General features: G+C 50.7%; 46 protein-coding genes and 2 pseudogenes (1 of these 48 running past the window's edge). 19 read left to right on the forward strand and 29 right to left on the reverse strand.

Features of this window, described 5'->3' with window-relative positions; all coding sequences use genetic code 11:
* Positions 1–72 precede the first annotated feature (72 nt).
* Together B2R29_RS10320 and B2R29_RS10325 are read left to right on the forward strand one after the other, a co-directional pair.
* Positions 73–1,224, forward strand: coding sequence for an alginate export family protein (locus B2R29_RS10320; RefSeq protein ID WP_301180992.1), 1,152 nt, complete (start codon positions 73–75; stop codon positions 1,222–1,224).
* A gap of 74 nt (positions 1,225–1,298) precedes the next feature.
* Positions 1,299–2,546 carry an NAD(P)/FAD-dependent oxidoreductase gene (locus tag B2R29_RS10325; protein WP_301180993.1) on the forward strand — a complete coding sequence of 416 codons (1,248 nt, stop codon included), beginning with the start codon at positions 1,299–1,301 and terminating at the stop codon, positions 2,544–2,546.
* Here B2R29_RS10325 and B2R29_RS10330 read toward each other — a convergent pair whose 3' ends face one another.
* The 5 genes from B2R29_RS10330 to nirB all read right to left on the reverse strand — a co-directional run bounded on the left by B2R29_RS10330 (position 2,547) and on the right by nirB (position 9,230).
* Positions 2,547–2,897, reverse strand: a complete 351-nt coding sequence (locus B2R29_RS10330; protein ID WP_301180994.1) for a VOC family protein — start codon at positions 2,895–2,897, stop codon at positions 2,547–2,549.
* 41 nt (positions 2,898–2,938) lie between these two features.
* Entirely contained in the window at positions 2,939–4,699 is a 1,761-nt protein-coding gene (locus B2R29_RS10335; protein WP_301180995.1) for a bifunctional protein-serine/threonine kinase/phosphatase, read from the reverse strand.
* Between the two features lie 57 nt (positions 4,700–4,756).
* Positions 4,757–6,223: a NarK family nitrate/nitrite MFS transporter gene (locus B2R29_RS10340; RefSeq protein WP_301180996.1), complete on the reverse strand. Its 1,467-nt coding sequence runs from the start codon at positions 6,221–6,223 to the stop codon at positions 4,757–4,759.
* 48 nt (positions 6,224–6,271) lie between these two features.
* Entirely contained in the window at positions 6,272–6,604 is a 333-nt protein-coding gene (nirD, locus tag B2R29_RS10345) for a nitrite reductase small subunit NirD (protein WP_301180997.1), read from the reverse strand.
* 61 nt (positions 6,605–6,665) lie between these two features.
* Positions 6,666–9,230 (reverse strand): nitrite reductase large subunit NirB, encoded by a 2,565-nt coding sequence (gene nirB / locus B2R29_RS10350; protein WP_301180998.1) that lies wholly within the window; start codon positions 9,228–9,230, stop codon positions 6,666–6,668.
* Positions 9,231–9,858: 628 nt separating this feature from the next.
* Between nirB and B2R29_RS10355 the strand changes: the two genes are divergently transcribed.
* Entirely contained in the window at positions 9,859–12,522 is a 2,664-nt protein-coding gene (locus B2R29_RS10355; protein WP_301180999.1) for a nitrate reductase, read from the forward strand.
* A gap of 4 nt (positions 12,523–12,526) precedes the next feature.
* Entirely contained in the window at positions 12,527–13,282 is a 756-nt protein-coding gene (gene cobA / locus B2R29_RS10360) for a uroporphyrinogen-III C-methyltransferase (RefSeq protein WP_301181000.1), read from the forward strand.
* A 161-nt stretch (positions 13,283–13,443) separates the two neighbouring features.
* On the opposite strand, the gene B2R29_RS10365 is transcribed toward cobA, so the two are convergent.
* From B2R29_RS10365 to B2R29_RS10400, 8 genes are all read right to left on the reverse strand, one after another.
* On the reverse strand, positions 13,444–13,653 hold the full coding sequence (locus B2R29_RS10365; protein WP_301181001.1) for a cold-shock protein: 210 nt from the start codon (positions 13,651–13,653) through the stop codon (positions 13,444–13,446).
* A gap of 416 nt (positions 13,654–14,069) precedes the next feature.
* Positions 14,070–14,435 (reverse strand): DUF4870 domain-containing protein, encoded by a 366-nt coding sequence (locus B2R29_RS10370; RefSeq protein WP_301181002.1) that lies wholly within the window; start codon positions 14,433–14,435, stop codon positions 14,070–14,072.
* 96 nt (positions 14,436–14,531) lie between these two features.
* Complete coding sequence (locus tag B2R29_RS10375; RefSeq protein ID WP_301181003.1) at positions 14,532–15,584, reverse strand: NAD(P)-dependent alcohol dehydrogenase; 1,053 nt, start codon at positions 15,582–15,584, stop codon at positions 14,532–14,534.
* Positions 15,585–15,724: 140 nt separating this feature from the next.
* Positions 15,725–16,516, reverse strand: a complete 792-nt coding sequence (locus B2R29_RS10380; protein ID WP_301181004.1) for a MipA/OmpV family protein — start codon at positions 16,514–16,516, stop codon at positions 15,725–15,727.
* A gap of 59 nt (positions 16,517–16,575) precedes the next feature.
* Complete coding sequence (locus B2R29_RS10385; protein ID WP_301181005.1) at positions 16,576–17,364, reverse strand: transglutaminase family protein; 789 nt, start codon at positions 17,362–17,364, stop codon at positions 16,576–16,578.
* Between the two features lie 124 nt (positions 17,365–17,488).
* The gene (locus tag B2R29_RS10390; RefSeq protein WP_301181006.1) at positions 17,489–18,037 is read right to left on the reverse strand and encodes a DUF924 family protein; all 549 of its coding nucleotides are present in this window, start codon (positions 18,035–18,037) and stop codon (positions 17,489–17,491) included.
* A 4-nt stretch (positions 18,038–18,041) separates the two neighbouring features.
* Entirely contained in the window at positions 18,042–18,611 is a 570-nt protein-coding gene (locus tag B2R29_RS10395) for a DNA-3-methyladenine glycosylase I (protein WP_301181007.1), read from the reverse strand.
* A gap of 11 nt (positions 18,612–18,622) precedes the next feature.
* A complete protein-coding gene (locus B2R29_RS10400; RefSeq protein ID WP_301181008.1) occupies positions 18,623–19,252 on the reverse strand; it encodes a DUF938 domain-containing protein in 630 nt (209 codons plus the stop codon).
* A 296-nt stretch (positions 19,253–19,548) separates the two neighbouring features.
* Here B2R29_RS10400 and B2R29_RS10405 point away from each other — a divergent pair, with 296 nt between their 5' ends.
* A complete protein-coding gene (locus B2R29_RS10405) occupies positions 19,549–21,294 on the forward strand; it encodes a proline--tRNA ligase (RefSeq protein WP_301181074.1) in 1,746 nt (581 codons plus the stop codon).
* Entirely contained in the window at positions 21,291–21,908 is a 618-nt protein-coding gene (locus tag B2R29_RS10410) for a lytic transglycosylase domain-containing protein (RefSeq protein ID WP_374047297.1), read from the forward strand. Before B2R29_RS10405 ends, B2R29_RS10410 begins: the two co-directional genes overlap by 4 nt.
* 48 nt (positions 21,909–21,956) lie before the next feature.
* Here B2R29_RS10410 and B2R29_RS10415 read toward each other — a convergent pair whose 3' ends face one another.
* Complete coding sequence (locus B2R29_RS10415) at positions 21,957–22,202, reverse strand: DUF2164 domain-containing protein (protein ID WP_301181009.1); 246 nt, start codon at positions 22,200–22,202, stop codon at positions 21,957–21,959.
* A 155-nt stretch (positions 22,203–22,357) separates the two neighbouring features.
* Here B2R29_RS10415 and B2R29_RS10420 point away from each other — a divergent pair, with 155 nt between their 5' ends.
* Entirely contained in the window at positions 22,358–24,829 is a 2,472-nt protein-coding gene (locus B2R29_RS10420) for an acyl-CoA dehydrogenase (RefSeq protein ID WP_301181010.1), read from the forward strand.
* Positions 24,830–24,877: 48 nt separating this feature from the next.
* Here B2R29_RS10420 and B2R29_RS10425 read toward each other — a convergent pair whose 3' ends face one another.
* The 3 genes from B2R29_RS10425 to B2R29_RS10435 are packed head-to-tail and all read right to left on the reverse strand — an operon-like array spanning position 24,878 to position 26,457.
* A complete protein-coding gene (locus tag B2R29_RS10425) occupies positions 24,878–25,195 on the reverse strand; it encodes a carboxypeptidase-like regulatory domain-containing protein (protein WP_301181011.1) in 318 nt (105 codons plus the stop codon).
* On the reverse strand, positions 25,192–25,827 hold the full coding sequence (locus B2R29_RS10430; RefSeq protein WP_301181012.1) for a hypothetical protein: 636 nt from the start codon (positions 25,825–25,827) through the stop codon (positions 25,192–25,194). Before B2R29_RS10430 ends, B2R29_RS10425 begins: the two co-directional genes overlap by 4 nt.
* Before the next feature lie 48 nt (positions 25,828–25,875).
* Positions 25,876–26,457 carry a hypothetical protein gene (locus B2R29_RS10435; protein ID WP_301181013.1) on the reverse strand — a complete coding sequence of 194 codons (582 nt, stop codon included), beginning with the start codon at positions 26,455–26,457 and terminating at the stop codon, positions 25,876–25,878.
* Positions 26,458–26,846: 389 nt separating this feature from the next.
* Between B2R29_RS10435 and B2R29_RS10440 the strand changes: the two genes are divergently transcribed.
* Positions 26,847–28,085 carry an esterase/lipase family protein gene (locus B2R29_RS10440; RefSeq protein ID WP_301181014.1) on the forward strand — a complete coding sequence of 413 codons (1,239 nt, stop codon included), beginning with the start codon at positions 26,847–26,849 and terminating at the stop codon, positions 28,083–28,085.
* 56 nt (positions 28,086–28,141) lie between these two features.
* On the opposite strand, the gene B2R29_RS10445 is transcribed toward B2R29_RS10440, so the two are convergent.
* From B2R29_RS10445 to B2R29_RS10465, 5 genes are read right to left on the reverse strand one after another with little or no spacing between them, the layout of a single operon-like run.
* Complete coding sequence (locus B2R29_RS10445; protein WP_301181015.1) at positions 28,142–28,555, reverse strand: DUF5086 family protein; 414 nt, start codon at positions 28,553–28,555, stop codon at positions 28,142–28,144.
* 48 nt (positions 28,556–28,603) lie between these two features.
* Positions 28,604–29,017 (reverse strand): group II truncated hemoglobin, encoded by a 414-nt coding sequence (locus tag B2R29_RS10450; protein ID WP_301181016.1) that lies wholly within the window; start codon positions 29,015–29,017, stop codon positions 28,604–28,606.
* Positions 29,017–32,658 carry an ATP-binding protein gene (locus B2R29_RS10455; RefSeq protein WP_301181017.1) on the reverse strand — a complete coding sequence of 1,214 codons (3,642 nt, stop codon included), beginning with the start codon at positions 32,656–32,658 and terminating at the stop codon, positions 29,017–29,019. The genes B2R29_RS10450 and B2R29_RS10455 overlap by 1 nt, the downstream gene beginning before the upstream one ends.
* Positions 32,659–32,664: 6 nt before the next feature.
* Positions 32,665–33,627: a DUF4194 domain-containing protein gene (locus tag B2R29_RS10460; RefSeq protein ID WP_301181018.1), complete on the reverse strand. Its 963-nt coding sequence runs from the start codon at positions 33,625–33,627 to the stop codon at positions 32,665–32,667.
* A gap of 26 nt (positions 33,628–33,653) precedes the next feature.
* On the reverse strand, positions 33,654–35,114 hold the full coding sequence (locus B2R29_RS10465) for a Wadjet anti-phage system protein JetA family protein (RefSeq protein ID WP_301181019.1): 1,461 nt from the start codon (positions 35,112–35,114) through the stop codon (positions 33,654–33,656).
* Positions 35,115–35,296: 182 nt separating this feature from the next.
* Here B2R29_RS10465 and B2R29_RS10470 point away from each other — a divergent pair, with 182 nt between their 5' ends.
* On the forward strand, positions 35,297–37,690 hold the full coding sequence (locus B2R29_RS10470; protein WP_301181020.1) for a 7TM diverse intracellular signaling domain-containing protein: 2,394 nt from the start codon (positions 35,297–35,299) through the stop codon (positions 37,688–37,690).
* A 44-nt stretch (positions 37,691–37,734) separates the two neighbouring features.
* On the opposite strand, the gene B2R29_RS10475 is transcribed toward B2R29_RS10470, so the two are convergent.
* Positions 37,735–39,777 carry an NADPH-dependent 2,4-dienoyl-CoA reductase gene (locus B2R29_RS10475; RefSeq protein WP_301181021.1) on the reverse strand — a complete coding sequence of 681 codons (2,043 nt, stop codon included), beginning with the start codon at positions 39,775–39,777 and terminating at the stop codon, positions 37,735–37,737.
* A gap of 204 nt (positions 39,778–39,981) precedes the next feature.
* Here B2R29_RS10475 and B2R29_RS16975 point away from each other — a divergent pair.
* Positions 39,982–40,746: pseudogene (locus B2R29_RS16975) on the forward strand (PAS domain-containing protein); the annotation flags it as partial.
* A 213-nt stretch (positions 40,747–40,959) separates the two neighbouring features.
* Positions 40,960–41,295: pseudogene (locus B2R29_RS16980) on the forward strand (methyl-accepting chemotaxis protein); the annotation flags it as partial.
* Between the two features lie 21 nt (positions 41,296–41,316).
* Here the strand turns inward: B2R29_RS16980 and apbC are convergent.
* From apbC to B2R29_RS10505, 5 genes are read right to left on the reverse strand one after another with little or no spacing between them, the layout of a single operon-like run.
* Positions 41,317–42,408, reverse strand: coding sequence for an iron-sulfur cluster carrier protein ApbC (gene apbC, locus B2R29_RS10485; protein WP_301181023.1), 1,092 nt, complete (start codon positions 42,406–42,408; stop codon positions 41,317–41,319).
* 59 nt (positions 42,409–42,467) lie between these two features.
* Positions 42,468–44,054: an ABC transporter ATP-binding protein gene (locus tag B2R29_RS10490; protein WP_301181024.1), complete on the reverse strand. Its 1,587-nt coding sequence runs from the start codon at positions 44,052–44,054 to the stop codon at positions 42,468–42,470.
* Positions 44,051–45,436, reverse strand: coding sequence for an ABC transporter permease (locus B2R29_RS10495; protein ID WP_300428706.1), 1,386 nt, complete (start codon positions 45,434–45,436; stop codon positions 44,051–44,053). Before B2R29_RS10495 ends, B2R29_RS10490 begins: the two co-directional genes overlap by 4 nt.
* Complete coding sequence (locus B2R29_RS10500; RefSeq protein WP_300428705.1) at positions 45,436–46,413, reverse strand: ABC transporter permease; 978 nt, start codon at positions 46,411–46,413, stop codon at positions 45,436–45,438. Before B2R29_RS10500 ends, B2R29_RS10495 begins: the two co-directional genes overlap by 1 nt.
* Positions 46,413–48,605 carry an ABC transporter substrate-binding protein gene (locus B2R29_RS10505; RefSeq protein WP_301181025.1) on the reverse strand — a complete coding sequence of 731 codons (2,193 nt, stop codon included), beginning with the start codon at positions 48,603–48,605 and terminating at the stop codon, positions 46,413–46,415. The genes B2R29_RS10500 and B2R29_RS10505 overlap by 1 nt, the downstream gene beginning before the upstream one ends.
* A gap of 332 nt (positions 48,606–48,937) precedes the next feature.
* Here B2R29_RS10505 and rsxA point away from each other — a divergent pair, with 332 nt between their 5' ends.
* Genes rsxA through B2R29_RS10535 form a run of 6 tightly spaced genes read left to right on the forward strand, consistent with a single transcriptional unit; the run spans position 48,938 to position 54,749 of the window.
* On the forward strand, positions 48,938–49,519 hold the full coding sequence (rsxA, locus tag B2R29_RS10510) for an electron transport complex subunit RsxA (protein ID WP_301181026.1): 582 nt from the start codon (positions 48,938–48,940) through the stop codon (positions 49,517–49,519).
* Positions 49,520–49,528: 9 nt separating this feature from the next.
* Positions 49,529–50,125: an electron transport complex subunit RsxB gene (rsxB, locus tag B2R29_RS10515; protein ID WP_301181027.1), complete on the forward strand. Its 597-nt coding sequence runs from the start codon at positions 49,529–49,531 to the stop codon at positions 50,123–50,125.
* On the forward strand, positions 50,122–52,326 hold the full coding sequence (gene rsxC / locus B2R29_RS10520) for an electron transport complex subunit RsxC (protein WP_301181028.1): 2,205 nt from the start codon (positions 50,122–50,124) through the stop codon (positions 52,324–52,326). The genes rsxB and rsxC overlap by 4 nt, the downstream gene beginning before the upstream one ends.
* Positions 52,327–52,328: 2 nt before the next feature.
* The gene (gene rsxD, locus B2R29_RS10525) at positions 52,329–53,381 is read left to right on the forward strand and encodes an electron transport complex subunit RsxD (RefSeq protein ID WP_301181029.1); all 1,053 of its coding nucleotides are present in this window, start codon (positions 52,329–52,331) and stop codon (positions 53,379–53,381) included.
* Entirely contained in the window at positions 53,381–54,046 is a 666-nt protein-coding gene (gene rsxG / locus B2R29_RS10530) for an electron transport complex subunit RsxG (RefSeq protein WP_301181030.1), read from the forward strand. The genes rsxD and rsxG overlap by 1 nt, the downstream gene beginning before the upstream one ends.
* The gene (locus B2R29_RS10535; RefSeq protein WP_301181031.1) at positions 54,036–54,749 is read left to right on the forward strand and encodes an electron transport complex subunit E; all 714 of its coding nucleotides are present in this window, start codon (positions 54,036–54,038) and stop codon (positions 54,747–54,749) included. Before rsxG ends, B2R29_RS10535 begins: the two co-directional genes overlap by 11 nt.
* A gap of 9 nt (positions 54,750–54,758) precedes the next feature.
* Here B2R29_RS10535 and B2R29_RS10540 read toward each other — a convergent pair whose 3' ends face one another.
* A complete protein-coding gene (locus B2R29_RS10540; protein ID WP_301181032.1) occupies positions 54,759–55,670 on the reverse strand; it encodes a hypothetical protein in 912 nt (303 codons plus the stop codon).
* Between the two features lie 230 nt (positions 55,671–55,900).
* On the opposite strand from B2R29_RS10540, the gene B2R29_RS10545 reads away from it, so the two are divergent.
* Together B2R29_RS10545 and B2R29_RS10550 are read left to right on the forward strand one after the other, a co-directional pair.
* Positions 55,901–56,902 (forward strand): rhodanese-related sulfurtransferase, encoded by a 1,002-nt coding sequence (locus B2R29_RS10545; RefSeq protein ID WP_301181033.1) that lies wholly within the window; start codon positions 55,901–55,903, stop codon positions 56,900–56,902.
* 219 nt (positions 56,903–57,121) lie between these two features.
* Positions 57,122–57,671: the 5' portion of a hypothetical protein gene (locus B2R29_RS10550; protein WP_301181034.1), read on the forward strand. The gene runs 1,715 nt beyond the window's last position; the window shows 550 of its 2,265 coding nt (coding positions 1–550); the start codon lies at positions 57,122–57,124; its stop codon lies off the right edge, out of view.

The following is a 57,671-nucleotide window of genomic DNA, read 5'->3' on the forward strand; positions in this document are numbered from 1 at the left end:
AGGTCGATAAAAAGACCGGTGAAGTTGCTTAACCTCTATTGAAATAAGGCTTCGAATTAAAAGGAGAATGCCATGCAAGCTAAGAAGACGTTACTGGCGATCGCATTGGGGACTGCCACTCTGGGTGCATCTGCGTATGAAACTGAGTACGGCAATGCCTACGCTGATGTCAAAGTACGCTACGAGACCAATGATACTGACGATGCGACTGATAATGACGCCGCGACAGGCCTGATTACTGACGCTGCAGTCGGCTTTGAAACGCTCAATTACGAAGGGTTCTCGGCTCTTGTAGAATACGAAATTGTTCAGCCTCTGATTGACGATTACGCTCCCGAAAAGGCAGGCTATGATGCTATTGCAGATCCTGAAACCCGCGAATGGAACCGGGCCCAGGTCAGCTACAAAAAAGACGAATTCGGTGCAATCGTCGGCCGCCAGCGTATTATTCTCGACGGCGCACGTTTTGTTGGTAACGTAGGCTGGCGCGCAAACGAGCAAACGTTTGATGCTGTTACGCTGACCTATTCTAAAGATGAGCTTTCTTTGCACTACTCTTTCATTGATCAGGTCAATGGTATCTTGCCGAGGTTTGACGCCGATACGACAAGCCATTTACTAAACGCTGGTTATAAAGTAGGTACCGGTAAAATCACTGCGTACGCTTACCTGCTAGAAGACGATGATACCGAAAATAGTCAACGTGACACATTCGGCCTTAGCTACAACGGTAGCTATGATATGGATGGCACTAAACTCATCTATAAGGCCGAGTATGCTACTCAGAGCACGGAAACTGCAGACACTAACTACTTTGCCCTTGAGGGTGGCGCCGTGGTATCTGGCGTAACATTGGCACTGGGTAATGAAACACTGGGTAGCGATGATGGTAATGCAGCATTTGAAACTCCGTTGGCAACCAAACACAAGTTTAATGGTTGGGCGGATAAGTTCCTGAATACTAATGCTAACACCGGCGGTCTCGGCCTTAGCGATACCTACGTTAAGGCAGTAACTAAAGTCTCTGGTGTGAAACTGGTCGGTTTTTACCACACTTTCAACTCTGTTGAAGATGACGTTGATTTCGGTAACGAACTGGATCTTCTGGCAGTTAAGAAACTCGATGACACCTTCACTGTAGGTGCAAAAGCGGCGTTTTACTCTGCGGGTGATACCGGCGTAGATACCACTAAAATGTGGGCATGGGTTCAGGCTAAGTTCTGATACCCCGCAACGAAACTCAGCGGCCTGTGGCCGCTGTTTTCGTTTATTCTGTTATAAAAGGTGTGGAGAAGCGAGTGAAGAGTGAAGACAAGAAAGTAGAAAACCAACTGGTAATTATCGGTAACGGTATGGCGGCTAATCGCATACTGGAGGGGCTTGCTGAAGATCATCCATACGACCGGATTCTTGTGCTCGGCGATGAAAAGATCCCTCACTACAATCGCATTATGCTCTCACCTCTTCTCGCCAAAGAAACGACTCTGGCGAACATAACACCCCATGATGACGCATGGTATTCCAACTACCGTATATCGATTCAGCTGGGTGACAGTGCCACTCTGGTTGATACAGAACAAAAAATCGTTACCACCCAAAGCGGTCGTAGCTATCCATATGAAAAGTTGGTATTCGCCACGGGTAGCCGTTCGTTTATACCTCCGGTCAAAGGTGCAGATCACCCGGATGTCATCGGTTTTCGCACAATGAGTGATGTTGATGCTATGGAAGAAAAGCTCAACGGCCTTAAACATGCAACCGTAATAGGCGCTGGCTTGCTTGGCGTAGAAGCTGCCGTCGGGCTGAAACTACGAGGAATCGACGTCACTCTGATTCATCGCAATCCTGTTTTAATGAACCGCCAGCTTGATGCTAAAGCGTCTGATCTTTTAAAAGGGGCTTTGGAGGAACGAGGAATTGAAGTGATCACTGGAGTAAATCCAGAAGAAGTTCTGACAGACGACTCAGGGGTCCGCGAAGTATCCTTTGCAACCGCCGATACTCTCGAAAAACGCGATACTCAACTGGTTATCTTTGCAACGGGTATTCTTCCTAACAAAGAACTTGCGGATAGCTCAGGACTCAGCGTGAATCGAGGTATCTGTGTCGATGAAAGAATGCAGACATCTGCTGACGACATCTTTGCCCTGGGAGAATGCTGTGAGTTTTCAGGAACCACTTACGGTTTAGTAGCACCTATCTGGGATCAGGCCGACGTCATCGTCAGACAACTAACATCCAAAGATAACGCCAGTGGTTACATTGAGCGATCACACCTGACCAAACTCAAAGTATCGGGCCTGGACATCCATAGTATCGGTGAGTACGAAACACCGGAAGGCGCAGACGCCCTGGTACTGGAAGACCGAGAATATGGTGTCTACAAGAAAGTGATCCTGAAGGCCAACCGGATCATAGGTGCGTTATGTATAGGAGATGTCACCGACAGCCATTGGTACTACCAAATGATGGAAGAAAAAACAGACGTCAGTGACTATCGCGACATGCTCATATTCGGGCAAGCGTATTGTTCCGACGCAGCCTGATCAGTGATCAGACCAGACTGCGAACTCATTCCCACTGGGCTCACGGAAATGGAAACGCTTCCCTCCTGGAAACTCAAAAACCGGGCGCACGATTTCACCGCCAGCAGCACTGACCTTACTCATGGTGTTTTCTATATTGCGGCTATAAAACACCAGCAATGCACCACCTCGGGCGGGGTCAGAGGCTAACTCAGCCTGATAGAAACCGCCCATTAACCCCTGAAAGTCGAACGCTGTGTACGACTCACCATAATCGGTGAACTGCCAGTGAAATACCTGATTAAAAAACGTTTTGGTTGCTTCAAGATCACGTGCTGCAAACTCAACGTAATCCATCTTTTCGTGTTTCATCCGTTCCTTCCTTGTCAGTGGTTCTGTTCAAGACTGCCCGGTTACTCTGACAATAGCAACCAGGACTGAAGTATAACCACCAGCATAAGTATGGCCGATACTGCTGGCCATACTTTATCCGCGTGACGTTCGATCAGAGGCTTGCCAGAATACGTACTCACCAGAGCTTCATTCGGCTTTATCAGATCAGTCCAGAATTCGGACAGTGCGGAATGTCTGGCGCGAATATCAGGGTGGCAAGATTTTTCGATAGCCAGATCCAGCCATAAAGGAATATCAGAGCGTACTTCCCGCAGCGGTTGATACTTCCACTCGGAAACAGATCGTGCTCCCGTTCTGTGGATATGAGACATACGAAAAGGCTGTTCTCCACAAAGCATCTCATACACCATCACTCCTAGTGAGAACAGATCACTCTGAGTTGTCGCCGTACCGTACATAACGTACTCAGGAGCAATATAATTTACTGAGCCAACCGGGCAGTCTTCTTCCACAGGACTAGTAACTTCTGCCAGGCCCTTCACTTGCACCGTACCAAAATCAATCAGTTTCACCTGCCCCTGAGCGGTGATCATGACGTTCTCGGGTTTCAGATCGCGATGTACCATGCCCATGCGTTGAAACGCCCGCAAGGCCATCACTATCTGCTCAATAATGTTTCTTACACTGCTCAACTCCGGTTGTGGGTGATCGTTCATCCACTGACGCAGGGACTCTCCTTCAATCAGCTCACAGATATGATACATAAAACGAGCGTGTGGTTCGGGCGGTAGAATTTTCATAACATTCGCATGATCAACACGTGCCCCCACCCACTGTTCACGCACAAACCCCTCTAGATAGACTAGGTCTTCCTCAAAGTTCAGCGAGGGTGCCTTGAGCACATAACGTTTCTGATTACGTCTGTTCAGTACACGGTATAAATGACTGCGGGTTCCTGCATAGACAACCTGCTCAACCTCGTAATGATCAATACAATCTCCGGTATTCAACACGGGGGGAATAACGCGCTCAGTTAATACCCGATGAGTTTCCTCAATATTCTTTTCAGGCAGACTTTCGACCCGGATAATCATGGCGGTCAGGTTATCGTTACTGCCATTATTCAACGCCTGATCAACCAGAGATTGAGCACATTTCTCGAAATGAATTTGTGTGCTCTGTGATGTCAGTTCCTTGATCAGAGTGTCGCGCATCCGCTTATCTGTAAGAAAACCGTGAACTCCATCTGTCGTCATAAGGAGAACATCGTCGCTTTCCAGCGGCTGGTTCAGGTAGTCAACTTCGAGGTGAGTGTCCATGCCCATAGCGCGACTGAGGTAATCCTGACCATTCCCATGTTGATGAGTATGATCGCGGGTCAGGCATTCCAGAGAACCGTTTCTTAAGCGGTATACACGCGAGTCGCCCACATGAAAGACATGAAGAGTGCTCGATTTAAGCACGACCGAGCTAAGAGTTGTTACCAGAGAGTTATGCCGCGCACTCGCTTGCTGTCCATGATGATACAGCCAGGCATTGAGGGAACTCAGCACTTTTCCGGCTGCCGTTTTTACATCCCAACTATCCGGCGTGCTGTAATAATCATTTAGAAAATGAGTAACACTGGTGGTGCTTGCCTGTTGGGCGTTATCGCTACAACTCACGCCGTCTGCAATACAACAGGCAATTCCTTTATAACGGGCACTGTTTGTCGACGGCTGCCAGGCTGCAAAGGCATCCTGATTTTCAGGCTTGTTACCCGCTGTACTGAAACCTCCAAATATCACTTCGAGATTACGTTTGTTGCCTGACGACGTCATTTTCTTTCTCCCATAAAAAAAGTGGCCGGAGCCACTTTTTTACTGAACCGAGGATGATCAGTTTACACTGATCATCTCTACTGACCCGTCTTCACGGACTTCAGCAATGTGGCCTTTCGGTTCTTCCATGAACAGAAGAGTAATAAAGCCTACTACGGCGGTCGCTGCGATTACCATAAAGAAAACAGAATAATCGACGAACGACAGCACTGTAAGGTAAGTAACAGCACCAACGTTACCGTAGGCACCCGTCATGCCTGCGATCTGGCCTGTCAGGCGACGCTTAATCAATGGCACGACAGCAAATACAGCACCCTCGCCTGACTGGACGAAGAAAGAGCATGCCATGGCAGCAACTACGGCGAGCCAGAGCGGCCAGCTGCTGTCCACCGTCGACATTACAAAGTAGCCGATGGCAAGGCCAGCGGTAAGAATCAGCAAAGTCGACTTGCGGCCAAATTTGTCAGATAACCAGCCACCGCCTGGACGAGACATCAAGTTCATGAAGGCGTACGCCGACGCGACCATACCTGCCATAACAGGGTCCAGAGTGAAGGTTTCTGCAAAGAACAGAGGCAACATGGACACCACCGCGAGCTCTGAACCAAAGGTCGCAAAATACAGAATATTCAGAACAGCAACCTGTTTAAACTTGTATTGATGCATCTCCGGAACCGGCTTTTCAAAGATACCTTTGTTGACCTTCCAGACATGCGATACTTCGTAGATAAACAGTAATGCCAGACCGACATAGCAAAGCACTGCTGTTGTCTCACTGAGTAATGCCACACCGTTTGGTGAAAGCTTCCAGGTTAACAGTGCCAGTGCGGCGTACATGGGAACTTTCATAACCAGAAGAAAGAAGAAATCTCCCTTACTGGTCACTTCCATTGCACCGATATTTTTGGGCTTGAAATACGTCGATCCCTTTGGCGTATCAGAAACATTCATGTAATACACGACACTGAATATAAGACTCAGCGCACCTGTCGTCGCAACCGCGTAACGCCAGCCGTCATCACCACCAAACCACAAAGCAACAACAGGCAGCGAGAAAGCTGCCGCGGCAGAACCGAAGTTACCCCAGCCACCGTAGATACCTTCTGCCGTTCCCAGCTCGTTTGCAGGGAACCATTCGCTGACCATGCGAATACCAATAACAAAACCGGCACCGATAAAGCCCAGCAGGAAGCGCGCTAGAGCGGCTTGAACAAAGCTGTCTGCAAACGCAAACATAAAGCAAGGTATGGAACACACCGCCAACAAGCACGAGTATACGATTCGCGGACCAAAACGGTCGGTAAGCATACCGATAACAACACGAGCAGGAATTGTCAGCGCAACATTCAGAATCAACAGCGTCTTAATCTCTGACGGTGTCAGCCCCAGACTGTCTGCGATTGCCATCAACAGAGGCGCATGGTTAAACCAGACGACAAAGGTAATGAAAAATGCAATCCAGCTGAGATGCAATACTTTCATTTTCCCGGAAAACGAGAAAACGTTAAATTTTTCAGAGGTCATAAATGGCCTTAGTAACGATTACAAGCAATCAGGCATAGAGAGTGCCGCTTACGCGGCAGAACTCACCTGTACAATTCCGTTTTCAATGCGCACTGGAAAGTGTTCCAGCGTCACCGCGTCATCTTCCAGGCACTCGCCATTTGACAGATCAAAGTGCTGCTTATACAACGGAGATGCCACTACCGGGCGCTCTCCCACAGAACCAAGAATACCGCGTGACAATACATTCGCCTTTCCAAACGGATCATAATTGCTTATAGCGTACACAGTCTCGCCATCACCAAAGCGGAATACCGCTACTTGTTTTCCTTCTACCAACGCGCACACGCCAGTGTCAGGTACGAGATCTTCAAGAGAACAAACAGTTGTCCAGTCAGTCATCAGTCTTCTCCTGCATACAGCCTGTGCTGTATGCGATAAATTTTAATATTGTCTGAAAAAATCAGTGTTTCTCGGTGGTTAACTCAACCAGCTCAATACGTTCACTGTCTGTCGCTGGTCGTCGCTGTCCACGCTCACGCACATACAGAAGATTGTTATCTTCTTCTGCAGCATTAATGAAGTGACTGAAGCGCTTGAGCTTTTCTGGAGATTCAACCGTGGTTTTCCATTCGCACTGATAGGTGCCCACAACGCGGGTCATATCATTTTCGAGCTCACCACAGATATCCAGCTTATTATCGACAACAACTTCACGCAGGTAGTCGAGGCCTCCTTCGAGGTTTTCGAGCCACACAGATGTACGCTGCAGGCGATCGGCTGTACGTACATAGAACATCAATACCCGATCGATGTATTTGATCAGCGTTTCATCGTCCAGGTCTGTCGCAAACAGGTCCGCGTGACGTGGACGCATGCCACCATTGCCGCATACATAAAGGTTCCAACCACTTTCTGTTGCAATCACACCAATGTCTTTCGACTGTGCCTCGGCACATTCACGAGTACATCCAGAAACGCCGAATTTGATTTTGTGTGGTGCGCGAAGCCCCTTATAGCGATTCTCCAGCGCCACCGCCATGGAGACAGAATCAAGCACACCATAACGACACCAGGTGCTACCTACACAGGACTTAACGGTACGGAGCGCTTTACCGTAGGCATGACCTGTTTCAAGGCCCGCTGCAATCAGCTTCTCCCAGATTTTCGGCAACTCGTGGAGTTGTGCACCAAATAAATCGATACGCTGCCCACCAGTAATTTTGGTGTAGAGATCAAACTCTTTAGCAACTTCACCAATGGCAATCAGCTTATCAGGCGTAATTTCGCCGCCTGGAACACGAGGTACGACAGAGTAAGTACCGTCTTTCTGCATGTTGCCAAGGAAGATGTCATTAGTATCCTGCAGAGGCATCAGATCATCTTTCAGAACATACTCGTTTTTATAAGATGCCAGGATCGAACCAATGGTTGGCTTACAGATTTCACAGCCATGGCCTTTGCCGTGCCCTTTCAGCACTTCTGCAAAGCTGCCATATCCTTTCACGCGAACAATATCAGCGAGTTCAGCACGGGTATAAGCGAAGTGCTCACAGAGATCATTATTTACTTCAACGCCAAGGGCTGCGAGTTCAGAATCCATCACCTGCTTAGTCAAAGCAGCACAACCGCCACAGCCGGTAGTCGCCTTAGTCGCACCTTTTATGTCGCCCATGGTGCAGCAACCACCCTGCACTGCCGAAGCAATATCCCCCTTCGACACGTCATAACATGAACAGATCTGAGCCGTGTCGGGTAATGCAGTTACCCCCAGGCCTGCAGGCGCTTCGTCACCCAGTGCTGGCAGAATAAGTGCAGCTGGATTACCCGGGATATCCATATCGTTAAGCATGAGTTGCAGCAAAGTACCGTAGGATTCAGTTTCACCCACCAGCACGGCGCCAAGCAGTTTTTTACCGTCGGCAGAAACAATAAGTCGCTTGTAGACTTCTTCGATGTCGTCACTGAATACAAACGACTGAGAACCCGCCGTATGGCCATGCGCATCACCTATCGATGCGACATCCACGCCCAGCAGCTTAAGCTTGGTGCTCATATCAGCACCCTTAAAAGCAAGTTCCGGGGTTTTCAGATTTACCAGGGTGTCTGTGATGTGAGCCGCTGTGACTTTTGCCATCTGGTAGCCCGGTGCGACCAGACCGAAAATTTTACTGTCCCAGAGCGCACATTCGCCAATTGCATAGATGTCTTCTTCTGAGGTCTGACAATAATCGTTAATGACAATACCGCCGCGTTCGCCGACGTCGATGCCGAACTGTCGCGCAAGTTCATCCTGAGGGCGAATACCTGCAGAGAACAGAATCATATCTGTTTCAAGGTGTGAGCCGTCGGCAAAGTTCATGCGATAGCGGCATTCTTCGCCAGCGACAATTTCTTTGGTGTTTTTTTCAGTGTGTACTGACACACCCAGAGATTCGATTTTATGTCGCAGCAGATTACCGCCGCCTTCATCGAGCTGCACGGCCATTAAGCGCGGAGCGAATTCAACAACGTGGGTATCAAGGCCGGCTTCTTTAAGTGCATTTGCTGCCTCGAGGCCAAGCAGACCGCCACCAACAACAACACCCGTTTTGGATACTTCAGCGGACGCAGAAATTGCTTCAAGATCTTCAATCGTACGATAAACAAGGCAGTGATCCTGATCCTTACCCGGAATCGGTGGAACAAATGGATAGGAACCCGTTGCCAGCACCAGTTTGTCGTATCCTTCTATACGCCCGGTTGAGGTCGTAATGGTTTTGTTGTCGGCGTCAATTTCGACAACTTTCTCATTCTTTAAATAGGTAATACCGGAATCGTCGTATTCAGATTCTGTGGTGAGTGCCAGGTCAGCGGCGGTCGCCCCTGAAAAGTATTTGCTCAGCTGTACGCGGTCGTACGCAAGGCGAGGTTCTTCGGAAAAGGTGATTAATTCGAATTCTGAGGCTTTCTCAGATTCGGCCATAGTGGCGAGGAAGTTGTGGCCAACCATACCGTTACCAACAACTATGATGCGCTTCTTACTCATGGCGATGACTCTCTCTTATTCAGACATTCTTCTTGTCTCCTTAAATAAGTGCATCGTTGCTCTACTTACCCGCTACGCCGTTGCAGCAAACAGTATCGAATAGGCTTTAGCAATATGAGTGCCAAAGCGGTATCCAGAACCGCCAGATGCAATGGCAGGCCGTCGCGTCTGGTTTTCAGCCTGCCTGTCGGTGGGCTGGGAGTATCAGAACCACAGAGAAAAAGTGATCAGACTCCACTTTTCGCACCAGAAGAGTGCTCATTACAGTCTTATTGCACCCCAAAAAGGCAAATAAGATACAAGGTCACCAGTGACTTACCGAATCAACTTCTGAAAACGGGCCGGCCGATTCTGCTCACATATCACCAGGCTCAGTTGCCACGGGCGTTGAGGCGGGTCTGAGTATGAATAAATGACTAGCATCTCAGAGTTGGCACTCTTTTTGTTTAGTCATTACTAAGACCTTGTGCATTGGCAGGGAGCCAGATTCAGCGGTCCAGACACCAACGTTGGTGTCGTCGTTTTGTGTTGTGTTTATGAGCATTGGCGCTCGCGGGTAACTCCGCGGGCGTTTTTTTTTGCTCACGAAAAGGCTTGAGAGTAGCAAGCCAACTATGTGGATAGCCCTATGAGTCATAAAAAGCTACAGGTTCAGACAACATGTCCATACTGCGGAGTAGGATGTGGTGTGGATATTTCTGTCGACGAGAAGGATATTGCGCCTGTCGCTGGAATGAAGTCGCACCCAGCAAATTTCGGGCGTCTGTGCGTTAAGGGATCTGCGCTGCACGATACTCTGGATCAAACCGACCGTTTGCTACACCCGACAATGAATGGCCAGGCAGCTGATTGGGATACCGCACTGAACCTGGTCGCCGATAAGATCCGCCAGGTAGTCTCTACCCATGGTCCGGAAGCGGTTGCGTTCTACGGGTCAGGCCAGCTTCTCACAGAAGATTATTACGTCGCCAACAAGTTGATGAAGGGCTTTATAGGCAGTGCGAATATGGATACCAATTCGCGTCTGTGTATGGCGTCGGCCGTAGCCTCTTATAAACGCTCTATCGGCAGTGATACCGTTCCGGGGTGTTACGAAGATCTCGAGCAGGCAGACCTTCTGGTCATCACTGGCAGTAATGCTGCCTGGGCTCATCCGATCCTGTTCCAGCGGATGGCTGCGGCGAAGAAAGCCCGCCCGGGTATGAAGGTTGTTGTGGTCGATCCACGAAAAACAGCGACCTGCGATATTGCAGACTTACACCTTCCGATAAAGCCAGGCAGTGACACCACTCTATTTAATGCTCTGCTGACCTACCTTCACCAGCAAAATGCTTTGGACACACACTTTATTGAACAGTGTTCAGAAAACATTGGCGAGGCACTTGTGGCGGCATCGAAGGCGGCGCAGGACTTTAGCGACCTCGCGGCTATTACCGACGTAAATCAGCAGGACCTCGAAACCTTCTTCGCCTGGTTCCGCGACACACCAAAGACAGTGACCTTTTACTCTCAGGGCGTTAATCAGAGTATTGATGGCACTGACAAAGCAAACAGTATTATCAACCTGCATCTTGCAACCGGTCGGATAGGCAAGCCTGGTGCCTGTCCGTTTTCAATTACGGGGCAACCCAATGCGATGGGCGGGCGAGAAGTTGGTGGGCTGGCAAATCAGCTGGCCGCCCATATGGATTTCTCGCCGGCCGACCGGGATCGTGTGCGGCGCTTCTGGCAATCACCACACATTGCAGAAAAACCGGGACTGAAGGCAGTCGATCTGTTCAACGAAGTAAAAAATGGAAAGATTAAATTCCTCTGGATTATGTCCACGACCCCACTGGTCAGCATGCCAGATGCTGACGATGTTAAAGAAGCCATGAAGCACTGCGAACTTGTCGTGGTATCTGATTGCATGGCTAATACTGATACCACCGCCGCTGCTCATGTGCTCTTGCCCGCAGCGAGCTGGGGAGAGAAAAACGGTACTGTCACAAATTCCGAGCGCCGTATATCTCGTCAACGAGGCTTCTTGCCCCCTCCGGGTGAAGCGCGCCCGGATTGGTGGATAATTACTCAAGTCGCCCGCCGCCTGGGATACGAAGAAGCATTCCCTTATGAACATCCGGCTGAAATTTTTGACGAACACGCACGCCTGTCAGCGTTTGAAAATAATGGCACACGCGACTTTGACCTCAGTGGCCTGACCAACATGAGCCGTGAACAATACGATGCACTGGCTCCTGTGCAATGGCCGGTCAACGACGCCTTCCCTGCCGGTCGTCCGCGTTTTTATGACGATGGATATTTCTATACCAGATCGGGCAAAGCGAAATTCATTCCTGTCGTTGCGAAATCACCAACGTCATCGGCGACCGGACTGACTATGAATACAGGTCGGGTAAGGGATCACTGGCATACAATGACCAGAACCGCAAAAGCGCCTGTACTTGCCCGACACATCGCAGAACCTTACGCGGATTTTCATCCTGAAGATGCGATGCGCTTAGGAGTAAGAGATAAAAAACTGGTCAGATTATGGAGCGAGCGTGGCGAGATTATCGTACGCGCTCAGGTTCGCAGCGATCTCGCTCAGCGCAAGGGAGAGATTTTTGTACCCATGCACTGGACAAATCGCTATGCCAGTAAGGCCCGGATGGGAGCACTGATCAACAAAGATAATGACCCGGTATCCGGACAACCCGCTCTGAAAATGACGGATGTTAACGCAGCGGTATTTTCAACCGAGTGGGAAGGATTTCTCCTGACCAGCAAAGACCTTGGTCACCTCGATACAGACTACTGGGTCTATAACGTCACTGACACGGGTCACATGTATGAAATCAGTGGGCAGAACGATCCGGTCGAATTTATCCGTTCGGTCAGGAACCAATTTGAATCCGATCATTGGGTCATGTTCAGCGACCCGACCAACCTGCACTATCGCCTGTGCCTGATTGAAAGAGACCAACTCAAGGCGGTTTTATTTATTCACAAAGACTACGACTTCAGTGGCCGACAGTGGCTAATCGATATTTTTGGACAGGAAGAGCTTTCCATCCACGACCGCCGGGCCATTCTGGCCGGACGCCCGCTTGGCAAAGTAGAAGATAAAGGCGCCATCGTGTGCTCTTGTTTCCAGGTGGGTGAAAACACCATTCAAAAAGCGATAGCGGGCGGCTGCACCGGTGCTGATGAGTTAGGTGCCGAACTGAAATGCGGTACTAACTGCGGCTCCTGTATCCCAGAGCTGAAATCTCTTATTGCGAAATACCAGCCCGCAGAGGCTGTGGAGTAAGACAATGAAAAATACACAGAAACAACCCGGTAAAGTATGGCTCGTCGGCGGCGGTCCTGGTGACCCTGAATTACTGACGATCAAAGCAATGAGAGTCATCAGTCAGGCTGATATCGTTTTATACGACAGCCTTATTTCCGATGAGATACTCGATATGTTGCCGCAGAAGTGTACCCGCATTCATGTCGGGAAACGTTGTGGTGCACACAAAATGACTCAGGTAGATATTCAGAAACTACTGCTAACCAGCGCGCGCAAGTACGCCCGTGTGGTGCGCCTGAAAGGCGGAGACCCGTTTATTTTTGGTCGCGGAGGAGAAGAGCTGGAATATCTGCAGAAGCATGGTATTGAGGTCGATATTGTTCCGGGGATTACCGCAGCAGGTGGCTGTGCAGCCGCAGCAAAAATACCACTGACTCATCGTCAATATGGCAACGCTCTTATGCTCGACAGCGGCCACAGTCAGTTCGGTGAGTACCAGAAAAGCCAGAGCCCCACCCGGGTATTTTATATGGGTGTAAAGCAGGCCGGGATGATCACTGCCAGCCTTCTTAGCGAGGGGCTGGCAGACGCCACCCCCGTCGCCCTGATTGCCAATGGCACATTACCAAATCAGGAAGTACATACGGGTGTCTTAATGGATCTGCCTTTTTTAGCTGATCGATATTCAGGCGCAGGTCCGGCTCTGATAATTGTTGGCGAAGTCGCAGCGTTCGCTGCGCGCAACCAGGTTCTGGCCCACGGTGAAGCCGTGGCGTAAGCACACCGGCGCAAGCCGGATTCCCAAGTAAGCTGTTGGTCCAAAGCTGAAAAGCGAACTTTAGGACTCGCCCCATGCCGCAAGGCCTGGGGCTTTTTTATGAATAACAGACACAAAAAAGGCAAGCGAAACGCTTGCCTTCTTTTATCAACGCAGAACGATCAGATCGCTACGATGTTCTCTGCCTGAGGGCCTTTAGCGCCCTGAGTCACAGTAAATTGAACAGACTGGCCTTCAGCCAATGTCTTGAATCCAGCGCTTGCAATAGCACTGAAGTGAGCGAAGACATCTGGACCTGATTTCTGCTCAATAAAGCCAAAACCTTTAGCTTCGTTAAACCATTTTACAATACCAGTAGTAGTATTAGACATAATAAATATCCTGAAATATAAGAGTTTTTATGCGCCCTCTCTCAGTGAAATACCGAAACGGGCACGAGGAGCGGGAAATATAAAGAGAAATTCTGAAACTACAGGACGAAGTAATACTAAGAATGCGACGCAACGTTGGTAACGAAATTGGACTTCCTTTCAAGCTGTACCCATAGTCTGCCTCTTCTGAACCAAAGTCAAACTATTTCGAACACTCAAAAAACATGACACATAGACCAGTCTTCTCTGGATTTGAAGAATTTAACCTACTGTCGGGGTCAAAGTAGTAGCTCAAAGTTAAGTAAAGCACTTTCTTTGGTTATGAATATCAAAGTCTCCAGGCTATTGAGGCTATGAGCAGGAAACACAGAGCGACGAACCATAATTGATGCTTCGGCCTACAGGGCTAATTCGTTTTAGGGTTTAAAGAAAGTAATACTCATTGGATATACCCAAAGTTCTCCATTATTGGCTTTAACTGCAGCAATGATAGCAAATACCAGATTCAGAATTCCGAGTACAAAAAACGCCAATGCACCGATGACAAAGATCCAGAGAATAAAACAAACAATAGAGTATATAACCAGGCTCAACAACCAGTTGGCAGTAACCTTGCCATGCCGGTCGATCTGGTCATTTTTGTCCTTATTCATCAGCCACATAACAATAGGCAGAATTAGCCCGAGGCCAGGTATCAGAATACTGCTCAGCTGACTCAGGTGAATCATTGTGCAGTAGGTGCTGACGGGCATTCCCCAATATTCTTCATTTGATTCTTTCATCACATTACCTCCCTTTCACATACTCACTTAAGGTATCACAGCCGAAAAAACACCCCGTCAAGCGGGGTGTTTTGTTCTTACGGCGAAGCCTGAAAATCAGCCTTCTACAGCGAGTGACGACATATCCATCACGTAGCGATGAGATATATCCCCTTTCGCCATAATCTCAAAAGCGTCGTTCACTTCATCCGGGCGAATGATCTTACATTCAGGGTGAATATTATGCTTACCGCAGAAGTCGAGTACTTCTTGAGTTTCTTTAATGCCACCAATCAGGGAGCCTGCAACGCGACGACGCCCCATCACCAGAGGTACTGTCATAAACTCTTCCATAGGCCCGACCTGACCAACGAGAACAATAGTGCCGTCGATATCGAGTAATGGCGAGTAAACGGAAACATCGTGTTTCACTGGCACGGTATCAATAATCAGATCGAAAGAAGCCGCCGCTTTTTTCATCGCATCTTTGTCAGTGGATGCAAGAATACCCGTCGCGCCTAGTTCTTTAGCATCGGCTTCTTTTTTATTTGAGCGGCTCAGCACGGTTACTTCTGCCCCCATAGCAACCGCCAGCTTAACCGCCATATGCCCAAGACCACCTAAGCCTACGACACCAACACGACTACCCTCTTTGACGCCCCAGGTGCGTAGTGGTGAGAACGTGGTAATACCTGCACAGAGAATGGGTGCAGCCTTCGACATATCAAGAGTGTCTGGAATACTGAGCACAAATTCTTCACGCACCACGATGTGTTTAGAGTAACCACCCTGAGTAATGGTGCCGTCAATACGATCAGGCGCCCCATAGGTAGGAGTCATACCTACGCGGCAGTACTGTTCTTCATGACCGTGACACTGATCGCATTCCTGACAGCTATCAACCATACAGCCTACGCCGACGTTATCGCCGACTTTGTAGTTCTTAACATCGGCCCCCACTTCGATCACACGACCAACAATCTCATGGCCCGGCACCAGCGGGTAAGGCTGAGGCCCCCAGTCACCATTTACGGTATGCAGGTCTGAGTGACAGATGCCACTGAACAAAATCTCAATAGCGACATCATTTGCACGGAGTGCGCGACGTTCAAAGTGGTATGGCACCATTTCGGCGTCAGAGTTATGTGCTGCGTAACCTACGGTTTTCATCAGTGCTCCTTCAAGAGTCTTTGGATTCATCAGATTTCAATAGACAGTCTAAGCGTACAGAGTATCCGCGCACATGTCTGAAACAATCTGTTTCTTGCACAAAACTCCTGAAAAATCGACTTTTGTTACGATATAACTCGTTAGAACATACGCCCGAACGACAAATTTATTCCAAACGACTGCTCCGCGTCAGTCAGGGGGCTGTCTGATATTTCATCACCATACGTCGTGTGAGTAAGCTGAAGCCGGGTCATTCCTCCAGCAAGACTGCGGGTGAAGAAAGCCAGGCTGACTTCCGGATTGATAGTACCTGACGGTGTGTACTCCGGGCGCCATGGACGTGCTTCGTCGTCGGTCACGCCGTAGTAGTAATCCACGTAATCTGTGCTCTGATATTCCGCGCCGATACCCGGCTCTACAAAGACTGAACCCAAGGGAATAACATAGGAAACCCTCGCAGCAGCCTCATAGCCAGAGTACACGTTCAGAATATCGTGGATTGCATTCACACTCAGGTGCCAACGCCCCGGGCGATAAGCAAGCCCTACGCCTCCTGCCATTGAGTAGCCGCGATCGTCCATGCCCTCAAAGATAAGGCTGTCTGATTCACGGTAGCCCGCGAACACCGGGCTGAGTATCAGTGACGCAGTCAGATTACCCGGCCGGTAAACATCGTAGGTTGCGTAAGGACCATAGAGATTAAGCCGGTCACCACGATAAATAACCAGTGGGACTGGTATAACCCGGCTTTCAAAGTCGCGGTAGACGTCCTCAGATCCCACCACCGCAACGCCCCAGGACCAGGGGGATTTATCCGCAGCCTGAGTGTAACAAGCGAGCGTTAAAGCAATGAATAAGATTAAGACCCTGCAGGTATGTAACAACATACGACCTCGTCCGGTTAATAGTTCAGGATAATTACGGAGTGTCATTAAGAGCCCATAACTGCCTGCTCAGTTCCGCTATTTCGATTGGGTCATAAATACTGCGCTCAGCCTGAGCTTCTGACAACGTTCACAGTCATATTGAGAAGCTCAACGGGATCGCCAAACTGAGTATAAATAGCTACATCGGCAGCATCACGACCATAAGCAATCGCAACTCGACCTCCCTGCAACCCGGTTTGTGTCGGATCAAAGGTATACCAACGATCGCCGACGTAGGCCTCAAACCAGGCGTGCAAATCCATCGGCTGTAAACCTTCAAGGTAGCCCACGACCATACGAGCGGGAATAGACAACGCTCGACAACAGGCAATGCCCAGGTGCGCCATGTCACGACACACGCCATGTCCCTGCTCATTAACTTCTGTCGCACTGATGATGTGTTGGCCATGGCCCGGTGTATAACGAATAGTATCCCGAATGTAGGTCACAATCGCCTGACACTGGTCGTAGCCCGGCGACTGACCAGCTACAAGGCCGGCTGCCAGATCAGTGAAACGATCCGCTTCACAATAACGGCTCGGCCGCAGAAATGGCAAAGTGTCATCGGGCAGTGACTGAACCTCAATAAAAGGCGCACCGGGAGCTGAGTCTACTGCATCGGCTGTTTCTATCTCTACCGAGGTGTGAATAGAAAAACGACCGGGTGGCGCTACCAGGCGCTGACACAAGTTACCAAAACTGTCGGTGAACTCGACCGCGGGAACACTCGGTGCGAGTACGTACTCTTCACGGGCTATCCACTGCTGGTAGCCGCTGCGCGGACGGATCATCAGCAAAAAAGGCGTTGCTACTGGAATATTAAAATCTAACGCACAGGCCGCGCTTAACCACATAAGATACCCCGAAAGGTTGAGGTGAGTAGAGAGACTCGCCAGAGAATGTGCCACTAAGCTAACACTTAAAGATGACACTTCCAAAATAGACTGTCATGAATGGGGACAGGATAACGATCAGCGTTTAAAAACCAGAACCCGGCTCTTTCAGGAACTCTGACTCTTCATCTGTCGATTGACGCCCAAGTATGGCATTGCGATGAGGATAGCGCCCAAAGCGGTCGACGATGGCTTTATGCTTCAACTCGAATTCGTAATTATTTTCAGGGGTATATTCCCTGAAGAGTTGCACTGCCACTTCGTGAATCTGCTTTGATTCACTGTGCATAAATGGCATCAGAAGAAACGTACGTTGATCAATATCATTCAGTAGGTCCAGAGACCCTCGCGTTACAGCCTCTTGCGCAAGAGCAAGCGCCAGTGCGTCTTGCGAAAATGCCTGGGCGGTATCCCTGTAGATATTTCTTGAGAACTGATCGAGAACGATAATTTCAGCCAGGCGGCCTTCTGCTGTTTCACGCCACTCACTTAACTCACAGAGCACTGCCCGGTGCAGTGTATGCCCAAAACGATCCTTGAGCATACTGTCGAACATCGCATCTTTGATCCACCATTGCTTGGGGGTGATTTCGTCAAACCAGAAATCCAGGATGGCGTCTGCACTGATTTCCATAAGGCTATAAATTATCCGGGTGACAAGGACAATTGGTCAGGTGGTCATTGACCATTCCCATGCTTTGCATAAAGGCATAACAGGTTGTTGGGCCAACGAAACCAAAGCCGATCTTTTTCAGTGCTTTGCTCATTGCTTTCGATTCATCGGTCTGGGCTGGACACTCTTTTAATTGTGCATAGCGATTTATAATGGGCGACCCGCCGACAAACGACCATAGCCACTCGCTCCAGTTAAGCCCTTCCTTTTCGGCAGCTACCCAAGCGCGGGCATTTTTGCGGATGGCTTCCAGTTTACCCCGATGCCTGATAAGGCCCGCGTCCAGAAGACACTCCTCTATGTCCTCATCCGTCATCGCGGCCACCAGCGCAGGATCAAAACCATGGAAACGCGCCCGGTAATTTGGCCGCTTTTTCAGTACTGTAATCCAGCTCAGTCCCGCTTGCTGGCCTTCAAGACAGAGTTTTTCAAACAGGCGATGTTCGTCGTAGCAGGGCTGGCCCCACTCCGAATCATGATACTCAACATAGAGTTCACCCTGCGCCCACGGGCAGGTTTCAAGGTGTTTTGACATAATAGGCTGAATCACTCGCCGGTTTCGGCTTTCTGAAAGACCAGAGTTCGATTGTTGGCAGGCATTTCCTCATCCGCTCGCAGGTACAGATGAAACTGACGAGCCAGAAGCAGAATCTGCTCAAAATCTTTAATGCCGCTGTCCGGGTTTCTTCCACGAAGCCATTGATCAAGCTCTACATTGCCCTGACTGGTGTATTGGCCATCGTAGTTATAGGGGCCGTACAGCATCAACAGACCGCCAGCTTTAAGCACGCGACTAATACCGCGAAACATTTTCTCGACCTCCGGCCAGCTGACAAAATGCACGACGTTAGCGCTGAAAACGACATCGGCGTCACGTGCTGGCCAGATATCCTGTTCAACGTTAAGTTCCAGCGGATCAAGAAAGCCTTTCTGAGCAGCATGCTTACGCCACTGACGAATATCATCAAGACGTTCTCTTAATTCGGTAGGTTGCCAGCGGATACCGGGGAGATTTGCTGTCATATACGCGGCATGCTGACCTGTACCGCTACCCACTTCAAGGATGAAGGCGTTTTCAGGTGCGTACTTACCCAGTACGTCCAGAATCGGGCGTTGATTTCGAACGCACGCATCTGCTGTGGGGAGCTCTGCGATCCCTGGTTCATTATTTAACAATGATCTCTCCGGGTTTCCAACGTCTTCTTATACACGTCCGTGTGACTGGATTATCTCACAGACGCAGAATGACACAACGGCCGTCCTTATGAATCAGGCGAAATACTTAGTCTTTTTTGATTCTGTTCACAAATCATACAACAGAAAGTCACACATGACAGTCAGACAAAAGGCTTGTTAGCCGCGATTTATCATTAATGGCTTCGTTCTTACCGACTCATTAAAGGGCTTATACATAAAGGGTACATGCTTTAGAATACAGCCATTAACTAATGACCCGATGGCCTATTGTCTCTATGCGCGCTACTCAATTTCTTATTGCGACCGAAAAAGAAACCCCAGCTGATGCGGTTGTGATCAGCCACAAGCTGATGCTCCGCTCCGGTATGATCCGTAAACTGGCTGCTGGCCTGTATACCTGGATGCCGCTTGGCCTTCGCACGCTGCGTAAGGTCGAAAACATCGTTCGCGAAGAGATGGATCGTGCAGGCGCTCAGGAAATCCTGATGCCGACGGTTCAACCTGCCGAGCTGTGGGAAGAATCTGGCCGTTGGTACCAGTATGGTGGCGAGCTGATGCGCCTCAAGGACCGCCACAATCGCGAGTTCTGCTACGGCCCGACCGCCGAAGAAGTGGTGACAGACATCGCTCGTAACAACCTGAGCAGCTACAAGCAACTGCCGATGAACCTGTACCAGGTTCAGACCAAATTCCGTGACGAAACGCGCCCGCGCTTTGGTGTCATGCGCGCCCGCGAGTTTATGATGAAAGATGGCTATTCCTTCCACGCAAATGAAGAAAGCCTGCAGGAAACCTACGAGCGTATGCACGAAGCCTACAGCCGTATTTTTAACCGTCTGGGCCTCGACTTCCGCCCGGTACTGGCTGACACCGGCTCCATTGGTGGCGCATCGTCGCACGAATTCCATGTACTGGCAGAATCCGGCGAAGATGATATCGCCTTCTCTGACAGTTCAGATTACGCAGCGAATGTCGAACTCGCAGAAGCGCTGGCACCGGCCGGTGAACGCCCTGCGGCATCGCAAGAACTGGAGAAGGTATCTACCCCAGACGTCACCAGCATCGAAGACGTTGCTGCACTGCTGAACGTTGCAGCCTCAAACGTGCTGAAAGCCATTGTCGTTCGCGGTACCAGTGAAGCCGAAGACGCTGAAGAAGGCGAAGTCGGTGAGCCTGTGGTGCTATTCCTGCGCGGCGACCACCAGCTGAACGAAATTAAAGCCGAGAAACTGCCTGGGGTACTGAGCCCACTGCAGTTTGCCAGCGCCGATGAAGTACAGAAAATTGGTGGCGTTGCCGGGTTCACTGGCCCTCGTGGTCTGTCTGCGCGTGTTTACGTCGATCGCAGTGCCGCACACATGTCGGATTTCGTATGCGGTGCGAACGAAGCCGACGCTCATTTCACTGGGGCAAACTGGGGCCGTGATTTTGAAGAAGGCACCGTCGCTGACCTGCGCAATGTGGTTGCAGGTGACCCGAGCCCATGTGGCCAGGGTACGCTCGACATCAAACGCGGTATCGAGGTGGGTCATATCTTCCAGTTGGGCACAAAATACTCCGAAGCCCTGAAAGCAACGGTACTGGACGAAAACGGCAAAGACCGCGTGATGATGATGGGTTGCTACGGTATCGGCGTCAGCCGTGTGGTTGCAGCAGCCATTGAACAGAATAATGATGACAACGGCATCATCTGGCCAGACGCCATCGCTCCGTTCCATGTAGGCATAGTGCCCATGAACATGCACAAATCCGAAGCTGTAAAAGAGGCCGCTGAAAAGCTCTATAGCGAGCTGACCGAAGCCGGCTTTGAGGTCTATATGGATGACCGCGACAAGAAAACCAGCCCGGGCGTTAAATTCGCTGACATGGAGCTGATGGGTATTCCTCATCGTGTTGTGATCAGTGACCGCGGCCTCGAAGCCGGTGCACTGGAATACAAACACCGCAGTGCTGATGAAAAAGAAGAAATCCCGGCTGACAGCGTACTCAGCGTTCTGAAAGAGCGGATTAATCTCGGATGATCCGATGCCAGCTCGTATTCCTGTGGTTCTGTGTCCGGCATGTCCGGGCCAGCCTTACCATGGCAATGCTGGTGCTGGCCCTGCCCTCTGGCGCTATGACCAGCGCCGATCCAGACCCGGAGCTCAGATCTGCATTGATCGAAGCGGTCAATGCTTCCGACTCTTTCGGCGATCAGTTCGATGCACAGGTCTGGCTTATGGATATGTCTGGAAGACTTAAACGCTATCGCAGCATGCGTGACGACAAGGTTCGCCTCGAATTGCTTCGGATGATTCATCAGGAGGCAACGCGAGCCGGCCTACAGCCGGAACTGGTGCTGTCTGTGATACAGGTCGAAAGTGCATTTGATCGTTTTGCTCTGAGCTACGTAGGCGCTCAGGGTTATATGCAGGTTATGCCTTTTTGGAAAAATGAACTCGGGCGGACTGAAGATAACCTGATGGATACCCGTACTAACCTTAGGTACGGCTGTACGATCCTCAAACACTATCTTGACCGTGAAAAAGGTAACCTGATTCGCGCCCTCGCCCGCTACAACGGCAGCCTGGGTAAAACAAAATATCCTGAAAAAGTGCTCATGGCCTGGGACAAATACTGGTTTGTGAACTACTGAGCAATCTCTGCATAATTCGGCGCTCTATTCAGTGCATCATAGGCCCGCTCAGTTGACAGGCTTCTCCAGCATCAACAACTCGTCCGAAATATCCCGCAGCTTCTCAGTCATCATGGTTTCAGCGTCATAGAGACCACGATTGTAAAAAAAGCCGCCCATTTCCTCAGCGAAAAAATCAATCAGAAACTCGGCCTGAAAACCGCCCAGCTCCTGATCCAACTCCTCACGAAAATACATTTTCACTTTCTGAACCATGCGCGCCTTCTCTTCAGAAGTGAACTCCATCTTGTCCATACCGTCCTACCTCTGGTTAGGGCCTTTTTGGGCTTACTGTAAATCAGGGCGGATGAGCATGTCTGCGCCAGATCAACTTGTCAATCAATGCAATCCTTTACAATTAATTAGTTATTGTATAGGTTTTGTATTGTTATTAACTTTCGGAGATCAGGATGTTTCTTATTACCCTCCTCAGTGTCTTAGTGGCCTTCGCCGCAATCATGTACTTTAACCCGGGGCTTCTCATAGGCTCTGCTATTTTCACCGCAGTGTGGCTCACCACCGGCTTGCTGACGCCCGCCATGGTACATCCGGTGACACTGGTACTGCTTGCTGGCGTGCTGGCGGTGCTTAATGTCCCGCAACTGCGCAGAGCAGTGCTGACTAAGTCAGCCTATAAGACAATTTCAGGCGTAATGCCGCAGATGAGCCAGACAGAAAGCGAAGCGCTGGAGGCGGGTACGACCTGGTGGGATGCTGACCTGTTTCAAGGTAAACCCGACTGGGAAAAGTTTTCCTCTATCACCATGCCTACTCTGACGAGTAAAGAACAATCCTTTATCGATAACGAAGTAGAAGAGCTGTGTGAAATGCTCGACGAGTGGGAAATCCACCACTACCGCAAAGATCTGCCGCCTGAAGCCTGGCAGTTCCTCAAAGACAAAGGCTTCTTCAGCCTGATCATTCCTGAAGAATACGGTGGTAAGCACTTCTCTCCTTATGCCCAAAGCCGCATTATGAGCAAGATTGCGTCACGCTCTATTACAGGTGCTGTGACAGCCATGGTTCCCAACTCTCTCGGGCCCGGCGAACTTCTGGCCAAGTACGGTACAGAAGAACAGAAAAAGCGTTGGCTACCCGGCCTTGCGAAAGGCACAGAAATTCCTTGCTTCGGCCTGACCGGCCCAGAAGTTGGCTCTGATGCCGGCTCGATCCCGGATCTTGGTATCGTCTGCAAAGGCGAACACGAAGGTAAAGAAGTGCTCGGTATCCGCCTGAATTTCGCCAAACGCTGGATTACCCTGGCACCGGTCGCGACCGTAATCGGTCTGGCGTTTAAACTGCGGGACCCCGATGGCCTGCTTGGTGACGCCGACACTCAGGATTACGGTATTACCTGCGCTCTGATTCCTGCCGACCATGACGGGGTAGAGATTGGTCGCCGTCATTATCCGGGGGCGCCTTTCATGAACGGTCCGATTAATGGCGAAGACGTGTTTATTCCTGTCGACTGGATCATTGGTGGCCCCGAAATGGCCGGTAAAGGGTGGCGCATGCTGATTGAGTGTCTGGGTGCCGGCCGTGGTGTATCACTGCCTGCGCTGGCCACAGCGAGCGGCGAAGTCGGTTACCGCATGACCGGTGCGTTTGGCAAAATCCGCCGTCAGTTCAAAACAGAAGTCGGTAAGTTCGAGGGGGTACAAGAGGCGACGTCCCAGATTGCGATCCTGGGTTACACACTCGAAGCAATGCGCCACCTGGTGACCAAAAGCCTGGAATCAGGTACTCCTTCCGTGATCACCGCCATGGCGAAATATCACGCCACAGAAATGATGCGGACTCTCATCAATCACGGCATGGATGTCGCCGGTGGCCGTGCAATTCAGCTTGGGCCTCGTAACTTTATGGCTCTGCCTTATCAGAGCGTTCCAATCGCAATTACCGTTGAAGGCGCAAACATCCTGACACGTTCACTGATGATTTTTGGTCAGGGATCTATGCGTTGCCACCCGTACCTGTTCGACGTTATCCAGACGTTGCAGACCGACGACAAGAAGCAGGGGCTCAAAGATTTCGACCGTCTGTTCTTCGCGCTGGCTGGCAACAGCATCAGCCGCACCATGCGCGCCTTTGTGCTGGGCTTGAGCGGTAACCGTCTGGCCAATGCGCCAGAGAAGGCTGACGATTTCACCAAGCAGTGGTATCAGAAAATTGATCGCATGAGTGCCGCCTTGGCTTCTTCTGCGGATCTGGCACTGGGCATTCTGGGTGGCGACCTGAAGCGTCGCGAGCTATTGAGTGCCCGGTTAGGAGATGTACATAGCCAGTTGTTCATGGCGTGCAGCATCTTGAAATATTACGAGAACCAGCCTGCAAGCACAGCCGAAAAAGTGCATGCTCGCGCATCATTGCATCAGGCACTTTATACGGCACAGGAAGCCCTGTTCGATTTCTACGACAATTTCACTGTACCCGGCATTGCTGGCGTCTTTAAGCGCCTGGCCTTTCCTTATGGTCGTATTCTCAAGAAACCGGATGATGATCAGCTGCGTGCACTGGGCGACCTGATTATGGAGGATAATCCAGTCCGCCAGACGTTTGGTAAGTTTATTCACAACAGCCTTGAGCCCACTGACGCCTTTGGACGTGTTGAAAGCACCTACCAGAAGCTCCTCACAGTGGAAGATGCGTGGGGCAAATACAACAAAGCTGAATCACGTGGGAAACTGGCGGGCGATAATATTGATGCGCGCCTCGCAAGTGCTGTGGCTCAGAATATTATCACCCAGCAAGAGGCTGACAACATTCGTGAATACGACAAGCAACGCTATGACGCACTATTAACCGATGCATTCGAGAAAAGTTTTTTCGAAAAAGCGGAGGTTGAAGTCAAAGATCTGGCGGCGGATGCCAACGTAAGTTGAACACTCCCCTTGTTCAGCACCCTTGAAGCGGCACGGATGCCGCTTTTTTTATTGCACAAGTACCGGTCGCAAATCCTGATAAGGCATATTCAGTACCTGAATCTGGTAATCCAGGTACTGATTAATACGAAGAATGTAATTGCCCGGCATGATGTTCGGCATGTAGTACATACCATCTGATCCGGTGAAATAAGTGTATACAAGTTGAGGGCCAAAATTAGTGAACACTATAAGCTCTACCGTCGCCCCTGATGCCGGAAAAAGATCGCCTGTATATGGATGACGAATATCTACCCGCCCTCTCAAATTCGTCGCCATCGCCAGTTCCGACACAAGAATCAATAAAACAAACACCATGTTCTTCATTGTCCGGCTCCTGTCACGGGTGTCATATAAGAGGTTTCAGAATACCTCTGCCCAGGCTGAGTCAGCGTTGTTATCTCGATAGGCTCATTAAACTCTATGGTTCGGTTCTGGTAATTCACTACCATATCACTGCCCGTTAATGCGGCTTCAGATGTAAGGTTAATCTTCCCGCGGCCAAAACCCTTTACATCAAGAGTGATCATCCTCTTAGGAGGTGAACCATCCGGAGAACCCGGTATTTTGAAGTGAATGTCACCGTTAGCACTACTCAGTACGCGAGGTTCGAGTGATATTTCGAGGAGATCAAACAGCATTGGATTATTGATGACATTCCCTTCTCCATCACGAAGCTCCAGCGTTCCGATAATGCTCCAGGTCGGTTCATTCGGGTTACGAATTTCCAGAATACGGGCTTCCGTTTCAGACAGTGCATTAATACTGATCACGAGGGTAATCAGATAAGCGGCAAAAGCCCCTGAAGAATTAATCTTCAGCCCCGAAAAGCTGCCGCTGGCAACCACAGACGTATTCGGAAAGATTTTATAAATAAGAATTGAAGGTACGAGTGGAATCAGAAAATACGTCAGGTACAACGCAAATGACAGCATAATCCCAGCTATTTCTCTGTCCATGAGAATATCTCCATGTTGTGTTTGAGTTGCACCGCGCTATCTGGAGGCCTACTGCCAGATAAGCACCCCATCCGCTGTCTCGCAATTAATCACTGACTGACTGGCATCACTGATATACACCTGCTGCCTGGCAGAGACCCCATAGGTCAAATATTCTGAACAGTAGGCACTCTGACCATTTCCAACCACTACTTTAGTGCCCGCTTTAAGTTCACATGTCACTAATTTATCCAGCGGTGACCATTGATAGCAGATCTCAAAGTCTTGGCGATATTGAGCAACCTTTCCTGATGGTCTGTTAAACACCCACCACTTGCCATAGGTGCTGCCGGGGTTGGAGCTGTTCCAGGCCCGGTAAAGAGTGACGGTTTTTATTCCCGTTGAAATATATACCTGCCCCTGACATAAGCCGCCTTTTCCTGGCTGTCCCAGAGAAGCGTCAAGCAACTCAGCGTCAACCGCTGGAACAAAACTGTCACGCAGTGACGATGGCAAGGTCGTTGTGCCGACACACGCCTGAGCTGGCACAGAGATAGTCTCTGGCTGTTGACTAACAACAGCCTTATCAGCGGGTACCTGCGCACACGACACCAATACAATGATACTGAGGCTAAGGATGATTCCTTTCATACTGAATCCATGTCGGTGGTTTACTTACTGCCAGTAAGCCGCTCGATGTCGTAATTTGCAAGTACCTCGCAGCAGCATCCTCGACCTTCGGATAACGAGTACGACAATCTGGCCGCATGTGTACCACGTATTGGCGCATTTCATTGCATAACTCACCATACTTACCCTCTGACGCCAGCCATACTGTGACTTCCCTTAACCGGGTATCACCTCCAGATCAGGGAATCGATATGAATGTCTGCTTTCGTCTTACCTTAGTGTTAAGCATGTTATCTCCAGCAATTAATGCTCTGGAGCTCAATGACTGCAAACTCCAATACCCTATTGTTCTATCCCATCATTTTGGTTTACGCACCATATGCCCTGACAGCTGGACACCGGATGAGTGCATGACCCGAGAAGCGGAAAATCTGCAAAAATACTGTGCGGACTGGGATGCCGATCAAGGGTGCCGCGAATGGATACTCCCAGAAGATGAAGCTCACCTTTCACCGCGTATAAACAACCTTTACGACAGTCGCTTAAAACGTACCAGTGATATCGCCCAGTACCACCGGTATTTCAGTAAAGATATCGTGGATCGCTTAGAGGGTTGCGGTAACGATGTTTTCATTGCCGACAAGCCGGCCTATGCGACCTATCACGTGAGAGCGGCGTCGTTGCGCAACACCGTAAATCAAGCGCTGGCGGAGACTGGTAAAGATAAAGTGGTCATCATAGGTACCTCTCAAGGGACTCAGGATGCCAGGTTTATGACCACCGTCCTCCCCGTCGATGACAATGCACCAGAGGTCGGTACGATGAAGCAACATGTTGCAGCTGTCGTCGGACTTTCCGGTGAGCATCTCGGTGCCGAGATCGCGACCATCGGCATCAATGGGTTATATCTGTCGAACTATGTTTTTGGCGACGGTTGGGTTGACCCTGTTGCCGGGGAGCCTTTCTGGGAATTTGAGGAAGGCCAGCGCCTCAGCACTGATCTGATGTGGCGTGAGATCGGAGATACAACGACTGATGAGGCCTTGTTCAGCCAACCCCTGGTCCTGACCGAAGGATACGTCCGCAATGACCCTCTCGAATATAACCTGGATACACACGGGCAGTTTCGGGCATTCCTAAGCGGTCTGGCCTCGTTATCCAGCCACTATATGCGCGAGGACTTTTACCGTGATGAAAACGCCTGGACTGATTTACTCAACGACATCGGCCTCAGTGAGCGCGGTTGGTACGAGCTGGTGAATGAGCAGAACGAAAACTGCAACGGCGTTGGTTATTTCAGCTACTCCGCCCGGATAAGAAGCTGGGATTACGAATATTGGGGCGACGCCACCTTCTATCTGGGCGTTACTGCACTCTACGGCCCCAATGACGGGTATACCACGATGGATTCACAGAACTTCGATGAAATTGGTTATGCGCCTTGCACAGATGGAAGCAGCAATTTCGAACACATTAAAACAATGGACGGCAGCATATTCAGCCACGGTTACTATCACAACTATTTCACCGGGCGTAATAAGTACTATGGGCCGCAAGACAGCTGGCTGCAGGAAAGACCGCCCTACCAGGGCAGCGTGGCTGACTTCTATGAGCAGGTTATGAGAGATCTGATCGAGCGGGGCTACTGAACCTACCCCGTTCTCAATGCTTATTTCTGTTAGTCAGATGAAATAGGCAGTGCGTCTTACTCAGCGAATACCGGGTCAAGACAACGCTGTACCGGGCGCCGGCAGACTTCACGTTGACCTGCTGGCGTCTTCATCCACCGGGTTACCGCCTTGTCGTATGCGAGCCGCTCCGGAACACCAGTATCCACAGGCTGACCAATACTGTTCAGCAGCGCATCCCGCTCAATTGCAATATGATCGGCCAGACGCATAGCCAACTCCTGCATATCACCGTTCTCACGAGAGTAGACATCGATATGGAATATTTCTTCATTGCCGACACGTTGAAACTCGCGTATCTGGATCCAGCGCGTTTCACTTGGATCGCTTTTGATATTCCAGAGGGCGTAGTCATTGATAGTTTCAGAGTTTGCTGAGGATGATGCCAATAGCAATAAGCCTGAGGACACGAAAGAGATCAGTAATTTCATATGCACTATTATTTTATTGTTATTTTGGTGCTTATCAGAGCACGGTTGCTAATTGTTGGCAACCTGCGAAGCAATACGACACCGCTCGGCTGGCACGAACAGTTGAGTCATCAGATAATCTTTAAAGTCATCGGAATAGCCTTGAGTTTTCAGCGACTCAGCCATACAAGCAAGCCAGGCATCGCGCTCAGCTTCGCCTATCGGTAAGTGCGCATGTGCACGAGGGATGGCAATCGGACCGTATTTTTCGCGGTACAGGCGCGGTCCCCCAAGCCAACCGCATAAAAAACGGGTCAGCTTATCGCGCGACTCCGTAAGATCGTCGGGGTGCATCTCACGGATATGGGCAGCTTCTGGCAAAATCTCCATGGCGTCATAGAAGCCATCGACGAGGGCTTTGATGCCCTCGTACTCTCCCGCCGCCCGAAACGAAGCATCCTCGACACCGTAAACCTCAGACATCAGGCAAACTCTTCCATAAAGTCGAGCGACGCCTGATGACGTATGGTACGACGATGATTCGCCCACAACTCCTTCACTTTCTCCTGATTACACTGCTGCCGGTCAACCAGAACGCGTGTCTGCAGTTCGCCTTTTTTCTGGCCACCCGTTAACGGTACCTTGGAGAATACGAACTGGTTAGATACCAGATCCATAAACGGACCTGATTTACTGGTCGGCATAATGAACAACAACTGCAGCCCCAGGCTTTCGGTGAGGTAATTAATCACTTCTTTCGAACGGGCTTCGTCCATCTTCGAGAATGCTTCATCGACCAGCACAATGCGCAGGTGAGTATCACCCTCATTAAATCGGAACGCCGAGGTAATCGCCGCTGAACGAATAATGTACGCTGGCGTCTCCAGCTGTCCACCTGACCCCGTTCCGTACTGAGAAAGTGCAATCGGCTCTTTATTCGCCGGTTGCTTATAGATTTCGTATGAACGGTAGTTACGGTAATCAGACAGGCGCTCCAATTCGCGCATCGCCTTCTGCTCGTCTTCATCAAGCAGCATATTCATCAGGTGATCGCGAACCTTCACCGAGTTTGCCGACAAGTCGGCGGTGAACAGTGTTGCGCCGTCGCCCAGTGAAGGATTTTTGATGACTTCATCAAAGAACTGGAAGTACTCTTTATACTCAGGCACCCACTCCCAGTCGAACCAGTAAGTTTCGCGGTCAGCACCGAACTGATGGTGTGCCAGTTCTTTATTCAGGTCTTCAAGAATACGCTTGCCGTCATTAATCGCCTGATAAATCGAGTGACACAGGTTGGTGACGAAAACGTTGTTGAAGCTTTCACGCAGCTGATGCAGTTTGTCCTGCTTTTCAACCAGAATGTTATTCTTCAGGCGGTTGTGTACGCGTTCCACTTCGCGTTGAAGATCGCACACGCCAGTAAAGAATTTCGCACCGTGCTCATCACGATAGTCAGGGGCGTAAACAATAGAATCCACTGTCTGACACGTCTGGTTATGCTCTATAATGTTGCGTTCAATTTCATAAGCAATGGAATTGAGTTCCTGAGAAACCGATTTACGCAGGTTCTCAATCGCATCAACCGGACTTTCTTCGGCTTCTTTGTCGGCCTGCTCAAGTCGCTTCTCAAGATCAAAGTCTGGCCAGATGCCGACGATTGAACGAAGAGCATCTTCTTTGGCATCCGCAACATCAGACGTCTGTTCCTGATGTTCACTGAGCGCCTTCACGGCTTTTTCCGCGTCGTTCAGCTGTTGCTGCAAACGACCCAGCTCACCATCGAGCTCTTTGATCTGAGCATCAAGGTCATCGGCTTTTTCTTTCAATGCAGTAAATTCGTGTTCAATATCACCGAAGCTGGAAACATCGACGCCTTGCAACGAATTCTCTGCCTGCTGCATCTGATACTGAGTATCCAGCATGGACTGCATCTGATCGGCGAAGGTGACGTGACGCAGAAGATTAACGGCATCGAGTAACTGTTGTGCCTGACGAAGCTGGTAGTTTGCTTCGTTGGCAACGTCTTCCAACATATTCACTTCGCTGCGCTTGGCCGCCAGTGCGCGCTCTCGTGCTCCGAGGCCAAACACCAGATCTGCATCTTCGAGATCACAGCGATAAATAGAATATGCCCCCGAACCCAGACCTTCTTTGGTCACACCTCGGCGGGTCATACGCAGCGCCTGAATGTCAGCGACCTGCTCAACAGTACCGTAGCTGGCTTCCAGATAATAACGCGCGGTTGCGTGTTCAAAATCCATCAGGTGAATAATGGAATTCGCCGGAATTTTCATCCGCTCGCTGTCTTTTTTCGCTTTTTCGCCCTGAATAACACGAGCGCGGCTGCCCCCCGGAATCTGGCGGAGAATATGGGCAGCTTCGGCTTCAAACGCAGACTCAACCAGAATGCTGAAACGCGCACCGCCGATATAACCTTCAATGGCGCTCTGCCAGTCTGGATCAGTGACTTCGACGTAATCGGCCAGCACTCGTGGCTCTGCCTGTGGGCACTCACGCATAATGGCTTCCAGTGCCTGACGCACATACCCAGGATAGGTCGCCTGACGCGCTTCAAGGGCAGAAATCTCATTCTGCTTCTGCACCATGCGATGTTTGGCCTGCTGCAGTTTCTGGTCACGTCGGTCAGCAACGCGAGCGATCTGGTCACGCAGTGATACGCCGCTACTTTCGAGTTCAGTATCGTGGAAACGATCACGCCAGCTGTTCACCAGTGACTGTTGAGCGCGGGCATCGTCGAGGTGAGCTTCCAGAGGTGACAGATCAATCCAGTCTTTACCGAGCAGTTTTCGGAAGTCGACGGCGCCATTGTCTTTAATAGCCAGGACTTCACGCGCTTGTTCAGCGATTCGCTTACTTCCTAACGATGGAATTTCTGCCGCAACATTGGTTTTCTGTAAAGCGCCGTATAAAAGCTCGGTCGCCCGCAGTGATGCCTGTAGCATCTGATCCTGCTCAAGTAGCGGAATCGCCTGCTGTTGCAGTTTCGCTTTGCCGTCGTTAATCGCCTGCTCTGCTGCGTCTTTATCCTGCAGCGCATCAATGCCCTGACGACGAGCTTCCATACTGATTAACTGCTCGCGAACCTGCTTACGACGATCTTGTGCAACGTCACGCTCTTTCTGAGTTTTAGTCAGTGATTCGCGAATCTGTTGCTGAATTTCTTTAGCATTCAGATAGTTTTTCTGGTCGTTAAGGTAACGGCTGCGAGCTGCGGTATATTCGAGAACGTTGTAATCAATCCACTGATCAATGTAGCGCCCTGCACTGTCTCGAGTACCACTCAACATTTCAATAGAGTCAGCGAGCTTATTGGCGTCTGATTCCATCGCGTAGATGGTTTTCATCAGATCCGAGACACTGCGGATGGCGTCGCCCATGTCTTTGGCTTCAAGGATTTCGTTGGCCACGAAACCATTAATGCTTTTAACCGGCTTATAGGCCATAAAGCGCGAGAAGGTACGCGCGGCATTCATTGCCTCACGCTCCGGAACCGCATCGTTGCGACCACGCAGTGCACCGTATAAACGACGCAGATATTGTTTTTTGGTGTCGTACTTTTCAACGCTGTTAGGGTTAATACGACGTGCAAGATTCTTGGTCAGTTTACCCAGTGGAATCACTTCCTGGTGTGAGTCATCCAGATCCAGTAAGAAGTCATTCTGAGAAAGCTCCTCACCGGCAACAATAAAGAACTGAATATCGTTCTGACGCGCCACCGGAGCACCACCAGCACGGTCGACTGTCGCACTGACGCCTATGATCGCGGTAAATGGGTCACCGCTTTCACCCTGTGTCGGATAAAATACCGCCGCCAGATAGCCAACCGCACCGTTCGGACGAGCATAACTACCGTCATCACAACCCAGCACATACGACGCAAGCGTACGGACGTTTTTACCACGGCCACGCTGCGTCGCTTCGTCCTGACCCGGGTTGTAGTGAAACAGCGTGTCGTGCGCTGCGGTCATGATGGTCTGAATAGCATCTGCTGCGGTGGTTTTACCGGAGCCGTTGCCGCCCGATAACAAATTAATCGGACCAAATTCGAATTCAGTCGCCGGGATATTGCCCCAGTTGATGTAAATAAACTTCTTCAGGAACATCTCGTATTATTCTCCGAACAGGCTGACGGGTTGCTTTGTTTCAGGTTCTGCCTGATCTTTTTCTGCAGAGGTCTCTTCTTCGCTTTGCTCTTCCGAGCTGTCTGCGCTTTCCACTACCGGAGTGTTTTCCTCAACCTCCACGGCGTTATCTTCGTCGCCATCCCCTGAGGCCTGATTTTCTTCTTCATTTTCGCTGTCAGTTACCTTGTCATTCTCAGCCAGAGCATTGGCATCTTCTGCTGTGTCTTCTGCTGTATTGTCAGTGGTTTCCTGAGTAGCGTCCTCTGAAGCTGTGACTGCCTGTCCGGGATCCCCTTCATCACCTGACTCAGTATCAGATTCTTCGTCTGTCGCCATCAGTTCCGTCAGAACTTCATCGCTGACGTAGCTCATGATCATCGGGCGAATACGCAACCAGATATCACCGTCGTGGACGCTGTCTTCATTCTGCAGCTGCACCAAGCGCATCTGACGCAGTTTACGGAACAGCGCTTTTCGCTCGGTGACGTTTTCGGGCAGGCTGCGCTTTAACAGGTTTTTCATAGCGATGGTCAGGCCCTCAAGAGACACCATGACACACCCCTGCTCATCAACGGCACCTTCACGTAGTGCTTTGTCGTACTGCGCGCGCAGCACGAGAATCAATGCCACTTCACTTTGATTTAAGCGCTGACGGAATGCTGGGTTGCCGACATTCTGCTGATCTTCATCCATACCCGGCACCTGAGCACCTGGTGGATACAAGCGAATAAACTGAAAGCGCTTGTCATGCTGAATACGGATACCCAGAACAGAGAGGTACTCGCCAACCAGTTCTTCGATCCGGACAAAACGGTCATACAGTGTTTGTTCAACCTGTGACTCATCACGACAAATAACGCCGTAATCAAGCAGACGCACCAGAAGTTCAGAATATTCCTTCTGGCTCAGGCCTTCTTTTTCGAGTTCGCGATCTATTTCATGCAACATAATCTGATTCTTTTCTCTGTACCTGTTCAGGACTGTTTCTGAACAAGTTCGAAGGTAAAGTGGTCTTTTTTAATGAAGTAACCATCACTGCGTTCTTCGCGTGGGCTATCATCGTAATCAATAAGGAATTCGAACTCAGATGAGAGTCCATCGGCAGCCCCAAGGCCAATTGCGTGAGCAACCGCGAGGAAGTCTTTGGCCGATTCGATAGGGATGTCACGGGTAGATATCTTCTTGCCACTGCTGAGCTTACTGCTCATAAAGTGTCGCAATGCCTGCTGGTTGACCAGGAACGCTTGGTCCAACACCTGCTGTACATAAATCTCTCGACGGGCATCGACATCAAAATCACCTTTGCCATCGTCCAGAGCGGCTTCGATCTTCTGACGTGTGCGGGTGGCATGCATTCGAACGTAGGCCGGGTCCACCAGACGCAACTGCGGCACTTCCATCAGCTCACCCGCGCGCTCAAGCGCCGTTGTCTGCTCTTCTTCAGTAAGTGAGGAAAGGTGTTTGCACACAGCGAGCACATCATTATGTTGCTGCGAGGCAAGATAGCTCATCTGACGGATGATGATGTCGGCACGCTTGGTAAAGCTCTGCAGCGCCCGGCGCAGTGCTGGCAACATAATGTCGCTGGCATTACGCATACGCAATTCAATACCATCCAGGATGGTCCAGAGCACTGAACTGCCCTCTTTCGCTAACTCGGGAAGCAGCTCACGCAAACGCTTTTCTGCACGCGCTTTGAAATCAACGTCCTGCTTCCGAATCTGCTCAATCAGTCCTTGAATCTGATCTCTGTGCTTTTCAACGTTATCGGCTGATAAACGCACAGAAAGATCCGGCTGAAAGCGGTTTTCCATAAAATCGAAGAAGGCTTCACTCGCACGCTCTATCAGCAACTGGTCTTCCATCTCGCGAACAAGGTCGCGTTTACGCTCTTCAAGCTCGCCAATCACGTCAGTAAAGTCACTGATAATGCGCTCAGAGTATTCATACGCATCGAGCAGGTCGTAGATGTCTCCGCGCTCCTGAAAAGATTCAAGCGAATTACGGGTATTACGGGTATTGCGATGACGGGTACGGGCCATGGCCCGGCTTTCTTCGATGAAGGGCTCTGTAAACTGACGGCCATAGCGGGTAAAGCCAAAGGTGCTCTGCAGGCTGGCTTCATCGACCTGTTTCTCCAGCCAGCCGAATTCAATCAACTGATTCAGTACCCAGCCGGCCTGTTCACGACTGGTACGAAACCGGCTTTCGCTTGACTCATCATCACTGTCGTAACCGTCAGCCAGAACGGGGGCACGGACCAGTGCCTCCTGAAATACTTCGATAACAGTGTCCCGTTGAATCGCCTGCCCATAGTCAGCACTACTGGAGCTGTAGAGCCTGTTGTAGAGTTCCTTCAGACACTCCATGACCTGCGCTCGATACTTACCGGTTAACGGGCGGAAAAACTGGCCCCGTTCCTGTTCAAAAAACATACGATTTCTTATTATTCCAGCGCGATTAAAGAGGAGTAGATTACTTAAAGGATGCCGCGTTGGCCAGCCCGATGAGAGCCCTGTCACAATGTCTGCCTAACGCGCTGCATTCTGTCGCCCTGAAAGGTATACTGGCCTGAACTGCCAATCTGGATAAGGTCGCTTTGCGCAAAGGAATATCTGTGCCATCTATACCCATTTATGTAGCGACCGTCTGTCTGCTTCTCGCTACAGTTTTCCCTGTCTGGGCCACTCCGGCGGATCAGAGCCATCAGCCCCTGATCCTTGATTCTGGTTCGACCTACCTGGCAGGTAGTCATTGGCAATACTTCAAAACTGAGCAACTGTCTGTCGAAGAGGCTTCCAAACAGCTCAACAGCCTGAATGATCAATCTTTGTGGCAACAAAGTATCGACGAATACCCTAACCTCGGCGTCGGTGATGCTGGTTACTGGTTTACGATGCAGGTTCAGGCGTCGGATACCAGCGACTGGTTTCTGCGCAACCGCTATTCACTTCTCGATACGGTAGCCCTCTTTCAATGCCCTGAGGGGGTACGAGATGCCAGCCAGTGTCATGTTTCCCGTGGAGGAGACCGGATTCCCTACACCGAACGAGCCATCAACCACCCAAATTTAATCCTTCCTCTGGATCTCACTCCGGGGGCAACTTATGACCTGTATCTCTACGTCACCACCGAGGGTACCTATCAGTTGCCCATGGAATTCGTTGACCAGGCGACACTGAACACTCAGTTGATCAACAACGGGGTCTTCAGAGGGGCTTACTATGCCGTCATGTTAGCCATGGCCCTCTACAATCTGGTGCTCTTTTTTGCCGTGCGTGACCGGCTGTATCTCTATTACACCGCGTTCGTATGCAGCTTCCTGTTCTTCCATATGAACTTTGAGGGCTCCGCCTTTGGTTACTTCTGGCCTGACAAACCAGAACTGAATGCTTTTATGGTTCCTCTGTCTTTTGCGATCAGTCAGTTCTTCTTCGCTCTCTTCCTGCCGCAACTGCTGATACTTAAAAACTATTGCCCCAAAGCTGCCATGGTTTACCGGGTCTATATCCCGGTCACACTGGGGTTTGCCATATTATCCATGGCGGCTCCCTATCAGACAGCGGTCAGTATCCAGAACTACGTTAACTCTCTCCTTGCGGTGTACACATTAATTGCCGGGATTCGCGCATGGACTCAGGGGCACAAGCCGGCCAAGTACTTCACGTTTGCCTGGCTTGCTTTTATGGTCGGGGTGATTTCCGCCAATATGAGTACACTCGGTGTCATTCCCGGGACACCGCTGATTCTCTACGGCTACCAGATTGGCTCGGTATTCGATGTCATTCTGATCTCGCTGGCAATGGGCGCCCGGATCAATATGTTGCGCGAGGCCCAGCAAGAAGATCAGCGTCGCTTGAGCGATAGCCAGTCTCAGGCGATACGCTACCTCAAGCAATACGAGGACCTCTATCAGAACTCCATTTCAGCGCGTTTTCAGCTTAACAGCCGCGGTGAAATTACCGACTGCAACCCAGCCTTTGCTTCGGCACTCGGTTTTTCATCCGTAGAAGAAGTCGTGAAAGCTAAGTCCCACTTTGATCAGTTTGTTGAGTCTCCCCATGCATCAATCGAACTCTGGGAAGCACTCAGCAGCAACGCTCGGATCACCGGATACGAGTTGATTCTGATGCCTCGCCGTGGCAAGGCGGTGAACGCGATTCTGACCATGCGTCAGGAGGCTTCAGAGCATGGGTATCAATGGGTAGGATCGTTTCTGGATGTCACAGAAAAGTATGATCAGGAAAATGCGCTGCGCAAACTGGAAGACAACCGCAACCAGTCCCTTCAACAACTGGTAATGGGGGTTTCACACGAAATGAACACGCCTTTGGGTAATATCCGATTAGCTACCACTCACATCAAGGGGCGGGTCGACGATAATGAAATCCCTGTCGATGACGAATTGAAGACTGCGATTCATCAGGTAACTGATAACATTTCCCGCCTTGCCGAGCTGAATCAGCTGATTCAGTCATCCATGGGGGCAAGTTCCTCTCAATACGCCGAGAACATCTATCTGCGAGCATGGTTAGGCGACTGGAAACAACGGGCACAACATCAGTACCGACACCTCGAACTGGAGGTTATCAGCTACCCCGATACGGCTCTTTGGCGAGGGTATACAAACCTGTTGGAGCAGATTCTGAATCAGGTCACCGAAAACGCCGTCGTGCATAACCCTGAGAAATATGAGCAACAGACTTTGTATGTACGAGTCTCAGCTTCTGTCGACAACGGAGTACTTGATATTGAGTTTCAGGACAACGGACGCGGCATCAGCGCGGATCATCGCGAAAAGATATTTCTGCCGTTCTTCACCACTCGTCGCTCAGAGGCGACAAAGAAAGGGTTAGGGCTTTACGAGGTGCGAAACCTGGTCACCAACATCATGAAGGGCAGTATCATCAGCCAGGAGTCGTCTCAAGGGTTTACCCTGAGCATTCGCTTACCTGAGGCGGTGAAAGACGACGAAGACGAGAACCAACCGGATTCTCTGGTTAGCTGGTAAATATTGAACCGGGCACTGCAAACATGCAGTGCCCGGCCCCTGGTTTACAGACTGGCGGCGAGTTCACTGGCCAGGCGAATAGCACGCTTAGCGTCCAGTTCACCAGCAAACTCCGCCCCTCCAACAAGGTGAGTGCGGAACGCTGTTTCTTCCTTCAGTGCCTCATAGATACCGTTCACGGATACCTGGCCAGCACACACGACGATATGATCAACGTCCAGCAGACGCGGCTCCGAGGTTTCACCTTTGGTCACTGTGATATGCAGGCCCTGATCGTCAATTTTGTCATAGCTGACACCGCCAACCATTTCAACGTGCTTCATCTTGAGCACCGCGCGGTGAACCCAACCCGTCGTTTTATTCAGACCTTTGCCGTGGGCAGATGTCTTACGCTGAAGCAGATAAAGCTTACGAGGCGATGGCTCCATATCTGACGCAATCAGACCACCACGTTCAGTGTTGGTAATATCCACGCCCCACTCTTTCATCCAGGCGTCCTTATTCAGCGTTGTGGATTCACCTTCATGTGCCAGGTATTCACCAACGTCAAAACCAATACCGCCTGCCCCCATGATGGCGACCTTGCCACCCAACTTCATTTCGTTGGCGAGCAATTCCTGATAGGTCACGACCTTGGCATGGTCAATTCCAGGCATCTTAGGCACACGAGGCTCAACACCAGTAGCAACGATCACATCATCAAAACCTGCAGCTTTCAACTCATCCGCTGAGGTCATGGTGTTCAGCTTCAGATCGATGCCGAGACGCTCGATCATGGTATTGAAATAACGAATCGTCTCTTTGAATTCCTCTTTTCCCGGAATACGTGAGGCATAGTTAAATTGACCGCCAATTTCACCACGGCCTTCGTACAGCGTGACTGTGTGCCCACGTTCCGCCGCGACAGTCGCTGCAGCGAGACCCGCGGGGCCTGCGCCAACGACAGCCACTTTACGTGGAGCGCTGGTTTTCACGTACTTCAGAGAGGTTTCATGACAGGCGCGTGGATTCACAAGGCAGCTGGCACGCTTGTTCTGGAAGGTGTGATCAAGACACGCCTGATTACAGGCAATACAGGTGTTGATTTCATCAACACGATTCTCTTCAACTTTCTTCACCCAGAACGCATCAGCAAGCAGAGGGCGAGCCATGGAAACCATGTCAGCCTTACCATTTGAAAGAATTTCTTCTGCCGTATCTGGCATATTGATTCGGTTCGACGCAACAACAGGAATATTGACCTGCTCTTTGACCTGGGCCGTAGCATCAACAAACGCAGCACGAGGAACTGACGTTACAATGGTGGGTACACGCGCCTCGTGCCAGCCGATACCCGTATTGATCAGGGTGACGCCTTCCGCTTCGAGTGCTTTCGCCAGAGTAATCACCTCTTCCATAGTGGATGCGTCTTCTACCAGGTCGAGCATCGACAGACGGAACATAATGATAAAGTCAGGGCCTACGGCTTTACGAACAGCGCGCACAACCTCGATTGGAAAACGCATGCGATTTTCGTATGACCCACCAAACTCATCGGTACGCTTATTCGTGCGGGCATTCAGCATCTGGGTGATGAAGTAACCTTCAGACCCCATAATTTCGACACCGTCATAGTTGGCTTTCTGAGCGAGCTTCGCGGCGCGCGCATAGTGGCCGATTGTTTTGTACACCTGCTTAGTCGTCAACTCACGAGGCTTAAAGGGTGTAATCGGCGACTTAATCGCTGACGGTGCAACGTTAAACGGGGTGTAGCCATAGCGACCAGCGTGCAGCAGCTGGAGAAGAATCTTGCTGCCGTTCTCGTGAACAGCAGACGTCACTTTCTTATGAAACGGTACCTGCCAGCTACTGAGCATCTTAGAGCCGAACGGCAGCAGGTCACCTGAACGGTTAGGCGAGAAGCCACCAGTAACCAATAGGCCCACTCCACCGCGAGCACGCTCGGCGAAGTATTCCGCGAGTTCGCTGAAATGCCAAGGGCGATCTTCAAGGCCGGTATGCATTGAGCCCATCATGACGCGGTTTTTCAGTGTAGTGAACCCAAGATCAAGGGGTTCCAGAATGTGCTGGTACTGGCTCATAGTCATCTCTCATCTAAGTCAGCTCTGCGGCTGAGTTGTCATGGTTATAAGGCTCAGTTTAGCCAGTTCACCGTCATTTAAAATGATCAAAGTTAACGTTAAAGATACCCAAAAGAACATCTACTAACTACATAAAAATAACTCTCATTACTGGCCTCATAGAAAAAATGAACTAGTCTGAGTACAGCTGAATCTTTACGAGGCACACCTATGTTCTTTTCACGCAAACCAGCCAAACCCTCTGCGGAAACGTTGAACCTCGCTGAAAAGCTCAATGTGCTGGAATCTATTTACCAAACCCAGGCGGTTGCGGAGTTCAGTACAGAAGGCATGGTGATAACCGCTAATTCGCTCTATCACGACATGTTCGGTTGCAGCGATGGAAGTCTGGTTAACCGCCCCCACAAAGAACTTTGCCACACAAAAGACGTGAACAGCCCGGAATACGCGTCGTTCTGGCAAAAACTTGCGGCAGGCACTCTTGTTAATGGCCAGTTTCGACGCAAACGAGCGGACGGCAAAACCATCTGGCTGGACGCCACTTACGCCCCGATTCGGGACAACAGCGGCCAGGTTACGAAGGTGGTCAAGATCGCGCACGATGTGACATCTCTGATGGAAGAGAACAACCGCTTCACTGATGCGTTTAAGGCGGTTGAGCGATCCATGGCCGTCATTGAGTTTGACTGCAACGGCATCATTCAACGCGCAAACGACAACTTTCTCGCCGCCACTGGCTATCCAGCTACTGAAATCCTTGGCAAACATCACCGAATCTTTGTGCCCGAAGAGGACACCTTAAAACCAGAATACGAGCAGTTCTGGAAGAATCTGGCCGACGGTAAGTTTTTCAGTGACCGCTTCCGTCGTGTACGCAAAGATGGGACAGACCTCTGGCTGGAAGCATCCTATACACCTCTCATATCTTCGGAAGGCGATGTCTATGGCGTCGTTAAATTCGCTACCGACATCACAAGCAATGTACAGAAAGCACTCACAGAAAAAGAACGCGCGGCGAGTGCTTATCACATTACATCAGCCACCGAGCAATCTGCATCGACGGGCACCGACATCATCCAGCAAGCTTCCGATGAAATGACCAAAGTCTCTGCCGCCGTATCCGAGGCAGCAACGGTCATATCTGAGCTGGGTGCACAGTCCGATATGATTACTTCCATCGTCAATACCATTCGCGGGATCGCTGACCAGACTAATCTGCTGGCGCTGAACGCGGCGATCGAGGCAGCCCGTGCCGGCGATCAGGGTCGCGGCTTTGCCGTCGTAGCTGATGAAGTGAGGCAGCTTGCCGCCCGCACCAGCAGTTCGACAGAAGAAATTTCGCAAATGATCAACAAGATGCAGTCAGGAACCTCCCGCGCTATTCAGAGCATGGAGTCCTGCCAACATCAGGCCGGAGAAGGCGTTGCCCTGGCGACGCGCGCAGGCGAGATGATTCTGGAAATACGCCAGGGAACACGAGAGGCTGTCAATGCGGTGAGCATCTTTAATGACAGCCTGCATTAATACTGGCTAATCAGATCCGGGTCAGTCGTCGCTGATCTGAATATCCGGAATTTTCTGCCCCATTTCTGACGTCGCCAGGGTGACGGCAAGTCGACGCGCGGCGTGACGATACATCATGGATACTTCAGAGCAGTCATCAGCGGCAACCACTGGCGTGCCCTCATCGCTCTGTTTACGGATATAAGTCGATAACGGCAGCGAGCCAAGCACCTTAGTCTGATAAGTTTCTGCCAGACGCTCAGCACCATCCTGCCCGAAAATATGTTCCGCGTGCCCACACTGAGAGCAGATATGCATGCTCATATTCTCAATCATACCCAGTACGGGAATATTCACCTTATTGAACATTTCAACGCCCTTGCGAGCATCGGCAAGTGCAATGTCCTGGGGCGTGGTCACAATGACAGCACCACTGACCGGAAACTTCTGACTCAGCGTCAGTTGAATATCACCCGTGCCTGGTGGCATATCAATCAAGAGGTAATCAAGTTCACCCCATTGTGTCTGGGTCAGAATCTGCATCAGTGCCCCCGACACCATTGGCCCACGCCAGACCATCGGTGTGCTTTCGGTCACCAGGTACGCCATGGACATCGACTTAATGCCGTGAGCTTCAACGGGAACGAACCACTTGTTATCAATGGTCTCTGGGCGAGTACCCTCTTCGATGCCCAGCATAATTCCTTGGCTCGGCCCATAAATATCAGCATCCAGCAGGCCAACTTTGGCGCCATCTTTGGCGAGAGCCAACGCCAGGTTAACGCTGGTTGTCGACTTGCCGACACCGCCCTTGCCAGATGCAATGGCGATAATATTCTTCACACCAGCAATGGCTTCCAGCGCCGATTGACTCTTATGCTCTTGCACTTCCCAGGTTATGTAAACGCGAGCACTCTGACAGCCATCAATATTCTCCAGAGACGTCTGTAAGACCTGAGCGATACCGTCTTTCAGGTACTCCGAAGGGTAATTGAGATGAATATCCACTTCGATAGCCGAGCCGTCGATACGAATATCGCGGACGCAGCCAGCAGAGATCAGGTCAGTCTCAAGATAAGGGTCAGTGTATCCGCTCAATGCGGCTTCAATCTGGGAGTGTGTTAATCCAGCCAACGGGTAAACCTCTGAAGGAAAACAAGATGGCCGGATTGTACGCCGCAAAAAACAATAAGTCAGGCGTGCTCTGGAATCCGGGGTACCGCCTGTAGAAGATGCTGGGTGTACTCATGTACCGGAGAAGTCATGACCTGCCGGGTCTCGCCCTGCTCAACCAACTGTCCATTGCGCATCACTGCAACACGGTGTGCCAGATGTGGAATAATCGACAGGTCGTGAGTTATGAACAGATACGACAACCCCATTTCGTCCTGTAGCTCCTGCAATAACTGCAAGACCTGCCCACGAATAGAAACATCAAGCGCACTGGTCGGCTCGTCACAGATAATCAACTCAGGCTCAACCGCGATAGCACGTGCGATCGCTATTCTCTGACGTTGCCCGCCCGAAAATTCGTGCGGATAACGATTAAGGTGTCCGGCCTCGAGACCTACCCGTTCGAGAAGGTTGCGAATCTGAGTCTCTCTTGATTCGTTGGTTCCGCCGAGACCAAGGCTCTGCATTCCTTCCTCGATGATTTCTCTCACGGTCATACGCGGATTCATAGAAGAAAAAGGGTCCTGAAAGATCACCTGAATCCGCTTACGGTACGGAGCAAATTCACGTTGACTCAGACTTCCTATGTCGCTCCCATCGAACTGAATACTTCCGCCCGCGGTGTCCTCGAGGCGAAGAATCGCGCGCCCTACTGTACTTTTCCCAGAGCCCGATTCACCGACAAGCGCCAGTGTTTCTCCCCGACCGATCGTAAAGCTGACGCCATTCACGGCTTTTGTATGCCCGACAACACGCTGGAGCACGCCGCGGCGCTCAGGAAACCAGACCTTTACATCCTGCACATCCAGCAACGGCGAATGCGCCTGATATTCCAGATAATCATCCGGTTGTGGCAACGCATGTATTAGTTGCCGGCTGTAATCATGGGAAGGACTAATAAAAAACTGCGAGCGCTCAGCCTGTTCAAGAATATTGCCATGACGCATCACCGCAATTCTGTCTGCCATTTCAGCAACCACACCCATATCGTGAGTAATTAACAGGACAGCAAGCTCGCGACTGCGGCGGAGTTCGTTAAGAAGCTCAAGAATCTGTTTCTGAATGGTCACATCGAGCGCGGTGGTTGGTTCATCCGCAATCAATAGCTCAGGTTCACACGCCAACGCCATTGCAATCATTACGCGTTGTTTCTGGCCACCTGATAGTTGGTGCGGATACCAGTTAAGTCGCTCTTCTGGGTTTGGAATACCGACTTCGTCCAGTAATTCAATTATTGCAGCATCCGGAGCACTGCCACGATGCAATGCCAGCACCTCGGCAATCTGCTTACCAATGGTCTGAACCGGATTGAGTGAACTCTGTGGCTCCTGAAAAACCATCGCAACACGACGTCCACGAACAGCATTCATCTGCGTTTCGCTCAACGCAAACAAAGAATCACTGCCAAGCTTCACATCGCCACCTCGAATGCTTAACCCTTCACCCAGAAGACGCATAATCGCAAGACTCGTCAGAGACTTTCCTGAGCCACTTTCGCCTACGAGCGCGAACACTTCACCTGCATATATTTCAAAGCTGACATCATCAACAAGGCGACTGTTGCCTGCACTGACAACCAGATTATTTACCTGCAGTAATGGTTTCATTGTTTGTCTCCACTACCCGACATGCGAGGATCAAAGGCATCGCGCACGCGATCTGAAAAGAGGTTGGCAGCCAGCACCAGAACAAACATCAGGATAAATGCGGCAATAACGGACCACCATACAACAGGCTCACGGGCCAGCTCAGCACGCGCCTCGTTGATCATATTCCCCCAGCTTTTCATCGACGGGTCGACACCGACACCGATATAACTAAGAACGGCTTCAGCAAGCACGAAGCCACTGAAATCAAGCACCAGAGCAATCAGAATCAAATGCGTCGTGTTCGGTAATATGTGACGCATAATCACGCGCCAGCGACTGACGCCAAAAGCATGCGCCGCCTGCACATACTCCAGCTGGCTAAGCTTCAGTGTTTCTGCTCGAAGAAGTCGGCACAAACCCGTCCAACTGGTCATACCGAGAATGAAACATAGAGCGACAAATTTAAAATCTGCACGGTCACTGAGCAGTTTAAATTGCTCAGGGTGTGTTTCTATATACACGTCGATCAGAAGCACAGAGGCGGCAATCAACAGGATGCCCGGAATCGAGTTAAGCGTTGTGTAGATATACTGAACAACGTCGTCGACCCAGCCGCGAAAATATCCCGCTGAAATCCCCAGCAAAACAGCCAAGGGTAACGTAACGAGGGTAGCCAGTGTACCAATCAGAACACCGGTTCTGACCGCTTTCACCGCACCATAGAGAACGTCCTGACCTACCTTATCGGTACCAAGAACGTGGTAGAACTGACTCATATACAGAGCCCAGCTCGATACCACGACAACGGCAGAAAACGTAAAGTAAATCACCGGCCATGGCAGTCGCGAATCGCGCTTTTTAATGAAGGCGTGATGCAGAAACAAAAGGATCAATACTGGCACCAGTGTCCAGCCGATAATCGTCATACTTTTTACAACGATGTCGGCACCATGCTGGGCATCATCCTCCAGATGGCTGCCACCGTGTTCAAGGCGAGGATAATCACGGATTACTCCGCCTTCTGCCAATTCCGTATTTTCTTTTGCAAACGAATGAATCGCAAAGGGGGCTGAATATGTTTTTTCATCCCGCCCCAGCATTGGCGCCAGAGCAAGATCCAGCAGACTGGTCACCTCCGGTGCGTAATGCACGTCTTCAGAGTCGCCCGCTTGTTCCAGCTTCTTCTGAAAATGAACAGAGTCCGTCAATGCGATCAGCACATAAAAGAGAATCACCAGGAATGACGCGGAGCCGATTCGCGACTCAAAGACCTGAGACCAGCGCTTGCGCGCCAGCGGATTGCGGACCACGTTAACGACAAAAGCACAAAGGGAAGCTACCAGGAGGAATATTAAAATATCGCTCCAGAGCAGATGAAGGCGTACGTCGAATAATTCCATCAGGACAACCTCACCCGTGGATCAACCAATGTGTAGGAGATATCAGTCAGTAACAGCCCTATGATGTAAAGAACAGAGCCAAGGAAAACCATGCTACGAACAATAGCAAAATCCTGTGACTGAATAGCATCCAGGGTGTAGCTTCCAAGGCCGGGGATACCAAAGAACGACTCCACCAGCAGACTGCCCATAAAGAGCGAAGGAATAACCACCACCACACTGGTCAATATCGGAATCATACCGTTGGGAAGAATATGCCTGAAAAGTACAGTCAATTCGGCAACGCCCTTAGCACGAGCCGTGCGAACGTAATCTTTATTCGCCTCTTCAAGAAACAAAGTGCGATAAAGCCTCGTGCCACCACCAATACCTGATATCACACCGATAGTCACTGGCAGCAACAGAAAGCGCCAGGCATCTGCACCTCCCAGATACCCGGAGATAGGCACCAGACTCCATTCTTTGGCAAAGAAAAACTGGCCTGCAATCACATAGAACACACCAGAAACCGACATGAGACCAACACAAAGAATCATGGCTGATGTATCGAAAATACTGGCGCGGAACATCACAACAAACAGAGCAAACGCTATATTGACGGAAATACCGATGATAAAAGTCGGCAGCGCAACCGCAAGGCTGGGCCACATCCGTTGCTCAATATCTGCGGCGATATTACGACCCGCATCTGATTTACCAAAATCCAGAACGAACAGACTGAGGGACTTTTCGAAGAAAATTGTGTCGATAAATACCTCTGCCCCATCGGCTTCACCATTGATCAGCAAGGGTTTGTCATAGCCTCGCTGTGCTTTCCATTCCTGAACAGCATCTTCAGTGACGTGCTTATCACCCAGCTGTACACGTGCCATCTGATCTGGAGTGTTAACCACGAAGAACAATGCGAAAGTAAGAAGGTTTACACCGATAAGAATAGGAATCGCATATACCAGGCGACGGATAATGTAAGCCAGCATTATTTATCTCCACCAAGGGGGCGAATACGATGATTTAATCTACGTCGATAGGCCAGATAGCCCGGCAGTGCCGTCACCAGAACGATCACGGCGACCAATAAAAGTGGCCATAAAACGGGGCTATTCCACTCAGCCTGCATTCGCGCACGCTGCTCTGGGTCAATACGCAGGTATTTCAAAACCGACTTACTGATGCCATGCGGCTTGCTGTTGTAGACCCAGGCGTTATTCAGCACGTAGCTGTGTGGATGGAATGAGGATGCCCAAGGCATTTCATGATGGAGAATATCGAGCATTTCCCGAATGATCTCCATTCGCTCTGGGCTATTTTCCATGAGCTTCATTTCTTCAAATAATTCGTTGTATCTGGCGTTATCGAAGTTACTTGAATTGACGCCTGCACCTTGAGTAACGACCTGTCCATTAGGGCCATAGAGAAGAAAAAGGAAATTCTCAGCATCGGGATAATCTGCCAGCCAACCCCACTGGAACAACTGAGCGTTACCCGCTTTCATCTTGTCTTTAAAACGGTTGTAGTCAGTACCACGAATATTGAGTTGAATCCCGATTTTCTTGAACTGTTTAATCAGCCAGCTCTGAGCCGCACTGCCGCCAGAGCCGACCGTATCCAGGTTCAGCACCAGAGGCTCACCCGTATCGGCGTCGCGCCCGTCCGGATAGCCCGCTTTTACCATCAGGTCACGAGCGACCTCCGTACTCTTTCTTACAGCTTCGCCATCAATCCAGTCGAAGACAGAATCATTTAAGCCTTCCTGCCCCTTCTGATACCCAAAGATACCGGGAGGGATCGGGCTCATCGCAGTCTCACCGCGCCCGTTATAGAAGATAGAGATGTATTCTTCCTGATCATAAATAATCGCTATCGCCTGTCGAAGAAGACGCTTTCTCTCTCGTTCATCCGCTGTACCCGTATCGCCTATCACATCATCAAGCATATTAAAGCCGAAATAATAAGTGCCAGGAGTAACGGCGACATCGAGGGTAATTCCACGCTCACGCATTTCATCCGACAGGCCGATGCCTTCTGAGCCGACACTGATGGCCTGATCAAAACTGTCGCTGGCTATACCTGAGCGGTCGTAATAGCCCTGCAGGAATTTACTCCACAACGGAATCGACTCTTTCTCAAGGCGGTATACAACTTTGTCGATAAACGGAATCTTCTGACCAGCGTCATCTAGCAATCCCGCGGCACGGTCGGCGATTTCACCCTCGGCAGGATAGAAATCATCTCGATAATTCGGATTTTTCTCTAGAACAATGGCCTCATTCGGATCATTTCTGGTCATCATGTAAGGCCCTGTACCCACCGGATACCAGTCGAGAGTGATATTTCTGTCGGCCATACCCGGCATGCTGTAAAAGCGGTCTGCTTCGAAAGGTATAGGAGCAAAGAAGTGGAAGGCCAGCCAATAACTGAATTGAGGGTACTTACCTTTAAGCCGTATCCGGAACCGGTAACGGTCGATCACCTCCACGCCGCTGAAATCGAGCGTCCGCAGATCAAGCCACTCGCCTTCGCCCTGCGCATCCCGTGCCTGCTTCGCAATGTCTGCAAACTCGTTCATCCCCAGGATATATTCCGACATCAATCCCCGAATCGGCGACAGCAATGTTGGGTCTGCAAGGCGCTTCAATTGATAGGCATAATCCTCGGCAATAAGTTCTCTCGTGCCTGTTTCACTGAAATCACTTAACGTCCGAAACGGGGCTGCGTCATCCGCAGACTCAAAGGCGTAAATGGATTCTCCGGTTTCATCCAGAGCAAACGCGGGGTGTGGTTGATAATAAGTGCCCGGTGTTAACTCGAAAAAATAGTCGCTATAGGCAAGCTCAGGTGACTCTGACGGTACCTCGTTACCTTCAGCATCGAGATACACAATCTCTGGCATCTGCGCCAGAGTATTCGGTTCCAGCTCGAATGGGCGCTTGAGATAATGATACTGCAAGGGCGGATCATAGATCTGGTCAATAAAGCGGCCTTCATCTGAACTGTAGGAAATAACAGGATCAAGGTGCTTGGGCGGCCCAGAAAAGTTTGAATACAGGATATTCTTTCCTGCCTCGTCTGCCGGGTGAGGGTTATTCCAGGCGCCATCACCGCAACCGCTGATGAAAAACGTAAACGCCACTGCCAGTGCAGCAACAACGAGCGATCCCTGTGTATTCATTTATCTCCCGTACTGGTCGGATGCAGACCAGACTGCAAACTGAGCTTAACCGGTTCACTGATTTTTATCGTAATTTCATCGAGTCTGCCAGCTTTTCGCGATCAGGCAAACTCTTGTAGCAACCAGACAGCCACTATCTGTTTGCTCTCTCCCCCATTGGCGTTACTGCTAAGAGTGGTAACAGGAGTGGATCTTATTCCAAATAGCTATTACTACTAGTGACTTATGTTCTTGTACGACATAACGCTCTTTTGGGATAATGCGCGCCCGAATTCTCCAGACCCCGCATAAACACACAGTTTTTGCAGGGTTATAACGATAGCAGAGGAAAGATGACAGAGTACCTCCTGATACTGGTCAGTACTATCCTGGTGAACAACTTCGTGCTTGTTCAGTTCCTGGGGTTGTGCCCCTTTATGGGGGTTTCCAATAAGCTGGAAACCGCCATCGGCATGGGTGCAGCCACCACCTTCGTACTGACCCTCGCCTCCGTCTGCAGCTATCTGGTATACAACTACCTACTGGTGCCCCTCGAGCTGACGTACCTGAAGACCATCAGCTTTATTATGGTCATCGCCGTGGTGGTTGGCTTTACAGAGCTCGCCATCCGCAAAACCAGCCCGCTGCTCTATCGTGTTCTGGGTATTTTTCTACCGCTTATTACCACCAACTGTGCAGTACTTGGTGTTGCGCTGCTCAACATCAAACGCGACAACACTTTTGTTGAGTCAATCCTTTATGGCTTCGGTGCCGCCGTTGGTTTTTCACTGGTCATGGTCCTGTTCGCTGCGATGCGAGAGCGTATCGCCGTTGCTGATGTGCCGGTCGCCTTTCAGGGCTCAGCCATCGCCATGATCACCGCGGGCCTTATGTCTCTTGCGTTCCTGGGCTTCACCGGCCTGGTCAGCATCTGAGGTAATGCCATGAGTACTATTATTATCGCTATTCTGGTTCTGGCCGGCCTGGCCGCCATCTTCGGCGCTCTGCTCGGCTTTGCTTCCGTCCGTTTTAAGGTCGAAGGTAACCCAGTGGTTGACCAGGTGAATGATCTCCTTCCACAAACCCAGTGCGGACAATGCGGTTTCCCGGGCTGCAAGCCTTACGCCGAAGCCATTGCAGATGGCGAGAAAATCAATAAATGTCCGCCGGGTGGTGAAAGCACAATTCAGGCGTTGGCTGATTTACTCGGGGTCGAACCTGAGCCACTGGATGCAGAACACGGTGCAGAAAAAGATGTACCCATGGTCGCCTATATCCGTGAAGACGAGTGCATTGGCTGTACTAAGTGCATTCAGGCGTGCCCTGTCGACGCGATTCTCGGCGCTGCAAAACAAATGCATACAGTCATTGTGGACGAGTGTACCGGCTGTGATCTTTGCGTAGAGCCCTGCCCAGTCGATTGTATCGATATGGTTCCACAGTCGACCGACACCAGCAGTTGGTACTGGCAGGCGCCCACCACCGGAGTTGAACTGATTGCAACGGACCGCCGCTCTATCACGACGGAGGCGCACGCATGACTCACCTGATTCAACTGCACGAGTTTGATGGTGGTATCCATCCACCAGAAAATAAACGCCAATCAAATAGCCGCCCCATCCGCAAAGCCTCCCTGCCTGCTGAGCTGGTTTTACCACTGCATCAGCACATTGGTGCGCCTGCAAATCCTGTCGTTGCCGTCGGTGATAGCGTTTTGAAGGGCCAGGTCATTGCGGAGCCAGAGGGCTTTGTATCGGCACCTCTTCATGCACCGACATCAGGAAAGATCAGCGCCATCGAAGCACGTCAGGTACCTCACGCATCCGGTCTCAGTGAAACCTGCATCGTCATCGAGCCAGATGGCGAAGAGACCTGGGCCGAGCATCAGGGCCTATGCGACGCACTCGGGCTGGAACATTGCGATGATATTCCGAAAGAAAAGCTGATTGAGCGTATCCGTGACTGTGGTATCGCTGGCATGGGCGGAGCAGGCTTTCCTACCGCTGTTAAGTTACATACTGGCCAGCACAACATCGACACTCTGATTCTTAATGGTGCCGAATGCGAGCCCTATATCACGGCTGACGATATGTTGATGCGCGAACACGCCAGCGAAGTGATTCGTGGTGCTCAGATTCTGCTACAGATACTCGGGGCTGAACGCTGCCTTATCGGCGTAGAAGACAATAAGCCGGAAGCGATAGCAGCCTTAGAAGACGCGCTCGTTCAGCACAATGAAGAACACCACATTGACGTTGTCACCATTCCGACAAAGTACCCATCAGGTGGTGAAAAGCAGCTGATCCAGATTCTGACAGGTAAAGAAGTTCCGTCCGGTGGCATTCCTGCCAGCCTGGGTATCGTCTGCCAGAATGTAGGCACAGCCGCCGCCATTGCCGATGCCGTCGACCTGGGTCGCCCACTGATTAGCCGGATTACGACAGTGACCGGCGATGCAGTCAGAGATAAAGGCAACTGGGAAGTGCTTTTAGGTACGCCAGTCAGCCATCTCCTGTCTCTCAGTGGTTACCGTCCGGCGAAGCGTGAGCGCGTCGTAATGGGTGGCCCTATGATGGGCTTTGCACTGCCGACCACTGGGTTGCCGGTCGTAAAGACAACCAACTGCCTGCTGGCCCCGACCGACAAGGAATTACCGACAAATAACCCAGCCATGGCGTGTATTCGTTGTGGCTTGTGTGCTGATGCATGTCCAGCTGACCTGCTTCCTCAGCAGCTTTACTGGTTCAGTAAAGCGCAGGAGTTTGATAAAGCAGAGCAACACAACCTGTTCGACTGCATTGAGTGTGGCGCCTGTTCGTACGTGTGCCCGAGTGAAATCCCTCTGGTTCAATACTATCGGTTCTCGAAGGGCGCCATCCGCGAAGAACGCGCAGCTGCGGAAAAAGCAGAACAGGCGCGAATTCGTTACGAAGCCCGAATTGAGCGTCAGGAACGCGAGAAAGCAGAAAAAGAAGCGAAGCGTAAAGCGCGCGCGGAAGCAGCAGCCAAAGCACAATCGGCTAAGAAAGAAGCGCCTATAGCAAAAGCGGCTCCTGCAACTGAGTCCACTGCAACTGAGCCCACTACAGATGCCGACCTGGAAAAGCTGCAGAAACAGTTATCAGCCGCTCAGGCAGCCGTTGCTAAAACGAAAGAAAAGCTGGAGGCTGCCCGTGAAAACCCGGAGATGGCCGATAAAATACCAGCATTCGAGTCTGCGTTGACTAAGACTCAGGACAAGATCAAAACGTTGGCAAAAGAGATTGCTGCAGCAAAGAAAGCCGCTAAAGCCGCCCCCGCTGCAACGGGCCCTGACAAAGGCGATCCAAACAGCCCTGAGCGCCTGCAAAAAAAGTGGGAAACGGCAGCCGCTCGATTGGACACAGCCCGAAAGCGCTTAGAAGATGCTGAAGCGGAAGGCGCAGACACGGTGGATGCACTACGCACTGGTGTAGAGAAACAAGAGTCCCGGGTCGCCGAAGCCAAAGCAGCCTACGAGGCCGCCCTGAAATCTGGCACAGATAATAAACCGACAGAAGCGACAGCAACGAAGCCCGACGCAGAACAGCTTCAAAAGAAACTGCTCGCACAGAAAGATCGTGTAGAAAAGGCCAGAGAGCGCCTGGAAATGGCACGTGCAGAGAAACTTGACTCTGTCGATGCACTCGAGAAGGCGCTGAACAAACAGCTTGAAAAACTGGCAGCCTTCGAAGCTCAGACCAGTACCACAGGAGAAGTATAACCATGGCACTGCTGACGCTGTCTTCACCCCATACTCACGGGCCCAACCGTACCAGTCGGATCATGCTGACGGTGGCACTGGCTACTCTGCCAGGCCTTGCAGTGATGACCTGGTTTTTCGGCTTTGGCACCTTGATAAATACGGTGCTCGCTGTAGTTACAGCGTTATTTTCAGAAGCGCTTGTTCTGAAACTACGCAAATATCCTGTGAGCTTTTTCCTCAAGGACAACACCGCATTGGTCACGGGTCTGCTATTAGGCCTTGCGCTACCTCCTCTCGCGCCCTGGTGGATCACCGTACTAGCCACCTCATTCGCCATCATTTTTGCCAAGCAGATATACGGAGGCATGGGCAATAACCCGTTTAACCCCGCGATGGTCGGTTACGCGCTTGTACTGATTTCATTTCCGGTACAGATGACCACAAACTGGGTCACCTCTTTTCAGGTCACTGGATCTGAGATCGCCGGGTTCAGCGAAGCATTGAGCATCATATTTACGGGATCGTCGTCAGCAGCTGACGCATTCACAGGCGCCACTCCGCTTGACCAATATAAACACCTCATCAGCAAGGAGACCTCTGATGAGCTTCTCCAGCGAAATACATTTAACGGCTGGCTGAACGGTGGCTGGGAGTGGGTCAATCTGGCGTTCCTTGCAGGCGGTCTTTTCCTGATGGCCCGACGCATCATTACCTGGCATATTCCCGTATCCATGCTCGTAGCGCTCAGTATCTGCTCACTGATTCTGGGGTGGGACGAAGACCTGTATACGCCGCTGTCACTGCATTTGCTCAGTGGTGCAACTATGCTAGGAGCATTCTTCATTGCCACAGACCCGGTTTCAGCATCGACAACCCCCACGGGAAAACTGATCTACGGTGCGGGTATCGGAGTTCTTCTCTACGTGATCCGAACATGGGGAGCCTACCCAGATGCCGTCGCCTTCGCTGTGCTTCTGATGAATTTTGCTGCCCCCTTCATTGATGCCTACACCCAGCCACGAAGCTATGGCCACAGCAAGCCTAAGCGCGGTCTGAAACCGGGGGATAAATAATGTTCGAGTTACTCTCAGCCATCCGCAAGAATGCTGTGGGGCTGGCGATTTTTGCCGTCGTTACAGCGGGCGCAATTGCTGTTGCTCAAACACTGACTGCTGATCGGATTGCGTACAATATTAAGGCTGCGGAAGCACGTGCACTGAATGAAATTCTTCCGGCCAGCAGTTACGACAATGACTTGCTTAACGACACAATGAATGTTGATGCGCGATTCAATCAACAGCTGCTCGGTCCATTGCCCGATAGCGCCCTGATCTACCGCGCCCGAAATAACGGTGAAGTCAGCGCCGTCATTCTGCCCGCGGTGGCACCCGATGGGTATACAGCTGAAGTAGATCTGATTGTCGGTGTGAAGGCCGACGGAACGCTTGCTGGCGTTCGGGTCGTCGCTCACCGCGAAACACCCGGATTAGGCGATAAGGTTGAAGTCCGGAAGTCTGACTGGATCACCGGTTTCGAGGGGAAATCTCTCGCTAGCCCAGCACCAGAGCAATGGGCAGTGAAAAAAGACGGCGGTACCTTTGACCAATTCACTGGCGCAACCATCACGCCACGTGCCGTTGTCAGAGCCGTGAAACGCGCATTGAAATTCTTTGATATGCACCGCGATGAACTGCTCTACGGCAACGCACTTTCGGGAGAAAACAGCGATGGCAACTAAGTCACTCAGAGATATATCCCTCGATGGACTGTGGAAAAATAACCCGGCACTTGTTCAGTTATTGGGGCTATGCCCTCTTCTGGCCGTGACGGGCTCTGTCGTCAACGCTCTTGGCCTGGGTCTGGCGACCATGATGGTATTAGTCGGTTCGAACCTCTCAGTATCTCTTATCCGCAACCATGTGTCTGACGCGGTTAGACTGCCAGCGTTCGTCATGATCATTGCTTCTTTCGTAACCGTCGCCGAACTGACCATGCAGGCGTTTACTTACGAGCTGTATGAGGTACTCGGTATTTTTATTCCCCTGATCGTGACTAACTGCGCAATCCTTGGCCGGGCCGATGCGTTCGCTTCCAAGAACCCCATCCTGCCGTCAGTGGTAGATGGTGTAATGATGGCCATTGGTTTTACCGTTGTTCTCGTACTACTTGGCGCACTGCGCGAAGTTCTGGGGCAGGGTCAGCTTTTCGGAAGTATGGAACTCTTGTTCGGCCCTTCCGCCGCTGACTGGAAGATTGTTCTGGTCGATGGTTACCCTGATTTTCTTTTTGCCATTCTTCCGCCGGGGGCATTTGTGGGCATGGGCTTGCTGATCGCCCTCAAGAATTTGATTGATGACCGGATAGATAAGGCCGCCGCCGCGAAGGCAGCACCGGTTGAAGCGGGTTCGAAACGGGTACGGGTGACAGGAAAAATCAGCTGAGCCAATCACTCAGCTGCGCGCTTTTCCTTGTTGCGATTCCACGAGTTCCACTGAGTTGAGTTGAACAAAACCGGCATTGGCTCTGTTCTCTATTGCCTTTTCTGCGTACAGTGTCGCTGACGCTCCAAGCATGCCAATGAAGAACAACTCGGCAAACACCTTGTGGTTACCAAAGTTGTAGTGCATCAATCGAATGGTGATAACACCAAGAGCCAGAGCGACCAGGCCACCAAACATAAGCGATTGCAGCATCAGGTTGGTATCTGGCAATTGTGCGCCAGTTTCAATCCATACCAGTGCACCTTTCGTCAGAAACCCAGTCGCTAACAGAAGAAAAGCCACGGCTGGAACCGCATAACGATCAGGCCGCTGCTCGCGCTCAGGCCCTTCGAGTCGCTGAAGTATTTCAGCAAACTCAGCCATTGCAGGCAGAGCCACATCGGCGAAGGCGCTCATTTGTTCTCTGTCCTGCGAGTTGTCATCGACCAAAGCCCATAACCGCCCACGACGACAAACCAATTTATTAATCTGAACTGTATCTGCAGATCCAAGATTGAACATTCTCAAGAGCTTATCACTCAAGCCTGGCGCCGCAGCGAGAGCCTGTGAGGCCGTGAAATCATCTGAAAGGATAAGAAGAGAGTCATCAAACGCGGGGTTACAGATTCGCTTATCGCTGTCGACACCGACGCGGGACAACAGGCGATCAAACGCACCATGTCGGCGCATTACGAAATCGTACCTGAGGGATACTTCCATGCCGACCTTAATCTGCCGACCCGATCTGCCTTCATGAGTCCGATACTCATAGTTGATTCCTGCATACTCACCCGGCACTCCCTTCCACTCTGCCGTAAAACGGTGCATTAACATCGCTACTGCAAAAAGTACAAGGCAAGCAAAGCCTATGGTTAGCCACATAATCAGCATCCTTCCGCTCAGTTTTTGTGAACTGCTCACATTTAACTCTAGTCCATCGCAGCAGACTGTGAGTAGATTCACACAGACCCGGCATGAAAAGCTACAGAGCATGCCGTAAAAACTACTTTAAGGTATACTCCGCCGCGTTTAGCCTCTCAGGCCCGTATTTTCCAGTTTCAGGCGTCCGCTACAGCGGTTTTGCCGACTTCTCAGATCCAGTAGGTTTCTTTATGAGTCAGCCCAATTCTTTCGTCATCTGTGCAATGTACAAGTTTGTGACACTTGATGATTACGAAGCAAAACGTGAGCCACTTCACGATGCTATGGTCGCTTTCGGCATCAAAGGAACCTTACTCCTCGCTAAAGAGGGTATTAACGGTACGGTTGCCGGTTCGCGTGAAGGTATCGATCAACTGCTTCAATGGCTGGCTCAAGACAACCGCCTCGCTGACATCAGTTACAAAGAGTCCTATGAAAACGAAATGCCCTTCTATAGGACCAAAGTCAAACTAAAGAAAGAAATCGTGACCATGGGCGTAGAAGGCATCGACCCTCGCCACACGGTAGGTACGTATGTGAAACCTGCCGACTGGAATGATTTGATTTCAGATCCTGACGTTACTCTGATCGACACGCGAAATGACTACGAAATTGGTATTGGTACCTTCAAAGGTGCCGTCAATCCAGAGACAGACACCTTCCGCGAGTTTCCTCAATACGTAAAAGAACAACTCGATCCAGGGCAGCACAAGAAGGTTGCCATGTTCTGTACCGGGGGTATTCGTTGTGAAAAATCTACTGCCTACCTTAAAGAACAGGGATTCGAAGAGGTCTACCACCTTGAGGGTGGTATTCTTAAGTACCTGGAAGAAGTCCCTGCAGATCAGAGCATGTGGGAAGGCGAATGTTATGTGTTCGATAACCGGGTAAGTGTCGACCATCAGCTGAACAAGGGTCACTACGACCTATGTCACGCGTGTCGCCGTCCGATCACTGATGAAGACAAACAACACGCCGATTACGAAGCAGGCGTCAGTTGTCATCATTGCATAGATGAATACACCGCAGAGCAGCAGGAACGCTTCCGCCAGCGTGAACAACAGATGCAACTTGCGCGCGAACGCGGCCTCGATCATCTTGGCGCTGATCTGAATGACATCCGTGATCAGCGACGAAAAGAAAAGCTTGCCTACAAAGAAGCGCAACGCCAGCGATCAGAAAGAAAAAGCTAATCTGCGACGGCCTCACAGTCGCTTGCTCAGGCACTTAGCACTTACTATAGACGCTCACTTTGTCACTCATACTGTCGCTCAAAGACAGTACAAAGAAGCTGCTTCTCTGGCATAATGTCCCAATCGTCGCACCTTGCGGCGACTACAGCAGGTGAAGGATCACCGAGTACTTCAGGATACCCTTCACCCTGAAATCATTTACACACGGAGTGTTTCTCAATGTCCCGAATAACCGGACTACTTGCTACGCTACTTATGACGCTGGTGTTGGCAGGCTGTAATACCCTAACCGTCGATATCATCGCACCTGATTCTGTTAACCAGAACCAGCCTTTCACCTATGAGGCGGAAGCTGATCCTGAGGCCGTCGGCCAGATTGCTTATGAGTGGTACCTTGATGGCACTATCATCAGCAGCCTACCTATCGATAACGCCCTGATTTCCTCAGCCGGCGAGCATGTTCTGAGCGTAAAAATCACCGATGAAGAAGGTGAAACAGGCGAAGCAGAAGTTACTCTGGAGGTCATCCCCGCTGAAGTACTCAATGCTGACTTCGCCGTGAATGTCGAACTTCTGGACATGGAAGAAGCTCCGTTAGAAAACGTCACTGTGACCATTGACGGTGTCACTGTCGAAAGCGATGCATTGGGTATTGCTGCTTTTACTGGCCTCACTCAGACTTCTGTTCTGACCGTCGCGGCCAGTAAAGAGGGCTACATTCCACAAAGCTATCGATTTGACCTGCCAGCATCACAGGAACGCGCCGATG

Source organism: Thalassolituus sp. UBA3500, from assembly GCF_002377545.1.
Taxonomy (GTDB): domain Bacteria; phylum Pseudomonadota; class Gammaproteobacteria; order Pseudomonadales; family Oceanobacteraceae; genus Thalassolituus.

Excerpts from the sequence above, each read along its gene's own strand:
- B2R29_RS10320 (WP_301180992.1), top strand. The coding sequence starts at position 73 with ATGCAAGCTAAGAAGACGTTACTGGCGATCGCATTGGGGACTGCCACT.
- B2R29_RS10330 (WP_301180994.1), bottom strand. The coding sequence starts at position 2,897 with ATGAAACACGAAAAGATGGATTACGTTGAGTTTGCAGCACGTGATCTT.
- B2R29_RS10335 (WP_301180995.1), bottom strand. The coding sequence starts at position 4,699 with ATGACGTCGTCAGGCAACAAACGTAATCTCGAAGTGATATTTGGAGGT.
- B2R29_RS10340 (WP_301180996.1), bottom strand. The coding sequence starts at position 6,223 with ATGACCTCTGAAAAATTTAACGTTTTCTCGTTTTCCGGGAAAATGAAA.
- nirD (WP_301180997.1), bottom strand. The coding sequence starts at position 6,604 with ATGACTGACTGGACAACTGTTTGTTCTCTTGAAGATCTCGTACCTGAC.
- nirB (WP_301180998.1), bottom strand. The coding sequence starts at position 9,230 with ATGAGTAAGAAGCGCATCATAGTTGTTGGTAACGGTATGGTTGGCCAC.
- B2R29_RS10355 (WP_301180999.1), top strand. The coding sequence starts at position 9,859 with ATGAGTCATAAAAAGCTACAGGTTCAGACAACATGTCCATACTGCGGA.
- cobA (WP_301181000.1), top strand. The coding sequence starts at position 12,527 with ATGAAAAATACACAGAAACAACCCGGTAAAGTATGGCTCGTCGGCGGC.
- B2R29_RS10365 (WP_301181001.1), bottom strand. The coding sequence starts at position 13,653 with ATGTCTAATACTACTACTGGTATTGTAAAATGGTTTAACGAAGCTAAA.
- B2R29_RS10370 (WP_301181002.1), bottom strand. The coding sequence starts at position 14,435 with ATGAAAGAATCAAATGAAGAATATTGGGGAATGCCCGTCAGCACCTAC.
- B2R29_RS10375 (WP_301181003.1), bottom strand. The coding sequence starts at position 15,584 with ATGAAAACCGTAGGTTACGCAGCACATAACTCTGACGCCGAAATGGTG.
- B2R29_RS10380 (WP_301181004.1), bottom strand. The coding sequence starts at position 16,516 with ATGACACTCCGTAATTATCCTGAACTATTAACCGGACGAGGTCGTATG.
- B2R29_RS10385 (WP_301181005.1), bottom strand. The coding sequence starts at position 17,364 with ATGTGGTTAAGCGCGGCCTGTGCGTTAGATTTTAATATTCCAGTAGCA.
- B2R29_RS10390 (WP_301181006.1), bottom strand. The coding sequence starts at position 18,037 with ATGGAAATCAGTGCAGACGCCATCCTGGATTTCTGGTTTGACGAAATC.
- B2R29_RS10395 (WP_301181007.1), bottom strand. The coding sequence starts at position 18,611 with ATGTCAAAACACCTTGAAACCTGCCCGTGGGCGCAGGGTGAACTCTAT.
- B2R29_RS10405 (WP_301181074.1), top strand. The coding sequence starts at position 19,549 with ATGCGCGCTACTCAATTTCTTATTGCGACCGAAAAAGAAACCCCAGCT.
- B2R29_RS10410 (WP_374047297.1), top strand. The coding sequence starts at position 21,291 with ATGATCCGATGCCAGCTCGTATTCCTGTGGTTCTGTGTCCGGCATGTC.
- B2R29_RS10415 (WP_301181009.1), bottom strand. The coding sequence starts at position 22,202 with ATGGACAAGATGGAGTTCACTTCTGAAGAGAAGGCGCGCATGGTTCAG.
- B2R29_RS10420 (WP_301181010.1), top strand. The coding sequence starts at position 22,358 with ATGTTTCTTATTACCCTCCTCAGTGTCTTAGTGGCCTTCGCCGCAATC.
- B2R29_RS10425 (WP_301181011.1), bottom strand. The coding sequence starts at position 25,195 with ATGAAGAACATGGTGTTTGTTTTATTGATTCTTGTGTCGGAACTGGCG.
- B2R29_RS10430 (WP_301181012.1), bottom strand. The coding sequence starts at position 25,827 with ATGGACAGAGAAATAGCTGGGATTATGCTGTCATTTGCGTTGTACCTG.
- B2R29_RS10435 (WP_301181013.1), bottom strand. The coding sequence starts at position 26,457 with ATGAAAGGAATCATCCTTAGCCTCAGTATCATTGTATTGGTGTCGTGT.
- B2R29_RS10440 (WP_301181014.1), top strand. The coding sequence starts at position 26,847 with ATGACCCGAGAAGCGGAAAATCTGCAAAAATACTGTGCGGACTGGGAT.
- B2R29_RS10445 (WP_301181015.1), bottom strand. The coding sequence starts at position 28,555 with ATGAAATTACTGATCTCTTTCGTGTCCTCAGGCTTATTGCTATTGGCA.
- B2R29_RS10450 (WP_301181016.1), bottom strand. The coding sequence starts at position 29,017 with ATGTCTGAGGTTTACGGTGTCGAGGATGCTTCGTTTCGGGCGGCGGGA.
- B2R29_RS10455 (WP_301181017.1), bottom strand. The coding sequence starts at position 32,658 with ATGTTCCTGAAGAAGTTTATTTACATCAACTGGGGCAATATCCCGGCG.
- B2R29_RS10460 (WP_301181018.1), bottom strand. The coding sequence starts at position 33,627 with ATGTTGCATGAAATAGATCGCGAACTCGAAAAAGAAGGCCTGAGCCAG.
- B2R29_RS10465 (WP_301181019.1), bottom strand. The coding sequence starts at position 35,114 with ATGTTTTTTGAACAGGAACGGGGCCAGTTTTTCCGCCCGTTAACCGGT.
- B2R29_RS10475 (WP_301181021.1), bottom strand. The coding sequence starts at position 39,777 with ATGACTATGAGCCAGTACCAGCACATTCTGGAACCCCTTGATCTTGGG.
- B2R29_RS10490 (WP_301181024.1), bottom strand. The coding sequence starts at position 44,054 with ATGAAACCATTACTGCAGGTAAATAATCTGGTTGTCAGTGCAGGCAAC.
- B2R29_RS10495 (WP_300428706.1), bottom strand. The coding sequence starts at position 45,436 with ATGGAATTATTCGACGTACGCCTTCATCTGCTCTGGAGCGATATTTTA.
- B2R29_RS10500 (WP_300428705.1), bottom strand. The coding sequence starts at position 46,413 with ATGCTGGCTTACATTATCCGTCGCCTGGTATATGCGATTCCTATTCTT.
- B2R29_RS10505 (WP_301181025.1), bottom strand. The coding sequence starts at position 48,605 with ATGAATACACAGGGATCGCTCGTTGTTGCTGCACTGGCAGTGGCGTTT.
- rsxA (WP_301181026.1), top strand. The coding sequence starts at position 48,938 with ATGACAGAGTACCTCCTGATACTGGTCAGTACTATCCTGGTGAACAAC.
- rsxB (WP_301181027.1), top strand. The coding sequence starts at position 49,529 with ATGAGTACTATTATTATCGCTATTCTGGTTCTGGCCGGCCTGGCCGCC.
- rsxC (WP_301181028.1), top strand. The coding sequence starts at position 50,122 with ATGACTCACCTGATTCAACTGCACGAGTTTGATGGTGGTATCCATCCA.
- rsxD (WP_301181029.1), top strand. The coding sequence starts at position 52,329 with ATGGCACTGCTGACGCTGTCTTCACCCCATACTCACGGGCCCAACCGT.
- rsxG (WP_301181030.1), top strand. The coding sequence starts at position 53,381 with ATGTTCGAGTTACTCTCAGCCATCCGCAAGAATGCTGTGGGGCTGGCG.
- B2R29_RS10535 (WP_301181031.1), top strand. The coding sequence starts at position 54,036 with ATGGCAACTAAGTCACTCAGAGATATATCCCTCGATGGACTGTGGAAA.
- B2R29_RS10540 (WP_301181032.1), bottom strand. The coding sequence starts at position 55,670 with ATGTGGCTAACCATAGGCTTTGCTTGCCTTGTACTTTTTGCAGTAGCG.
- B2R29_RS10545 (WP_301181033.1), top strand. The coding sequence starts at position 55,901 with ATGAGTCAGCCCAATTCTTTCGTCATCTGTGCAATGTACAAGTTTGTG.